Origin of the sequence: Alkalicoccus daliensis, from assembly GCF_900103955.1 — a bacterium.
GTDB lineage: Bacteria > Bacillota > Bacilli > Bacillales > Salisediminibacteriaceae > Alkalicoccus > Alkalicoccus daliensis.
In genome coordinates this window covers 57,672-113,965 of record NZ_FNIL01000011.1, presented here as the reverse complement: position 1 = coordinate 113,965, position 56,294 = coordinate 57,672, and the positions used below count along the sequence as shown (strand labels likewise).

The window sequence follows — 56,294 nt, the reverse complement described above, 5'->3', positions numbered from 1 at the left end:
AAGCCAGATACCGGACAACGATCCACTCGGATCAAGGCTGGCACTACCAACACAAAAAGTGGGTAAAAACCTTAAAGAAACATCGAATCTTTCAAAGTATGTCCAGAAAAGCAACCTGCGCAGATAATGCCATGATGGAGAATTTTTTCGGGATTCTCAAACAGGAGATGTATCACGGAGAAGATCTGGTTTCGTATGAAGAACTGAAACGAAAACTGGAGAGCTACATGGAGTACTATAATCATGAACGCGTAAAAGCAAAATTGGACGGATTGAGCCCCATCCAATATCGGAATCAAACCATCCAATCAGCTTCATAAGAAAACTCTAACTTTTAGGGGTCACTACCTTGCCGTGGGGCTGGTCTTCAGCTATTTCTCCTGCCCTTGGGGCAGAAGAAAGGATCTTCAGACTGCGCTTCAATCCCACTGGCGTCACCACCGGACGCTATGGAGAATAGGTTTTTATAGAAAAAGCTGTGCTTGTACTGGAGACGCTGTATAAAATCTAATCCTCTTTTTTCTCAGCTGCAGTCGTAGAAGGTCGACTCCGGGAGGATTTAGAACGATTCGAAGATCCACCTGCCAGAGGCAGGTTAGCTGAGAGAGTTCCCTCCGGAAAGCGTACCTTCAAAGGCAAAGCATAAAAGCGCATACTTATACAGAAAAAATACTTTTTCAACAGCCTGAAGCCGGCTCTGTAAACAACAGAGCCGGCTTCTTTTTGATGAAGAATTAATGTTGTCCGCCTTTGTAAAGGAAATCCGCTTTCCTCTATAGAAATGTAAGACAAACTGTTAATTGTTTTCTTCTGCCCATGCAGGTCTCCAGCGGCTTAGGATAAGAAGTGCAATAAGGGCACCGGCTGCACTGCTGATAAAAAATGCAGGTACGAAAGCAAGTATTGCTGCTGCTTCTCCCAGAAAAAATTGTACTAAAGGCACTGCAACAAGTGAACCGAGAACTGCTGTACCGATAATTTCTCCTGCTGCAGCTGCCCAGCCTCTGCGGAGCCACCTGTATGCCAATCCAGCGAGTAACGCCCCGATCATTCCCCCAGGAAAAGCTAGTATCGTCCCAAGGCCAAGAATATTCCGCAGCAACCCAATCACAAAAGCAATCATTACTGCCGGCCCGGGCCCGAGCAGTACGGCAGCCATAACATTCACAGCATGCTGCACAGGATAGGCACGGGCTACTCCGGCAGGAAACCAGATAAAGGTGGCTCCTACAATACCTATCGCCACAAACATTGCCATAATCGTCAATTTCTTTGTACTGTTCATCAACAGGCACCTCCTAGTTCTACCTATAAGAGTAGCCCACGCAAAGGTTTATTTTCAATGCAAAAATACAGGAAGCTGAGAATAAAGATTTTTATCATAGGATAGTTTGGTATATTTCAGAGTGTTTATAAAGGATTAGGAATTATATATTTATTTCTTTATATGTAGGGAGTTCTCCTTCGTTTTCCGGCGTATCGCTTATCTTCAACATATACAGTGCCTGCCGGCATTAAAAAATCTTCAGTCTGTGCTTGTTAGAGACACTGTATAAAAACAAATCGCCTTTTTTCTCAACTGCAGTCGCAGAAGGTCGGGAGGATTAAGAAGCATGCACGAACCCAGCCAATGGTCTTAAATCACTGGAAAGAGCTCTTTGCTTTCCAGTGATTTGGCTGCGTGAAGCCATGCTCCTCTTTTAAGGAGACACGTTAGTTGAGAGAGTTCCTTACGGAAAAACCCTTCGGAGGCAAAAGCATAAAATCGTATACTCATAAAGGAAAAGTTCTTTTTCAACAGCCAGGGAGCAGCTCCCAAAAAGAAGCTGCTCCAGGCATAGGGTCTATTCTTTTAATTCAGTAAATACTACAAGCCGTTCCCGGTGTGTACCCGCATTCGTATCGAATTCACCGGTGCAGGTAATCAGATTTAAATTCCGGGAGGATGTTTTCCCGAAAACAACGTCGATCGGCGCATCGTCATAAGGATAGGCTTCCTTATGGGAAACCAAAAACGTATAAGCTTCCCCATCTTCACTTGTAACGATGATTTCATCCCCTTCTTCCAACTTATTTAAGTCATAGAAAACTGCCGGTCCTGTCCGGTCATCAACGTGTCCCGCAAGAACTGCATTTCCCTGAGTGCCTGGTTTGGCACCACGCTCAAACCAGGCGATTGATTCCCCTTCATCAGGGACCTCCATTTTTCCGTCTTCATCCAGTCCATAGCCGTCTACCTGGGCATCAACTTTAATAGAAGGGATCTCAAGATGAGCGGGGATGATGCCCGTTTCATCTTTGACTGGTACGATGGGTACGCTATCAGCAGCCGCTTCCTCAGCTGGATTTGTTTCCTCTGTGGAATTTACTTCACTTCGTTCCTTTTGGCTCTCCACCTCTATCATTTCTGTATAGCTTTCATCCAGTACTTCTGTTTCCTCATAAGCGGTGGAAGAGTTTTCTGAAGAATATTGATCTACACCGCAGGCTGATAAGAAAAGGAGCAGAATCCCTGAAAAAATTACATTACCCTTGAAAAGAAAATCTCTTGCGAAAGAATACTGCAGCTCCCAGCATACCAGCAAATACTGTCAGTGCGATTGGCAGAATATTAGTTGACTGGGAAGCACCGCCCATCCCTGTCTGCGGCATCTCGGAAGGCATAGTGTGCGCTTCGTCTGCTACTACAACTACTTCCAGACTTTCTGCGTCAGCACCTACTGCATAGACGGAATAAACAGTGTCAGCTTCCAATGAAGTACCTGAAAGATCTAAGACAGCATCACTTGTTCCTGCTGCGCGTATTTCCAAATCGTACGATGCAGCCTCTAATTCCATATAATCAGTTACTGCAAAAAATTCTGCACCTTCAAACAGTGAATCTCCATCAACAAGTCCTACGTCAACAGCAGGAGCTCCAGGAGATAAATGTCCTACACGTACTTTTGTCATTCCTTCAGTAACGTGATTGTCATCTCCGAAAGCTTCCAGTGTTAAATTTTCCAGCGTGTTTGTTGCAGCAACTGTGTAAGACATGCCGCCTTCGACTGTAAGCGTTTCTTCAATTACCGGGTCACCCTCACCGTTTTCACCCGCTGGAAAGATTGCTACTTCATGATCGCCTGCAGGCAGCTCCAGATACCCTGTAATATCTTTAAACGCAGCACCTTCCACTGCAGCTTCTCCATTTACATACACATCTACTTCAGGAGCATCAGGTGAAGCATGCAGGACACGTACCATTGCATTTTCATCGTCATCGTGACTGTCTGCAAATACCGGTGTCCCTGCAAGGCCAAACATCAGAAGCGCAATAAGAGCATAAAATACAAAATTCATCTTTTTCACTTAACTCATCTCCCTTAAATTTTTTTATAGTTAAATACTAGGGTATACACGTTATGTATAACTAGTGTTTAACTATTGTATAGACTATATACCATCTTTTAATTTTTTTAAAACCAATTGATTTTAAATATTCAAAAAAATATTTTTTAAGATTGTTTGAAGCCAAGTGCATCAAGGTGACTAGTATAAAGTTACTAACAAAAAATAAGTAAAAAGACTAAGGTTTTTTTGAATTTCTTTTTAAGTGGCCTTTTATAAATAGTAGAAAAAAATACGGGACAGTGAACTTCGAGCCTCCAAGTGACCCTCTGAAAGGTCGCGGAGTACGAGTGAAATTAAAAACAGCAGGAAAGTCTCAGCTCTGTTGCCTGTGTGTCGATAGAAGCCATATATAGTTGTGTGCAAATTATTCGGGATCAAGTTCTTTAGAAAAAACACTTTTAAAAAGAAACGGCAACAAGTCTTCTATTATTTACTATAGAAACAAACGTTGTTTTTATGATAGAACGTTGCAAATCTCCCGAAATTTAGATAGAATGGTGAAATATCAACCAAAACAAAATATTCTGACGGTTATTCTTATCAAGAGAGGCGGAGGGAAAGGCCCTGTGATGTCTCAGCAACCAGCCAACGGCAAGGTGCTAAATCCTGCAGGTTTACCTGCAAGATAAGAAGAAGTGATGCGATTATCTTCTTCTTTATCTTTATGATGAGGAAGTTTTTTTATTATATTGGAGAGCAGGGATATTATGACGAACAAAAAACATTCGCTGGAAACGAAATTAGTGCAGGCAGGGAACCGGCGTGATCATACGACGGGTGCAGTAAACGCGCCTGTATACTTTTCAACAGCTTACAGGCATGAAGGAATCGGCCAGTCTACAGGATATGATTATTCAAGAACCGGGAATCCGACGAGAGCTATTCTGGAGGAGTCGATTGCAGATTTGGAAGGCGGCGCGAGAGGGCTTGCCTGTGCTTCGGGAATGGCAGCCGTGCAGGTGGTACTTTCATTGTTTAAACAGGGAGAAGAAATCATTGCAACGAGTGATTTATATGGCGGCACCTATCGATTATTTGAAAACGGATGGACGAGATGGGGGCTGACGTTCCATTATGCTGAGCCTGAGGATATCGAAACATTCCGGGAGAAAATAAACGAATCTACGCGTGCTCTTTTTATTGAAACGCCGACGAATCCATTGATGCAGGAGGCAGACATCGAAGCATATGCCCAGCTTGCAAAAGAACACAATCTTTTGTTAATTGTAGATAATACTTTTTATACTCCTGTGATCCAGCGGCCGCTCGAAATGGGTGCCGATATTGTTATTCACAGTGCTTCCAAATATCTATCCGGACACAATGATGTCATTGCAGGATTAGTGGTGGCAAAAGATCCTGCTTTAGGAGAAGAACTGTTTTATTACCACAATAGTATTGGCGCAATTCTTTCTCCGCTGGATTCCTGGCTGGTAATACGGGGCATGAAAACGCTGAATTTGAGAATGAATAAACATGAGGAAAATGCAAAAGCGGTAGTTGCATATTTGCAGGAGCAGGAATTATGCACGGAGGTAATTTACCCGGGACGGGGCGGCATGCTTTCTTTTCGGGTAGAAGATGAAGCGCTGGTGAATCCACTCCTTCAGGGGCTGAAGGTTATCTCTTTTGCAGAAAGCCTTGGCGGTGTAGAGAGTCTCATGACTTATCCCGCAACCCAGACCCACGCCGATGTGCCGGAAGATATCCGCATGCGCCTTGGTGTAGATAACAGGCTGCTCCGGTTCTCCGTAGGAATCGAGTCGGCGGAAGATTTAATAGAAGATTTAAATGAAGCTTTTCAACATGCTCTCGCAGAAAGGAAGATATAAAAAATGACATTCTCTAAACAAACTTCATTGCTTCACTCAAAACATAAAACTGACCCGCATAATGGGGCGGTAAGTGTTCCGATTCAGCATGCGTCAACTTTTGATCAAAAAGATATTGATGATTTTGGTGATTATGATTACGCCCGGTCCGGCAACCCGACAAGAGAAGCATTGGAAGACATTATCGCTGATTTGGAAAACGGGACGCATGGCTTTGCTTTTGCTTCCGGGATGGCTGCAATTTCCACAACATTTATGCTGCTGTCAGCAGGAGATCATCTTGTAATTACGGATGATGTGTATGGGGGGACTTTCCGGTTAACCACGAAAGTACTTACCAGGCAGGGAATTGAACACACTTTTGTCGATATGACAAAGCCAGAGGAAGTAGCGCAGGCAATTCAGCCGAATACGAAAATGATATTTATGGAAACACCATCGAATCCTACGATGAAAATTACCCCAATCAAGGAAATTGTGAAGCTGGCAAAAGAGCATGGCTGCCTGACAGTACTGGACAATACCTTTATGACACCAGTACTGCAGCGTCCGCTTGACCTTGGCGTAGATGTGGTCGTACACAGTGCGACTAAATTTATCAGCGGGCACAGTGACGTTGTGGCGGGGCTTGCGATAGTGAAGGATGCGGATCTGGCAGCGGAAATTAAATTTCTGCAGAACAGTTTTGGTGCGATACTCGGACCACAGGACTGCTGGCTGGTAATGCGGGGCTTGAAAACACTGCATACGAGAATGGAAGCATCATCCAGGTCTGCAGCGCGGCTTGCAGCTTGGTTTCTGGAGCAGCCGGAAGTAGAGCACGTATATTATCCGGGGCTGAAAGAGCACCCGGGATTTGATATTAATAATGAACAGTCAGAGGGTGCCGGAGCGGTGCTGTCTTTCCGTTTAAAAGATAAAGAAGCGGTCCGGAAAGTCGTAAAAGCAGTGGAAATTCCAGTATTTGCGGTTAGCCTGGGTGCCGTGGAAACAATTCTTTCCTACCCGCCGACCATGTCTCATGCAGCGATGTCTGATGCAGAGCGGGATGCAAGGGGAATCTCTGATGGATTACTGCGGCTTTCTGTAGGTCTTGAAAAAACAGAAGATCTGATGGAAGATTTTGCGCGCGCATTTGAAAAGATCCGCTTAGAGGAGGCGCAGAAATGAGTTTCAAACAACAGCTGAAAGAAGGGCTCATTGTTGGAGATGGAGCAATGGGCACTCTTTTATACCAGCGGGGGAGCCAGAGCTGCTTTGAAGAACTGAACCTGTCTGATCCAGAGCAAATAACCTCCGTTCACCAGGAATATATCGCTGCCGGGGCCGATGTAATTCAAACAAATACCTATGCTGCAAATAGTATAAAGCTGGACCGTTACAACCTGGGAGCATACGTAAAAGAAATTAATGAAGCGGCAGTGGCGGCAGCGAAGCAGGCAGGAGATGTATATGTTGCAGCTACCATCGGCGGAGTGGCAACAATGCACCAGGAAAAAACGCCGCTGGAAGAGCGGGTGGCCAGCCTGAAAGAGCAGACAGATGTCCTGCTGGAAACCGACGTTGATGGTTTTTTACTGGAGACATTTTATGATTTCGAAGAACTGAAACAAATCCTGATATATTTACGTGAACGTACAGATAAAGCGATTATTGCCCAGGCAACACTTGGAGATATTGGTGTGCTTCATACAGGGATGCACCTGCAGGAAGCACTAGAGCTTCTCGAGAACCTGGGAGCAGACGTAGCAGGAATTAACTGCCGGATGGGTCCTTATCATATGCTTCAGTCTTTAGAAGAAATTTCTCTTCTTTCGCACGCTACAATCAGCGTATATCCCAATGCCAGTCTTCCGAATGTGAGGGATGGCAGGTTTTCCTACCAGTCCAATCCTACGTACTTTGGAGATATGACGAAAGGTCTTGTGGAAGAAGGCGCTACATTAATCGGAGGATGCTGCGGCACGACGCCGGACCATATCAGGGAAATTAAGAAAGCAATAAAAGAACATCAGCTGAAGCCTGTAAAAGAAAAACGTACACGCAGACCGGTGAAGTCAGATGTCATAAGACCAGAAGAACCGTTTTTCCCTAAGCTTACAGAAATAAAAGACGAGATGTCAGTTATTGTAGAGCTCGACCCTCCTAAAGCTTTGTCAGGGGTACCTGAGTTTATGAAGGGTGCCAAAGCTTTAACGGAAGCTGGTGTCAATGCTGTAACACTTGCAGATAACTCTCTTGCTTCCTCCCGAATCGATAACCTTGCACTCGGTTCCAAAATTAAGGATGAAGGTGCACGTCCTTTACTGCATATTGCCTGCAGAGACAGAAATATTATCGGACTGCAGTCCCATCTGCTCGGAATGCACGAACTTGGTGTGCGCGATATTCTGGCAATTACCGGAGATCCTGCAAAAGTAGGCGATTTTCCGGGCGCTACCTCTGTATATGATATGTCTTCCATGGATTTAATCCGGCTGATCAAACAGCTGAATGAAGGCCAGTCTTTTTCCGGGAAAGATCTCGGTGCAAACACAAACTTCACCGTCGGGGCTGCTTTCAATGCAAACGCCCGAAGGCTGGAGCGGGAAGTACAGCGGCTGGAAAAGAAAATTGAAGCCGGTGCAGACTATTTTATGAGTCAGCCTGTTTACAGCTCGGAACGAATCGAGGAAATAGCAGAAGCGACAAAGCATCTGTCCGTTCCCGTTTATATTGGGATTATGCCGCTTGTAAGCAGCAGGAATGCAGAATTTCTTCATCATGAAGTACCGGGTATAAAATTAACTGATGAAGTACGTGAACAGATGAGAGAAGTAGCAGGAGACAGAGAAGCAAGTGAGAAAGTCGGAATTGATATGGCGAAGCAGCTGGTCGACACTGCAATGATACATTTTTCCACGATTTATCTTATTACGCCATTCCTGCGCTATAACATCACAGAGACGCTGACAAAACACATTCGGGAGCACGAAAAAACAATTGCAGGCACCCGTGGATAGAAGTAATAGAGAAGGGACGATCAGCATGACCACACAATTTGAACAGGAACTGGCATCCAGGATCCTGCTTCTTGACGGGGCAATGGGTACAATGCTGCAGAATGCAGACCTGTCCCCGGAAGATTTTGGGGGAGAAGAGTACGATGGCTGCAACGAATATTTAAACCTTGTATCGCCGGAAGTGATCCGGAAAATCTACCGTGAATACCTGGAAGCAGGATCAGATATTATTGAAACAAATACATTTGGCGCTACTTCTATCGTACTGGCAGATTACGACCTTCAGGAAGAAGCCTACGAAATTAACCTTCGGGCAGCGCAGATAGCGGTCGAGGAAGCAGAAAAATTCTCCACTCCGGAGAAGCCGCGTTTCGTTGCCGGAGCAATGGGGCCAACCACAAAATCCCTTTCCGTTACCGGAGGGACCACCTTTGATGAACTGGCAGAGACGTATTACGAGCAGGTGCTCGGTTTAATAGACGGCGGCGCGCATATTCTGCTGCTGGAAACAAGCCAGGATATGCGGAACGTAAAAGCCGCATACGTGGCAATCGAAAGAGCAGAGCGTGAAAAAGGAAAGCGGATGCCGCTGATCATTTCCGGAACGATTGAGCCGATGGGTACGACACTTGCGGGGCAGAGCATTGAAGCTTTTTATATTTCCCTCGAGCACATGAAGCCGACAGTCGTCGGATTAAACTGTGCGACCGGTCCGGAATTTATGCAGGACCACCTGCGTTCTCTTTCGGATCTTTCGAAAACTTACGTGCACTGCTACCCGAATGCAGGGCTGCCGGATGAAGAAGGACACTATCATGAGTCCCCGGCAATGCTCGCGCAGAAGCTTGCAGGCTTTGCCGAAAAAGGATGGCTGAATGTGGTAGGCGGCTGCTGCGGTACGACGCCGGAGCACATCCGCGTCATGGGAGAAACGCTTAAGGATTATGCACCGCGGCCGCTGCACAAAGATCATCCCCATATGGTTTCCGGGATAGAGCCGCTTGTATATGATGAATCAATGCGCCCATTAATGGTCGGTGAACGTACAAACGTCATCGGCTCAAAAAAATTCAAGCGGCTGATTGCAGAAGAAAAATTTGAAGAAGCATCAGAAATTGCCCGTGCACAGGTCAAGCGGGGGGCACACGTTATTGACGTATGTCTTGCTGACCCAGACCGGGATGAGATGGAAGATATGGAAAAATTCCTGCAGCAGGTAATCAACAAGGTGAAAGTGCCGCTCATGATTGATTCCACAGACGAAAAAGTAATTGAACGGGCGCTTACGTATTCACAGGGGAAAGCGATCATTAATTCGATTAACCTGGAAGACGGGGAAGAACGCTTTGAAGCAGTAGCGCCATTAGCCCGCCGATTCGGCGCAGCTGTTGTCGTAGGAACAATTGACGAAGAAGGCATGGGCGTTACCGCACAGAAAAAGCTGGATATTGCACGCCGTTCCTATCAGCTGCTTACGGAGAAATACGGAATTCCTGCAGAAGATATTATTTTTGATCCACTCGTTTTCCCGGTAGGCACCGGGGACGAGCAATATATCGGTTCGGCAGAAGCCACCGTGGAAGGCATTAAACTGATCAAGGAAGAAATGCCGGAATGTCTCACGATTTTAGGAGTCAGCAACGTATCTTTCGGGCTTCCGCCGCTGGGAAGAGAAGTTTTGAATGCCGCCTTTACGTACCATTGTACGAGAGCAGGACTTGACTACGCGATCGTAAATACAGAGAAACTGGAACGCTACGGTTCCGTTTCGGATGAAGAAAAACTGCTCGCAGACGAGCTGTTATTTCATACAAATGATGAGACGCTTGCGACATTTACCGCTTTCTACCGCAAGAAAAAGCCGAAGGCGGAACAGGCAGCTTCTACGATGACACTGGAAGAGCGCCTGGCAGGCTATATTGTAGAAGGAACGAAGGAAGGGCTTTATGCCGATCTGGATAAAGCACTTGAAGCATATGATGAGCCCCTTTCGATCATCAACGGTCCACTCATGGCCGGGATGGATAAAGTAGGGAAACTCTTTAACGACAACGAGCTGATCGTAGCAGAAGTACTGCAGAGTGCAGAAGCAATGAAAGCTGCAGTTGCTCACTTGGAACCGCATATGGAAGAGAAAAAAGACGACCGCGGGAAAGGAAAAGTGATTCTCGCGACAGTGAAAGGTGATGTACACGACATTGGGAAAAACCTCGTGGAAATCATTTTGAAAAACAACGGTTTTCAAATTGTGAACCTTGGAATCAAAGTAGCACCAAATGAATTGATAGAAGCAGTAGAAAGAGAGGACCCGGATGTTATTGGTCTCTCCGGACTTCTTGTAAAATCGACGCAGCAAATGGTTATTACTGCGAATGATCTCCGGGAAAAGGGAATAAATATTCCGATTCTCGTAGGAGGTGCCGCTTTAACAAGGCGCTTCACAGATACGAAAATCGCACAGCAGTACGAAGGCATGGTGCTGTATGCAAAAGATGCGATGAATGGCCTGGATATTACAAATAAACTCGTGAAACCGGAAGAAAGAAAGCAGCTTGCCCAGGCAACAATAGAAAAACAGCTCAAAGCGCAGCAGAAAGTTGCGGAAGAGCTGGAACGGAAAAAAGGCGAGACTGCAACAGCCACAATGGAAATTCCAAGGTCAGAAGTTTCTCAGGAAGCACCTTTGTATGTACCGGAGGATTACAAGCAGCATATCTTACGTGACTACAAGCTTTCCCACCTTTATCCTTATGTAAATATGCAGACGCTGCTCGGCTCTCATCTCGGTCTGCAGGGAAATGTGAAGCGGAAACTGGATAGGAAAGATGAAAAAACAGAAGACCTCAAGCAGCGGGTAGATGATTTTCTTGCGAGAGCGGATAAAGAAAAGCTGCTTTCGGCTCATGGAATGTATCAATTTTTCCCTGCGCAGTCAGAAGGAGATTCGGTCATCGTGTATGATCCTGCGGACAAAACAACGGTACTGGAAACATTTACGTTTCCGAGGCAGCAGAAGGCACCGTACTTATGTCTTGCTGATTTTCTCCGTTCGAAAGAAAGCGGCGTAATGGACCACGTAGGTTTTCTGGCGGTAACAGCTGGAAAAGGGGTACGTGCGCTGGCTGAAGAAGCAAAAGAAGCCGGAGAGTATATGGACAGCCACCTGATTCAGGCGGTGGCACTCGAACTGGCAGAAGGGTTTGCGGAAAGAGTGCATCAGATGATGCGTGATAAGTGGGGCTTCCCGGATCATCCGGACTTCACCATGCAGGAGCGGTTCTCCGCAAGGTACCAGGGAGTGCGCGTTTCCTTTGGATATCCGGCATGCCCAAATCTGGAAGATCAGGAAAAGCTGTTTAACCTGATTAAGCCGAAAGCAATCGGCGTGGAGCTGACGGACGGTTTTATGATGGAGCCTGAAGCAAGCGTCACTGCCATGGTATTTGCGCACCCGGAAGGCAGATACTTCAGCGTTTAATGAGGAAATAAGAGAAAAAGCCTTCCTGCAGATTTTGCGGGAAGGCTTTTCGTCATTCATCGATTACCAAAAACTCGAGCTGAATAAGCACGTAAGTTATCTGCAGATGTTAAAAAAGGAATCCAGGATTGAAATGCAGATGATGGCTGCTGCAAGCATGAGTGGGTAAAATAAATGGTTCGTTCCTTCCCAACAAAAGTTTTATGCCAGCTGTACGAGAATGCCGAAGGGGTCCTCAACGAAATAAGTTTCGTTTTTTTTCCTGACTTCATATCCTTGGGAAGAAACGGCTTCTGCTGCTTTTTCCCGGTCTTCCGGTGTTGGATAGGCAATGGAATAATAAGCTAGTCCGGTCTCATTTTCAGCGAGCGGCGGAAGGCTTGAGCCTGCCCAGGTGTTTAAACCCATATGATGGTGATAATCCCTGGTAGATACGAAAAGTGCCTGGCGTCCTAACGAGCTGACGGTATTAAACTGCAGCACCTGCGTGTAAAATTTTTCTGCTTTGGCTATGTCAGTAACCTTCAGGTGAATGTGCCCGATAATCACGGTGTCCGGCATGCCTTTCCAGACTGCAGCTTCCTGCAGCAATCCGTCTGCATCCAGCGGTTCTGTTACCATGTTGATCTGGGAACCGTTCCAGTCCCAGGCAGAAGGATCGCGGTCGCGGTAAAATTCAAGACCATTTCCCTCCGGGTCTGCCAGATAGATCGCTTCGCTGACCCCGTGGTCTGAAGCTCCCTGGACTGGATAATTGAGTGCTGCGATATGCCGGAGAAATCCGCCGAGCGCAGGGCGATCGGGCAGCAGAAAAGCCACATGGAAAAGTCCGGTTTTTGGTTCTGTGGATTTCCGGTAGGGACCTGATGCTTCCAGCGTAAGCAGCGGCGTGCGTCCATCAGCCGTTACGACAGCGGTCGTGTCATTTACGTCTGATACTTGGAAACCGAGCTTTGTACCGTAAAAATCTTTCATCAGCGCTAAATCAGCGACGCGGAATTTCGCATGGTTAATATGTGTGGCGGGTGCTTGATGAAATGTCATATTTAAAACTCACCTTTCGATTGTTATGAACTAATTGTAAGACAGTCGAATGCATTTTGCGAATAAACTGTTCGAGCCGTAAAAAACCCCGGCTGCTTGAAATTTCAAACGCAGCCGGGGCAATATTAATTTATTTCTGTTGTATTCGTTAAAGGGGCCTCAATAATATATCTGTCAGGGGCCGGGCCGATAAAGTTAAACGGATAGCACGTAGTGAGCGTGAGAGTAGGTTCCTCTTTATCAACGATAACTGTGCGGTCTTCCGCATCGGTAATCCAGGTTTTCTGTATTTCGTATTCATACTGAATATCTTCAAACTGGACGTACATCTTATCTCCTTCTTCCAGGTCACCCATTTCACGGAATACCGTATCCCGGTGACCGGAAAGAACGGTATGGCGCATGCCGTCCGGCGGTGTAGTAAAATCACCTTCGTGATAGCCTACTCCCTGTTTTAATGTATCATCATCCGTTCCCCAGTAGACAGGATATTTCATATCGAGCGCAGGGATCATCAGCCAGCCGATTTCCTCCCCTTTTTCGTACTCTTCATAATCTCTTGGTTCAGGAGAGGGTTCTTCTTCATTTACCTCTTCTTTTGGCGCAGTAAATGTTGGGGGATCCAGTTCCTGATTGGCTTCCTCATTCCCCTGGTCTTCTGCTGCCTGAACATCAGGAGCTTCGTCCGGTACAGCTTCCATAACTTCCACGATATCATTTTCTTCGAGAGATGCTCTGCCGGAAGAACTCTCTGTGGCCCAGGCAAAGCCGTTCCAGCCGGCTACCGCCAGGCCAATAATTATAAACAGAAACGCAAGCTTCCTTCTCAACAGAACACCTCCTATCTTTGTTACCCATATGTTAGCAAAAATGCAGGACTGGGTAAAGGAATGAGGAAGCTTCCAGGAAATTCAGCACAAAGCAAAATAGTTAAACTGGAGTATCCTGATATGAATTATTACCTTTTTCTTTCCTGAACTGGTGAGAAAGCATTTGGCGTGATAGAATAATACTGGATAAATTTTTGTATAAAAAGGAGCGATACTTCAATGAGTGAAGACAAAGTACTCGTGTTCGGCCATAAAAATCCGGATACTGACACCATCACCTCAGCAATTGTATATGCAGAACTGAAAAAAGAACTTGGAGAAAATGTGGAAGCAGTGCGTTTGGGAGAAATCGGTGCAGAAACACAGTATGCGCTGGATTATTTTAACGTAGAGGCCCCTCGTCTTGTAAGCAATGTATCTGAAGAGGCAGAGAAAGTAATTCTTGTAGATCACAATGAATTTCAGCAGAGTGCCGATGGTATTGAAAAAGTACAGATTCTGGAAGTGATCGATCATCACCGGATTGCGAATTTCCAAACAGAAGGACCGCTGTTTTTCCGCGCAGAACCTGTAGGCTGTACAGCTACTATTCTGCATAAGCTGTATAAAGAGCATGGAAAAGCAATCAGCAAAGAAATGGCGGGGCTGATGGTTTCCGCAATTATTTCTGATTCCCTGTTGTTCAAGTCGCCTACCTGCACAGAAGAAGATGTACAGGCAGCAAAAGATCTTGCCGGAACTGCTGGAATTGATCTTGATGAATACGGGCTGGAAATGCTGAAAGCTGGTGCAGACCTCAGCGAAACTACCGTCGAGCAGCTCCTTACGATGGATGCGAAAGAATTTTCCATGGGAGCACACACAGTGAAGGTAGCACAGGTGAATGTTGTGGATGCAGCAGACGTACTGGACCGCAAGCAGGATGTACTGGATGCAATGAAAAAAGAAACAGCTGATAACGGCTATGGATTATTTGCACTTGCAGTGACTGACATTCTTTCCAATGACTCGATTCTGCTTACAGCAGGTGAGCAGGAAGAAGCAGTACACACTGCATTTAATGTAAAACTGGAAGATCACGAAGCGGTATTGGAAGGCGTTGTTTCAAGAAAGAAACAGATCGTACCTCCGCTGACAAGCGCATTGTCATAATCAACAGAGGCTGTCTCACAAGTGTGGAGGCAGTCTATTTTTTATAAAATATTTTCTGAAGAAAGAAGAGATAAATCATGGCAAATAAATTAGCATTAGTAACAGGTGCAAGCCGGACGAACGGGCTGGGTGCTGCGATCTGCGAAGAACTCGCATCCAAAGGCGCGGATGTTGTTTTTACATATTGGCATGCCTATGATCAGACGATGCCCTGGGGCGAAGATACGGAAGGGCCTGCAGCTATTCAGGAAAAGATTGAGTCCTATGGCAGAAAGGCACTTGCCCTGAAAGTTAATTTGGAAAGTCAGGAAGAGATTGAAAATCTTTTTGCGCAGATTGAAGCAGAATTTACTTACGCACCAAATATTCTGGTCAATAACGCAGCAGTTTCCATTAACGACAACATTCAGTCTGTTACCGCAGAAAACCTGGATCAGCATTATAAAATAAATGTGAGGGCGGTTGTGCTGCTCATCCAGACATTTCTTGAACATCTGGAAAGAAGCCGTCAGGGCAGAATTATCAATATTGCTACAGGCTGGTCCAGAGGCCAGATGCCGGAAGAGATTTCTTATGTAGTCACGAAATCTGCCGCGGAGACGCTTGTGCATACGATCTCGCACCAGCTCGCGCGGAGAGGAGTTACCATAAACGCTGTGAATCCGGGACCATCTGATACAGGGTGGATGACAGAAGAACTGAAAAAAGAACTGCTTCCCCTTTTTCCGCAGGGGCGCATTGGAAAGCCATCAGACGCCGCAAAAGCTGTCGCATATTTAGCTGGAGAAGAAGCAGGCTGGATCACCGGTCAGGTGCTGCACTCTGAAGGAGGATTTTTAAACGGGGACGGCAGAGGAGAAGATATTTAGAATTTACTGATTTTGTAAAAGAAAGGATCTTTAACAGAGATTTTCATGCAGAAAAAACTGTTTATTGAAAGAGAAAAATAAACAATGCTGTGGAGCGAAGGAGAGGACACCCAAAGGATCAGCGTAGTCTGAGAATCCATTCTTCCGAAGAAGAACTTCATAAGAATTCAGAGTGTTTATAAAGTAAGAAAATCTGTATTTTTATGACTTTCTATGGATGGATTCTCCTCCGCTTATCGGCGGAAGCTTGGCCGTGGGGCTCGTCTTCAGCTATTTTTCCTGTCTACGGACAGAGAAAAATGATCTTCAGACTTCGCTTAAATCCCACAGGCGTCCCCGCCGTACGCTATGGAGAATAGATATTTTTACAGAAAAAGTATTTTTGAAAAATTTTCCTGCTTAAAAACTATGGTATCTTTATTTATTGCTGCAGTTACAGAAGTTCGAGAGGCCATAGGAATCATGAGCAAAATCAGCCAATGGTTTTGAAATCTCCGGAAAGCGCAATTTCGAAGACGAAAGCACAAAAAATGTATACTTATACGTAAAAATCACTTTTTCAACAGCCTAAAAAACCTTCAGCTCAATCACTGAAGGTTTTCTCTATCTATTAAGATTAAATTTCGCCATACCGTTCATACCGTTTTTCAAGGTAGTTCTGCAGAATGGTCATAATAGAACATACTGCCCAGTAAATCAACGCTACCAGGATAAACATCGTCATATAATCCATTTCTCTTCCCGCCACAATCCGGGAAAGCTGAAAAATTTCCGGAACTGTAATCATCGCCGCTAAAGAGGAAGCTTTGATCAGATCAAGCAGCACGTTCGTCAGCGGAGGCACAGCAATCCTGGAAGCCTGCGGCAAAATAATGCGCCGCATCATTTTTGGATAGGAAAACCCCAGAGAACGGGCGGACTCCCACTGTCCCTTTGGAATAGCTCCGATGGCAGAACGGTTAATCTCTGCCATATACGCAGCGCTGTTCAAGCTGAACCCTATGATAGCAGCAGTCACTGCTGCAAATTCAATCCCGATAAAAGGAAATCCGAAATATAATAAAAACAAGATAATAAGGATGGGGACTCCGCGCATAAACGAAATGTATACACGTGCGGGCCAGCGCAGCCAGAACTTTTTAGAGGCTCTCGCCAGAGCAAGAAACAAGCTGATAACCAAACCGATGGCCATACTTACCAGAGATATGAGCAAAGTTAATCCCAGGCCGGTTAATACATAGGGGAGGGAGTCAATTGCTAATTGAATATCAAAGATGTGCTCCCACTGAATATTATTCATTAAATTCTCCTCCCTCTCCTGCAGTCATTATTCCTCTTCGTTTGTGAATGTTTCATCATCAGCAAAGTCTACATCCGGTTCCTCTGATACATCCTGGCCGCCGAAAAATTCTTCGGAAAGCTCCTGAATAGTACCGTCTTCCATCATTTCCTCGAGCACTTCATTTAAGTTATCCCGAAGTTCTGTATTATCCTGATGCATAATCATCGCCTGATTGTTTGGATGATAGAAAATATCCGGGTGAATTGTTACATCGATTTCCGGAAGAGCTTCCACAGCAAGAGTCTGCAGGTAGTAATCATTTAACACAACATCCGTTTCCCCCCGCTCTACATCACGAAGGTACACATCGTTAGTCACATTTTCATAAACGACTGCCTCCGCACCGTAATGCTCGGAAATCTGCATGTAAATTGTCGTAGCAGCGCCGCCTGCACGTTTTCCTTCTAAATCATCCAGCGTCTCAATCCCGGAGAGGTCATCTTCTCTTACTACCATGCTCCCGTATGAAAATTTATAGGGATCTGTGAAGAGAAAGCTTTCTTCCCGATCAGGATTAACATCAATATCATTTACGGCAAAGTCTACCTGGCCGTTGTTAATGGAAGTAAGCATTCCGTCGAAGCCCATTTCAGAAAACTCAATGTCCAATCCAAGTCTGTCCACAGCTTCCCGGGCAACTTCCACCTCAAAACCGGTCAGGTCATTTGTCTCTTCTTCGTGAAAGGAAGTAGGATAGAGCGTGCCGGAAGTAGCAACTGTTACCACACCTTCTTCCTGAATTTCGTCCCAGGCTGAAGCTTCATTTTCATTATTGCCGCCGCAAGCTGATAAAAGCAGCAGAGCACCAGCGGATGTTAAAATACCTTTATACATAAAAAATCCCCCTGTAAATTAAGTGAAAAGAATAACATACAAAACATAGCATGTTTGCAGGTTTTAAGGCAACGACTACGTTTGGGCAGGGAAATAATCGAAATTATATGAATTTACGGTTGGATAATAGTGACCATTCATCGTATGATGAATGGTATAGATAGCTAGTTCTAGGATTTAAAGGAGACGAACGCTATGGGCAGGATGAAAGCTATTGATGAAGTAGAACTTTTCCAGGAGACGGAAAAGCTGATTTTGGAAGCTGGATATGCCGGATTTCATTTTAAAGCTCTTTCTCAACGCTTAGGAGTTGCAAGAAGTACGATTTATAATTATTATTCAAAGAAGGAAGAGCTTATTACAGCTTTTATGGTTCACCTGCTCAGGCAGGTAGTGGAAAGAATGGATACTGCAGCTGAAAGCGAAGAGCCGCTCCGCAGCTTAATTACCTTATGGGGGAAGTACGCCAATATTCATCAAATGATGCAGGTAATGCCTTATATTGATAAAGAAGCGACGGAAAAAGTGGAGAAAAGCGTGAAGGAAATGTTTGCGCTGCTGCAGCAGATGCGAGGAAAAATCAAAACAATTCTTGTCCAGGAACAAAAGAAAGGAAAGGTACGCACAGATATTCAGATAGATACATTAGTTGGAATGGTAATGGCAACTGTGCAGATTCCTTACAGGCATTCTTCTGAAGAACATTGGGCAGAGGAAGTATATCAGCTTATTCGAGATGCTTTGAAAAGCTGATATTATTTTAATTGAAAATGACACAAGTGTCACTAAGGTGGTGCCACAGGAAGGTGGAAGTAATATGTTTAACGCGATTATTCAACGTCCCAAAATTACGGTAATGTTTGTTTTTATCCTAACAGTGCTAGGAGTGCTGACTCTTTTTCAGCTGCCTCAGCGGGAGATTCCTGAAATTCCAGTAGATATTGCTAATATTTCTACCCCATTTCCGGGCGGGGCTCCGGAAGAAGTGGAACAGCAGGTTACGGTTCCTTTGGAGGAAGCGATCGAAGGAATTGACGGTATCGACAGTATAAATTCCGTTTCTACTTCCGGATTTTCCAATATTACGGTGGAGCTGGAAGACGGGATTAACCAGAGTGAAGTATTAAACGAAATTCAGCAGGCGATTAACAGCACAGAAAACGATCTGCCGGAACAGGCAGCACCGGATTTTGCTGCGGAAGAAGGGCTTGGAGGACTTTCCAGCTATCATATTCTTCACGATTCCTATGAAGAGCTTTATGAACTTCGGGACATGATACATGAGTGGGAGCAGGAGGTTGCCTCTATTCCGGGCGTAGCTTCGACTACGGTAAAAGGGTTTCCTGATCAGCAGCTGCTCATCGATATTGAGGCAGAAGCACTGTTTGAATCAGGACTGCAGGTGCCTGATGTCATCGAGGGCATTGAAGGGGAATTAGAAACACAGCCTTTGGGTATTCAGGAATTAGACGGACAGAATGTACAGCTGGAGCTTGCGACACTCGCTTCCTCTGAAGAAATTAATGAAATCTTTATTGGGCAGTCTTTCGAAGATGAGCCGGTCTACTTAGAAGATATCGCGGAAATTAGCATTGATTTAGCTACACCTGATGACCGGATTACTTTTGAAAATACACCTGCGATTTCGTTTACGGTGCTTCCTGAACGAGGAGAAAGCATTCCACAGCTGCATGATATCGTAGATGAGCGGGTCAATACATTGGCAGAAGGCCTTCCTGCAGAAATGGAAATTGATTTATTTTATACGCAGCAAACAATAGTGGAAGAAATCTTCGGCGATCTCGCATTTTCCTTTGGGCTTGCCGCCCTGTCTGTAATTGTGGTTACACTGCTCGGGCTGAATGTGTCTTCCGCAGTGATTGTTGCGCTGGCGATTCCTACTGCAGTATTTATTGGATTAATTCCGCTGCCATTTGCCAATGTAGATTTGAATCAAATTTCTATTATCGGTTTAATTGTGGCACTCGGTATTCTCGTAGATGACGCGATCGTAGTCGGAGATAATATTCAAAATAAATACCGGGAAGGGATGGATCCTGTAGAAGGAGCGCTGCAGGGGTCGAAAGAAGTCAGGGCTTCTATTATCGTTTCCACCTTAACCATTGTATTTACCTTTTTGCCATTAGTATTTATATCAGGCAGCAGCGGAGATTTTATCCGTGCACTCCCGACCGTGTTAATAACGACTATTTTAGCCTCCACGATCGTGGCGCTGACATTTGTGCCGATTTTCCTTATTTGGCGCCGCAATAAGCAGCTGAAGAAAAAACATCGTGCAATGAAAGATGGGCTGCTCGGGAATCAGCTGAACAAACTTTCTGACTGGTACAGTGATAAGCTGCTCCGCAGGGTAGTAAAACATCCATGGAAAGTGGCAGTGACTGGTTTAGTAGTAACGACTGCCTTTTATGCTTTAATTCCATTTATTCCAGTGGAATTTTTCCCGACTACCGACCGGGACGAAGTGACAGTGGAACTCCGGCTGCCGGAAGGGACAACGCTGGAACAGACGGAAGATACGCTCCAGGAAATGCGGGACTTTATTTTAGCAGAAGACACGAACGTATATGAAACTGCAGTTTATGCAGGAGAGGGCCTTCCTCCTTTATTCGGGCAGGGAATGACGAACACTGGAGAAGAAACAGGTAATATTCTCCTGCGTGTCGAGCGGGAAGCGCAGTCTGCGGAAGAAACAATTGCCCGGTGGACAGATCCGCTGCAGGAAGAGTTTCCAGAAGCAGAAATTGAACTTACGACCATTGAGGCGGGGCCTCCGGTAGGGGCGCCGATCGCGATTACCCTGCAGGGGCCGGAAGTAGAGGAACTGATGGATATCAGTGCAGAACTGCAGGAAAGAATTGCGGAAATTCCTGAGAGCGGCACGGTGCTTGATGACATCGGTCCAAGAAGACCTACCGTCATATATGAACCAATACGCGAAGAATTAGAAGAAAACGGACTTACCTTAGGTGCGGTTAGTGAACAAATCGGCCTGCGGACAGAAGGAATTCCGTTAATGACATTCCGGTCGGCGGAAGAAACAATCGATCTGCAGTTGACGTTAGACAGAATTGCGTCAGGAGAAAATTTGGATCTTTCAGAGATTGAAATCCCAAGTGAAGCAGAAGAAAACGGCATGCCGGTTTTTGTCACATTGGACACGCTGCTGGAAGAATCAGAAGCGGAAGAAATTCCACAGATTTTACGTGAAGAGGGAGAACGGACTGTAACGGTAAGAGTTTTCCCGGGAGAAGATAATGGAGAAGAACTGGAGGCGCAGGTAGAAACGATTACAGATGAAGTACGAGGAAATGTTTCGGATGAATATACGATCAGCCTCGGTGGAGAAACAGAAGCTCGGACAGACTTCATCCTGGAACTCGCTGCACTTTCTGTTGTGGTTCTTTTCTTAATCTACATTGTTATTGCGATTCAATTTTACTCACTGACAATACCGTTCCTGGTGCTTTCTACCGTGCACATTGCCGCATCCGGTGCGATTGTCGGACTGTTTGTGACCCAGACGGGATTAGGATTTACTGCCCTTCTTGGAATTGTTTCTCTTGCCGGGATCGTGGTGAGGAACTCCATCGTACTGCTTGAATTTATCAAGCTGCGCAGGGAAGAAGGGATGGCGCTGAATGATGCAGTAGTCGAAGCGGGGCGTGTCAGATTAAGGCCGATACTATTAACTGCCTTTACTGCAATAGGAGCACTGATTCCTGTAGCACTGAGCGGCGACGTACTGTTCCAGCCGTTATCAATTGCAATTATCGCCGGGTTAATATTTTCCGCACTGCTGACGGTGATTATTGTACCGGCGCTGTACACTGCTTTTGCGCAAAAATATGAGAAAAAAGTATAGCTGAAGCGGAGAGGCTGCCAATTTTGACAGCCTCTTTCAGATTGTTTAGAAAGCATGAAAGTTTGTATGTTTATGATTTTTTTATGTATAGGTTCTCCTTCTCTTACCGGCGGAAGCAAGCTGTGGGGCTCATCTTCAGCTGTTTCTCCTGCCCCTGGAGCAGAAAAAAAGGATCTTCAGACCGCGCTTAAATCCCGCTGTCGCCGCCGGCCACTGCGAAGAAAGGATTTTTATAGAAAAAGAACTGTGCTTATTTTGGAGGCGCTTTATAAAAACCTATCATTTTCTTATTAAGCTGCAGTGGCAGAAGGTCGACTCCTGAAGGTTTAAGAACGATTCGAAGATCCGCCTACGCAGGTTAGCTGAGAGAGTGCCCTTCGGAAAGCGTGCCTTCGAAGACAAAGCATAGAAGCGTAAACTAATACAGAAGAACCTTTTTTAAACAGCCTCCTTCAGCATGTGTATGAAGAGAAATGTTTGTGTGTTTATGATTTTTATGCATCAGGTCCTCTTTCACTTTCCGGCAGATTCACTCTGATTATTTCCGGGGAAATAATAGGCTGCCTATGATGTTGAAAAACCTTCTGCCTCAAAATAATTTCTAATTTGATAAAATAAAGATAATTCGCAGAGAAGTATATTTTCAAGTATAATAACTTCAATTCAAACAGGTGGTGGGAAAGATGGCAGAAAAAATTTTAGTAGTCGAAGACGAAAAGAAAATCGCAAGGGTCCTGCAGCTGGAGTTTGAATATGAAGGCTATGAAGCACAGGTGGTCCATGACGGCATTGAAGCCTGGGAACTGATGCAGCAATCTGCCTTCGATTTATACATACTCGATGTTATGCTCCCGGGGCTGAGCGGAATTGAACTGCTGCGGAGACTCCGCAAAGAAGGCAAGGAAGAACCAGTTCTTATGCTGACTGCAAGAGACGCCACGGTAGACAAAGTTACAGGGCTGGATCAGGGAGCAGATGATTACATGACAAAGCCGTTTGATATGGAAGAGCTTTTCGCCCGGGTCAGAGTTCTGCTGCGGAGAAAAGGAAAGAACAGCACTGGGGTCTCTCAGGAAACAGAGCTGGCGTTTGCTGATCTGCAGGTAAATATGGAACGGCGGGAAGCAAAAAGAGCAGGACAGCTGCTTGATTTGACACCCCGTGAATTTGATTTGCTTGTCTGTTTTATTGAGCATCCATACCATGTGCTTTCAAGGGAACAGTTGATGGAACAGGTGTGGGGATTTGATTACGCCGGAGAAACAAATGTCGTAGACGTATACATCCGCTATTTGCGCCAAAAACTTGATAAACCCTTTGAAGCTGCTTATTTACAAACTGTCCGCGGTGTAGGCTATGTACTGAAGGACGCGGAAACATGAAGCTGTCACAGCGGATCACTTTGGTAAGTACAGGCATGCTTTTTATTATTCTGGTAATGGTAAACATAGGAATTTATTTTGTTTTTCAATATAATCTGCTGCAGGGAGAGATGGACAGGACGCTTGATCAGGCAAGAGCTGTAGCTGCTGCAGTAAGTACGCAGCCGGAAGAAAATCCAGCTTCCTTTATAGAATCCTATGTTTCAGGAGACGGAATGGTAAGAGTGCTCAGTCCGGAAGGGGAAAGCCTGCTGACAGTGACTACACAGAATACTCAGCTTGCTTCTATTCCGACACCGGAAGCTGCTGAAGCTCAGGAGCGGACGGAATCATTTCTCTTTGAAGGGCTTCCTCATGCTTCTGCGCAGGTGCCAGTATTATGGGAAGCAGGAGAAGTGATGTCACTGCAGGTGGTGGATCCTCTGCCGACATATCAGGAAACGCTGCAGACACTGCAGGTAGTGCTTATCTTTGCTTCACTTATAATTTTACTTCCTTCCTTTCTGGCTGCAAGATCGCTGGCAAGATTTGTTCTTCGGCCAATTCAGGCACTGGTGGCCACCATGAAGCAGATTCAGGCTGACGGAACCTTTCAAAAGATTGACTATGACAGTAAGGGGAAAGATGAACTGGCAGATATGGGCCGAACATTTAATCACATGATAGAGCTGTTAAAACAAAATTATGAAAAACAACAGCAGTTCGTCTCCGATGCTTCCCATGAATTAAAGACGCCGCTTACAGTCATTGACAGCTATGCGCAGCTTTTAAGAAGAAGGGGAAGAGAAAAGCCGGAGGTATTTGAAGAAGCAGTGGAAGCAATCTCCTCAGAAGCAGCAAGAATGAAAGAAATGACCAACCAGATGCTGGCACTTGCGACAGGAGAAAGTATTACCGTTGAAAAAGAAGTAATCAATACAGTCCCGGTTTTTCAGGGAGTGGCACAGCAGCTGGCAACGGCTTATGAAAGAAAGATTTCTGTAAAAGGAGAAAGCACTGCTTATATTTCAGGCAACGAACTTCAGTTAAAACAGCTGGCATATCTTTTAATTGAGAATGCAATAAAATACAGTGAACAAGAAGTGCTGATTCAAATTCAAAAAGAAGAACCGCAGGTGAATATTTCTATCATTGATAAAGGAATAGGAATTTCCTCTGAGGATAAAGCGCAAATATTTGACCGCTTTTACCGGGTGGATAAAGCCCGGACAAGAGAAAGTGGAGGTACAGGATTAGGTCTTGCGATTGCAGAAAATATCACTGCATTTCATCAGGGGGAAATAGTGGTGGAGAGTGAACCGGGGAAAGGTTCTATTTTCACAGTGAAACTTCCATTAGTGAAGGAAGGAGGAACAGAAGGATGAAGAAATTATTGCTTTTCGGCACAGCAATACTTCTTCTTATCGCAGTAGCTGCTGGTGCCGTTTTATACTTTCAAGCTCCTGAAGAAATCAGTCCGGAAGAAGTACAGGAAATGCTCGAAGGACGTTATCAGGGAGAAGTGGAAAATATTCAGTTTTCTGATGGAATATATACGGTGGAATTAATAACAGAAGAAGGGCAATATCAAGTGCTTGTAGAGGCTGAATCGGGAGAAGTGGCAGCTTTTGACCAGACTGCTTCCAGAGATGAAGAACAAAGAGAGGAAGAAGAGCAAGGACCGCAATATTTAGAAATAGAAGAAATTCGGGAGATAACAAAAGAGACAGCCTCGGAAGACGCAGATATTATAGAAATGGAGCTCGAAGAATTAGAAAGTGGAGCGGTCTACCATGTGGACTTTGCACTGGAGAATCAAAGCGGCAGAATTGAAATCGATGCTGTGACTGGGAATATTCAACTCTACACACTGGAAGATGATACTCCGGCGGAGCCAATCAGCCAGGAAGAAGCTGCAGAAATAGCGCTGGAAGAATTTCCAGGAGAAATTGATGATATTGATCTCGAAGAACAAAATGGAAGGCTCGTTTTTGAAATAGAAGTTGAAAACGATGCATCAGACCAGGACGCAGATATTGTTATTGATGCGTATACAGGAGAAATATTGTCGGTAGAAATAGATAATTAATTATAGCCGCGCTTATGTAAAAGCACAGTAAAATCTTCTGTCTGTCACAGCAGATTTACAACCTGTAATGGTCTATACAAGGAGCACTCGTTTTATAAAAAACGGGTGCTTTATTTTATTTCTTAGAAAACTTCATCTAATTCTCATCATTTTCTCATTTTAGGTTCATTCTCTTCTCATGAAGCATGGATATAGTGTAACTATCACCAAATATTACACACGAGGAGAGATAATCATGAAAAAAGCAATTTTAAGTATCGCAGCAGTAACAGTTATCGGAGGAACGTCAGCATATGCTCTTTCAGGAAACGATGCAGGAGTAAACACAGCAGAATTAAACAATGCAGCTGACACCGCTCAGTCAGAAAGTGAAACAGGTGCAGCTGATGCAGAAGAAACGGAAGAACAGATTTCAGAAGAAGAAGCAGTAGCAATCGCCAAAACAGTAGTGGACGGCACTTTGGATGAAGTAGAACTCGATACGGAAGACGGACTTCTTATCTATGAAGTAGAACTGGATTATCAGGGAGAAGATTATGATATTGATGTAGATGCCCACACTGGAGAAATCGTAAAAGTAGATGATGATCTGCTGGGAACTTCCGCAGAAGAGGAGATGAATGTATCTCTGCAGGAAGCAGAAGAAATTGCTTTAAGCGCATTTTCATCGGGGAAAATCGATGACCGCGAACTGGAAACAAAAAATGGACGATTCGTCTACGAACTTGAAGTTGAAATTCACGATGAAGACGGGGATGTATATGTGGACGCACAGACTGGGAAAATCCTTCACATTGAATCGGATTTGATGCCTTACACTAAGGAAGCTGGCTCGTCCACTGAAAATTCATTAAATGAAGCAGACAGCAGCCCGGAGAACCAAGAGGGAAATAAAGAGCAGATAACACCTGCAGAAGCGAAAGAAATCGCACTTGCACACATTGGAAACGGCTATGTGGATGATATTGAACTGGAACGTGAGAACGGCAGCTTAATGTATGAAGTAGAAATTGAAGGCAACGGGGATGATGTAGATGTTTACGTTGATGCCTACTCTGGAGAAGTAGTGCATGTTGATCACTAAAAATTAAAGGAAAGCTGGGGCATTCCAAAAATACTGGAATATCCCAGCTTTCATAAGTATCTGCAGCTGAATGAAAAAAGTAAAACGTTTTAAAAATTATTATCTTTTAAACGATTATGGTTTTAATGGAGTTAGATGCCGCGGTAAATTATGAAAAGAGGGGATTAGATGCGCAGCGGATGGCGAACAGGAATCGGCGCAATTATATTTGTAGTAATGATTGCTGCTCTGTACTTCTTTTTTCCAGATGAGCAGCAGGAAATCAATGCGCAGGAAGTAAGTGAAATGCTGGAAGTAAGATATCAGGGGAAAGTCGAAGCAGTTGCAGAAGAAGCAGGAGATTACCTTGTAGAAATGTCTACAGAGCAGGGAACATACGAAATAGTAGTATCCGGTGCTGGAGAAGTGGCATCCTTCCTTCAGACAGAAAGTAAATCAGGGGAAGAAGGAAACGAGAAGCCGCTCAAAGAAGAGGAAATATTATCAGTGGAGCAGATTAAATCTATGACTTCTGATACGGTGTCGGCAGAGGCAGAGATTACTAGTGTACAGAAGAAAGAGGAAGAAAACCGAACCTACTACAATGTTGAATTTATGCTCGGAAACCAGGAGGGGAAGCTGGAAATAGATGCATATTCGGGCAGCGTAGACCTATATACACTGGAAGAGCAGAAGCCGCCGGAGCCTCTCTCTGAGCAGGAGGCCACAGCAATTGCAAAAGAACAGTTCAACGGTCAGCTAGATGATATAGATAAAGAAGAGAAAAATGGCCGCCCGGTTTATGAGATTGAACTGGAGAATGAAGCTTTGGATAAGGAAGCAGATATTATCATCGATGCTTACAGCGGTGAAGTGATTTCTGTAGAAATAGATAATTAGTAAGCGGCGCAGCTTTCAGCAGGCTGTCTGCGGCTGATAACACAAAAAGCAAGCAGACAGGATACTCCCTTCAGCTTGCTTCCTCAGTTTCCAATGATTCTATAGCGCGCTGCAGATAGTAGCGCCAGGTTTCGCTTTTTTCACTTTCCTCTGCAGCCAGCGCTTCCTGTATATATCGGAAATTATCCGTCAGGTGTTTTGTTTTCATTCCGTAGCGCTGGAGGATTTCATTCAGCCATTTGGCATAATCAATGAACATATTGGCATCCCGGATGGTGAAAGCAGCAGAAAGCTGATTCAGGTGATGTTCATTGTCCTCACGGCACCGTTCCACGCCTTTTTCTCCGTACTTTTCCATCAGTGCAGGATCTGCTGCATAAATTTTTTCCGTCACCTGTGAAATAATCTCTTCTTTCCGCAGTGTCATCTTGCCACCACTTTATGTTGAGACACTTTTGGAATAATCGAAGCAAGATCCTGATCCGGATATTTTTTCTCCAGTTCATGAATTCTCTTGAAGTCCTCACCGCGGACCCAGGCCAGGTAATTGTCCTTCGTATCAAATAACAGCTGTACTGTAATTTCTCCCGGGCGCTTCTCATTCTGCAGCAGAAAAAAGTCTACGAAGCCGGTCGCTTCGTCTACACTGTGAGAGCGGTTCTGATAAATGCTGATTACTTCTTCGGATTTTTCGGGTGGAACATCAAATGTGGAAAACACTGTGTACATTAATCATTTCTCTCCTTTTCGGGCATCTTAAAGCGGAAGTGGCACTGACCTTCTTTTAATACATATTCATCATGTTCTACTTCAAAGTCCTGATTATATCCAGCTGCAATTGCAGGATCTATCATCTGGCAGTACAAAATCCCATATTCTCCAGTTCCGTCATCTGCCCATTGCTGACCAAAAGGACATTTTGTAAAGGTCTGCTCAATTTCATTTTCATGAAAAATCGTTTCCACTTCAAATAACTCACTTCGTTCCATATCGTAGCTGGAAAGGTAGTGTTCCATCGAATTAGTGTAGCCTTTGATTTCAGCCCGTCCGGCAATTCCCCTGCCTCGGCTTTCCCCAAAAGTGCGGACGCCTTCCCGGACAGCGTCTTTTCCTTTTTCACCAAAAGTATCCACAAAAGGTTTTGCAATTTCTGCGAATAATTTGGCCATCAGCGCGTAAATGGTATGCTGCGAGGTCAGGCTTTCTGAAGCTGTCACCTCCGGGGCGAGGTATTTATTAAGAATATGATGTTCTTCTTCACGGGTCGCCTGCTCCGCAATTGCCTTAACTTTCTCCTGTCCAAAAGCATCTATTCCCTGCTGTACAAACTGGGAAGCTGATGCAGGAAATGCTTCATGCACAGCTTTATCTACATGTGTAATTAATTTTGCGGTAATCGCAAACATCGAATATGGCTTTAAAGAATTCGTCATTAGGCCGCTCCTCCTTCAGGTGCTCTCTTTGAAAATCGTATCACATTTCTAAAGAGAACTACAGACGTAAGCCTGCTGTACCTGTTGGATGAAAGAGGAAAAGAAACCGGAAGGAATTATTTCGAATTAGTTTCCTTCTCCTATATGCAAACACGTTGGATTTGTTTAGAATAGAAGGGATGCAGATAAAATATCATCTGTCAGAACATACGTTTGAAGACAGATTACTATTATTGCAGAGCCGTTTTTACATAACGGAAGATTTTCAAAACTTGACTTTTTACAGGCAGCTACAAAATATACAGCTTCCAGCAGAGAAGCTTTTCTGAATGCTTAATATAATATAAAGATAATGAGGGAGTTAAAAATGAAAATACAGGAATTATATGAAAAACTGGTAAGTGTTTTCGGTACTGGAATTGTGAAAAAAGATGAACCTATGAGCAGGCACACGCTTACAAAAATGGGTGGAAATGCGGATGTGTTTGTTACCCCTGAAACATATGAACAGGTAGCAGAAATCTTAGAGGTACAGCGGGAATATGATGTTCCATGTATGCTGCTTGGCAATGGATCGAATCTAATTGTAAGAGACGGAGGAATCCGCGGTCTTGTGATGCATTTTAAACATCTATCATCTGTGACTGTCGAGGGGACACAAGTGACCGCACAGGGAGGAGCAGATATAAAAGAAGCTTCCCGTGCAGCGTTGGACTACGAACTGACTGGACTGGAGTTTGCCTGCGGGATCCCCGGCACAATCGGCGGAGCTATGGTAATGAATGCAGGTGCATACGGCGGGGAAGTGAAAGATGTGATCGATCACGTAATTGCTGCCACGCCGGAGGGGAATATTATTACTTTACAAAAGGAAGAGCTGGAACTGGATTATCGGAAAAGCATCATCGCGAAGAAAAACTACATTGTTTTGGAAGCGGTGTTTCAGCTGGTGGAAGGGGAGCGGTCTGCTATTAAAGAGAAGATGGAAGATCTTACATTCCAGCGTGAATCAAAGCAGCCGCTGGAATATCCTTCTGTAGGAAGCGTGTTCAAACGTCCTCCAGGTTATTTCGCAGGAAAGCTGATTCAGGACAGCGGCCTCCAGGGAAAAGGGTACGGAGATGCTGAAGTCTCTACGAAACATGCAGGATTTATTGTAAATAAAGGAAAAGCCACTGCCACTGATTATCTGCGGACAATTGAGATGGTACAGAAAACAGTGAAAGATAATTTCGGAGTAGATCTTGAATTGGAAGCAAAAGTAGTAGGGGAAGCAGCCAAAGAAGTTCGATAAAAACAGCAGGCTTCTGTAAATAACAGAAGCCTGCCGAACGGTCTTCAGCTATATGCAATGCCTGCCGGTTAGAACAATATAAGAAGAGCATGGGTCCGCGCAGCCACTTCCATCTCGGAAAAAGCATACGAGATGGATGCCAATCCCTGGCTGGCTTCCCTCATGCTTGGAGAAAATGTCCAGAAAAATCGTTTGGACATTCTCTCACAGACTGCGCTTTACTCCCGCTGTCCCCGCTGGTCATTATGAAGAAAAGTGATCTCCGGAGAAAAAGTGTTCGTAGCTCTCCGGTTTCGTATAAAAACCATTGCCTCCCTTAATTATGCTGCAGTCGCAGAAGGGCGACTCCTGGAGGATTTGAACGATTCGAAGATCCACCTGCCAGAGGCAGGTTAGCTGAGAGAGTTCCCTCCGGAAAGCGACCCTTCGGAGACAAAAGCATAGTAGTGAATACTTATACAAAAAAGTACTTTTTCAACAGCCTGCCCGGAGATTCAGCTGAAAAGAATAAAACCGAAAATGAACGCCGCGAGTGAGCCGATAATGCTTAAACTCACATACCACAGGAAAAACATCCATTTTTTCTGCTGGAAAAGCGTAACTGCTTCAACAGAAAAAGTAGAAAAAGTAGTGAAGGCCCCAAAAAATCCGGTTCCTATTGTTATCAGCCATGGATCACTATAGATATCCAATGGGACAGTTCCTGCGCGTAAGCTGAGAAATATGCCAAGACCGAAAGAGCCTAGGATGTTAACGAGGAGCATCGGTAAAGGCTTTTTATCTGCAGGAAACCTTTTAGATAGGAAGAGACCCGCCAGGTAACGGGAGACAGCACCCGCAGCGCCGGAGAAGAGGATAAATAAAATACTCATGATCCAGCCCTCCTTTTCGCCTGGTACTTTGTAAAAAAAGTACCTGATGCTATGCCAATAAGCGCAGCAGCCAGTCCACCAAAGATAGACACCGCCAGATAAAAGAGCGGTGCATAAGGATCGGCGGCAGACAATAGAACAGTGTCGGAAGCAAGGGTCGACATCGTAGTAAATCCGCCGCAGAAGCCTACGCCTGCTCCTGCTGTTACCCAGGATGGCATCGGTTTGGCAGCAAGCCAGGCGGTAAGAAATCCAAGAAGGAAGCTGCCGGATATATTGACGATCAAAGTTCCGAACGGATAGCCTGCAGGAAGTGTCCAGAGGTTGATGCCATATCGCAGGAATGTTCCGGCTGCACCTCCCAGGGCGACTGCGGTAATATTTTTCAGAAGCATACTTCTGCAGCTCCTTTCTAAGTAAGTATATGTACGAAAATAAACACCAGATTATTTTAACACGGGCGTGAGAGAAAAAGAAAATGCCATATTGACTTCGAATTTCTTCCTGTGATACAGTTTGCAGGGAACTAATTGCATATCTCGTTAGGTGAGGCTCCTGTGCAGGAGATACGCTGCTGCCCAAAAACGTCCAAAGACGCCAATGGGTCAACAGGAACTATCGACATAAGGTAGTTTTTAATGTAGCTGGATAAATGAATCCTATGCCGCACAGTGCTAAAGCTCTACGAATAGAGACACGTGCAGGTGTAATTGTACGCTTTAAAAAGAGTGCTGACAGCACCCTCTATTTGTAGAGGGTGCTTTTCTATTACCTGAAAAGAATCAGCAGCAAAAGCGCTTTAAAAAAAATTCAGCTGCAGGGATTAGTTTTAACAAATTTATGTTTCAGAAAGGTGGTGGGGACAAGTGGACCCTGATTCAACTTATTGCAGTATACGTTTATTATCCAATCAAGTATGGAAAACGTCCCCGCCACGGGCCGTTTTCCGATAACCGGGAGGCGGAGAATATGGTAAAGCTGAATAACTATACACGAGAAGAATATAAAAAATATATTATTCAACAGATTGATTCAGAAGATACGTTAACAACCCATGCTACTATTATGGATCTCCATCCGACAGACAGGGCGGAAATTTATAAAGAATTATCGGATAAGCAGCGGATGTTTATTCATACGGCACTTGCCCCAAAGGAAATGGCAGACATCTTTGAACAGCTCGATGCAAAAGACCAGGAATTTTTCATGGAAGAAGTAGATGAGCGGTACGCAGCCAATATGTTCGATGACATGTATGCGGATGATGCAGCCGATTTCCTGGCTGAAATGGATGACACGAAAGCAACAGAGATTCTCAGCATCATGCAGGAAGAAGAGGCAGAGGAAATCCGGGAGCTTATGTCCTATGAGGAAGAAACTGCCGGAGCAATAATGACGAAGGAATTTATTCTGCTTCGTGAAAAAGAGGCAGTTAGTGAAGTAATGGAGCGGTTAAGAAAAGAAGCACCGGATGCAGAAACAATTTATTACCTTTATGTAGCTGATGAAGAAGATAAATTGGCAGGAGTAGTATCCTTGAGAGATCTTATTACTGCAGATCCCTCTGACCTTGTTGAAAAAGCAATGAGTACACGTGTAGTTTCTGTAGAAGCAGATGAGGATCAGGAAAATGTGGCAAGACTGATTAAAAAATATGATTTTTTAGCGGTGCCGGTAGTAACCCAGCAGAACACGCTGGTCGGTATTATTACAGTAGATGATATTCTGGATGTTGTAGATGAGGAGACGGAAGAAGACTTCGGAGAAATTTCCGGTACGCGCGGATCGATGGATGCGAACCTATCTTCTTTTTCGGCAGCAAAAAAGAGAGCTCCGTGGATCGTAATGCTGATGTTTCTTGGACTGATCACTGCGAATGTGATCGGGCAGTTTGAAGAAACGCTGGAAGCTGTAGTATTGCTTGCAGTTTTTATCCCGCTGATTATGGATTCTGCAGGAAATACGGGCACCCAGGCACTTGCAGTAACAGTGCGCGGACTTGCAGTAGGTACGCTCGATCGTAAAGGGATTACAAGTATGGTAAGAAGAGAGTTTGGCACAGGGATTTTTCTCGGTATATTTTGTGCAGTCACACTTTTACTTCTGATTCCCATTGTGTACGAAAACTTTATGATTGCAGTGATTGTAAGTGTGTCTTTATTCCTGACGTTAAGTGTTTCCACAGTTACAGGAGCAACGATCCCGTTAATTATTCATAAATTGAAAATTGACCCGGCAGTCGCATCCGGCCCGTTTATCACTACGTTAAATGATGTGATCGGCCTGCTGATCTATTTTTCAATTGCGACTTCCCTGCTGCAGTATCTGCCGCAGTAAAATATTCAGAAGAAAGCTGTCTCCAGTGCGGAGGCGGCTTTTTTTCTGAGTGTTTATAAAGTGAGAAGTATTGTATATTTACAACTTTCTATGAATTGGGTTTTCCTTCGCTTCCAGGCAGAGCAATGCACTCTCTAAAAAAGATTTTTGCTTCATTCATCCCGGACGCCAGAGAGGGACAGCGGAAGGATTTTTCAACTATAACCAAATAACTTCAGCTGTTCAAACCTTTACTCAAGGCTTTTTGAGCATAAGAACGACTGGAAATTAATAACTATAAAAATAAATTCACTTTTTTTACGTAAAAGCCCGAGGCTTTAACAGAGACACTCATGCAAAATTTTTGCACCATGAAGTATGAAAATTAATACTGCTGTGTAACGAAGGAGAGGAGACCCAAAGGATGAGCGCAGTTGGAGAATCCATTTTGGCGGACGTTCTTTTCGCCAAAATTAGTCGAGAACAAGCCCTTGGGTAAGCCGCTCCGAAAGTGAAACAGTAGTATTACTTCTTTTTAACAAAACTTTTATTTTCAAGGTAGCTTACTTAATAAATACTCTGAGAAAATCAATTTCTAAATAATGATAAGCAAAAGAGGATATTTTTAAAACATAGCATCAGGTTAATTGCGTAAAGAGGTGGAAGGGGGTATGATGAGTATATAATCAAACGTTTATATAAGAGGAGGACATAATAAAATGAAAACACACATTGAAATTTTTGATCCAGCGCTGTGCTGTTCTACAGGAGTCTGCGGACCGGACGTGGACCCGGCCTTAACGCGCATGGCGAAGCTTCACACTGATTTGCAGAAGCAGGGGTATGAGGTTTCGAGATATAACCTGGCGCAGGAGCCGCAGCCGTTTGTCGAAAACAAATTAGTAAACGATTTACTCCATGCAGAAGGCCCGGAAGCTCTTCCAGCTGTGCTGGTAGACGGTGAGCTGAAAAAACATGGGGAATATCCTACACTTTCTGAACTCGCAGCGTGGCTGAACGTAGCAGAAGAAAAGTTAAAACCGGTCCAGCCGAAGAAGCAAATTAATCTACTTTAGGAAGGCAGTGGAAAGAGCATGAACTCCTTTACCCTTGCAGAAGTGTATACCAAGTATTTATTTTTCACAGGAAAAGGCGGTGTAGGTAAAACTTCCACAGCTGCTTCGATCGCTGTGAATTTAGCTGAAACAGGAAGAAAAGTATTGATTGTCAGTACCGATCCAGCTTCCAATTTACAGGACGTCTTTGAAACCACTCTCTCCAATGATGTGGGACCTGTTCCTTCCGTTCCTAACCTTTTTGCCGCAAATCTGGATCCGGAAGAAGCTGCCAGAAAGTATAAAGAGCGGGTGATCGGTCCTTACCGGAGTATGCTGCCGCAGTCGGCAGTAGATACGATGGAAGAGCAAATGTCTGGTGCCTGTACGGTCGAAGTTGCTGCTTTTGATGAATTTACTCAGCTGCTTACTGACGAAGAGAAAACCCGTGAGTTTGACCATGTTATTTTCGATACGGCTCCCACCGGGCATACACTTCGGCTGCTGCAGCTCCCGCAGGCCTGGAGCACATTTTTGGATGAAAATGTACACGGTGCTTCCTGTCTTGGTCCGGTATCGGGGCTTACTTCGAAAAGAGAACAATATAAAAAAGCAGTAGCGGCGCTGGCTGATGTGCAGCAGACCCAGCTTTTCCTTGTTGCCAGACCCGATATTTCTTCCATTCGTGAAGCAGTAAGAGCAGGCAATGAGCTTGCCAGCCTGGAAATTACGAATCAGCATTTTATTATTAATGGTGTCTTTCAAAGGCAGTCAGAAGATCAGGCAGCGAAGGTTTTTGAAGCAAAGCAGCAAAAAGCATTCGCGCAGCTTCCTGCAGAAACAAAACTCAGCAGTATTCCTCTGATGCCGTTTAATCTTACCGGTATAGAAGCACTGCGCCGGTTTTTGGAGAATAATCATCATGAAGAACTGCAGCAGACAGTTTACCCGGGCTTGGAAAAAGAACTGCCGGGTCTTGATACAGTAGTAGAAGACTTATTACAAAGACAAAGCGGAGTTTTCATGACAATGGGCAAAGGCGGAGTTGGGAAAACAACCATGGCTGCATCCGTAGCAGCTTCATTGGCGAGGCATGGAAAGAAAGTTCATTTAACTACGACAGATCCGGCGGCACATGTTGCAGATGCACTTGGTGATCATCTCCCGGAAACGCTGACAGTAAGCCGGATTGACCCGAAAAAAGAAGTGGAAGCATATAAACAGTACGTGCTCGAAAAAGCGGGAGAATCGCTGGAAGCGGAAGAACTCGCTTTTATGGAGGAAGACCTGGACTCCCCGTGTACGGAGGAAATTGCCGTATTTCAGGCTTTTGCGAAAGTAGTAGAAGAAGCGGAAGGATCCTATGTAGTGATTGACACCGCGCCTACCGGCCACACACTTCTGCTGCTGGATGCAGCGCAGTCCTATCATAAGGAAGTGCAGCGGGCCACGGGAGAAATCACATCGGCCGTAGAAAAACTGCTCCCGCGTTTAAGAGATCCCGGCCATACATTAATTGCACTTGTCACCCTTCCGGAAGCTACTCCTGTGTATGAGGCTTCCCGGCTGCAGGATGACCTCCGCCGGGCTGAGATTGCTCCCGCCTGGTGGCTGATTAATCAGAGTTTTGCAGCGTCCGGCACCAAAGATCCGTTACTTTTAAAGCGGGCAGAAGCAGAAAACCGCTGGATACACAAAGTTTCCCAGGGGGAAGATAAGCTTGCTGCAAAGACTGCGCTGATCCCGTGGGAGTATGAGGAATCAAAAGCTTCCCAGGGACTGGCACTCGTGGAAAAATAAATATCGCAATATATTGAGGAAGCTGTGGTCCTGCTTAGACAGCGCTGTTTCCTCTGGCCAGTTTGCAGCGATAAGGTACCTCTGAATTTGTTGGCAGTTTGACCTTCCAACTTACAGCAGAGGTATCTTTTTTAGTGAAGGGATGATCATCTGTTTAATTCCCACAGCAAAAAGCCCCCTCCGTTGTTTAAGCGGTTCAGGGACTGAATAGACCTAATACGAGGGATAAATTCCACTTGTGAAAATGATAAATGCGCTGATTTTCACAAGGATCACTCTTCAATAGTGACTAACTGATTTCTTTGGCTTTTCAAAAATTCCTGCCGGGTGAGCTGCCAGTAAATCATCTGCAGTTCTTCGGAACGGGGATGCATTGATACCTTTTCAAGCACTCGGATAGAGCTTTGATTATCATATCGGCAGTGGGCAGTTACACGGACTGTCTCTGTTCGATGAAAAGAATAATGCAGCAGACCTTCCAGTGCTTCTGTAGCAAAACCCTTTAAACGATAGTTCTTTCGAATCCCGTAGCCTATTTCAACAGTATTCTGTGTATCCGGTTCTCCTTTAAATCCGATGTCTCCAATTACCTCAGTGGAATCACGTAAGTATATAATCCATGGTCCCCATCCATACGCAGAGCTTTTCATCTTAAGTCTTTGGAGGTGGGCATCAAGGTGCGCAGGAAAATAATTTGCGTGGTGTAAATGAGGAAACAGGTCTACGGATAAAGCTTGAAGGGTCAGTCTGGAAGTGTGAATGACTAATCCCATTGCAATTTCTCCTTTCAACCTGATAAATAGCGTACCTTTCTTTCTTCCCTTAGGAATTCAGAGCTAAACACTTTCTCAGGAAAGCTTAACTCCCAAATAGAAAGGCTGCAGCTTTTTGAAGAGATTAAATGACTCAATCATTTTTAAACAAACAATAATGCCATAATGTAAAATAATATTCCTAAAAATATAAGGTGTTCCAGAAAGGAGCCTGTTTTATAAACAGGAATGCTGGTGCGTTTTTTCTCCACCGGATAGAAGAGGGGAATTCCTCCTCTGGAGAAAAGGTCGGCCAGAATATGAGAAGCTGCACCAAAGCACAGCGCTGCGAAAAAAGGCTGATCCAGGGTAAATACTAAATAAATAAGTAAAGCTAAAACAATGCCTGAATGGGTCATGCCACGGTGCCCAAAGAGCAGCTTGACCCAAAAAGCCAGCCCTCTGGAGCGTCTTCCAATCCAGGATTTCGTTTCATCTATATCGGGCAGCACCGCGCCAAGCATCAGGCCGCTCACTGCCGCAACGCCTATTTCATTGCTGAAAGGAAGGAGCTCATACTGATGCAGTAATAACGCACTGCCTGCAGCAACTGCAATATGTGTGTAGTACCTCAAGTGCGAACATCCTTTCGTATGCTGATAAGTTATATTAACATACTATTTATCTATACATAAAGAATAATTTCTAAAACAGGCAGCTTTTTTTAGCATCTGTTACCGTTCGCCGGTTTCCTCTGCGTTCTTACAGTTATAAAAAGAAGCAGCTGCCCTGAAAAGATGAGTATCATTGCTGCGTAACGACGAAGAAAACAAGCCCTTGGATAAGCCTCTCCGAAAATGAAGCAGTATTATTACTCCTTTTCAGCAAATATTTATTTTCAATGCAGCTTTTATTTAAAGTAAGTCTTTAATAAAAGTCTGGCCGTTGAAGATTACCTTTGTAATTACTTTGGCAGTGAAAACTGTTTGTATAAGGATATAAGGTGATAAGATAAATGAGTAAAATATAATAATATAATTTGTGATTCTGCATGAATTAATGTGCACAAGATGAAAAAACAAATTCAGAGAAAATATAAACAGCCTGTACAGATGAATGGAGAAGCTCCCTGCGGAAACATCCGTTTATAATGAGTATGCCGCTTCGATTCGAGTAAAAGATGAAACTGATTCAATAAAATCATTAAAAAACCGAACTGTTTCTGGGAACTGTATTTTTGTCAAAAGGCATGACTGGAGGGAGAGACTTATGGAAACACCGGTGCCAACTTTATTTAAAAACAGAGCCTTTCTGCTTGTCTGGATGTCCGGACTGAGTGTGATGCTCGGATTCTCCATGTTCTTTTTATCTGTCTCCTGGTTTATTGTAGACGTGATGGAACGTCCTGCAGTACTTGGAATAGTAATGATGTCAGTCTCCATTCCACGCGTAGTAATGATGATTTATGGAGGAATTCTCGCGGATAAAATAAAAAAATCGCTGATTATGTTTGTGACAAATTTTCTCCAGGTACTTGTCATGATCGCAATGATCACATTGTTCATAAACGACTGGCTGCAAGTAAGCTCCCTGATTATTATCGCTTTAGTTTTCGGTTTTTTGGATGCGTTCTTTTTCCCGGCAGTTTCCTCTATGATTCCGATTATTGTAAGAGATAATGAACTGCAGCGGGCGAATTCATTATTTCAGGGGTCCACGGAGATGATGTTTATAATCGGCCCTGTGGTGGCAGGCTTTCTGCTTACGGTCGGGGATTTCACGCTCACTTTTTCCGCAGCTGCTATCTTAATCGCGATTTCTACCGTGCTTGTTTTTCCGCCGTTTATTAAAGATCCTGTGCCGGCTAAGCGGACAGACGGTAAGTCAGCGCTGTATGATTTAAAAGAAGGATTAAACTATGTACGTCGTTCAGATCTGCACCGGACGGGTACCTTTACCATTGTCATCATCAATCTATTTATGATCGGTCCTATTATTATCAGCTTTCCTCTTCTTGTAAGTGCCCTGGGAGGAGGGCCGCTTGAATTGAGCTTACTGGAAGGAGGACTTGCCACCGGAACGTTTGCCGCAAGTGTGGTGCTGGCAGTATGGAACATTAAACTGCGGCGGGGCAGAATGGTATTGTTCTCACTTCTGGGCAGTTTCCTCCTCTTTTTTCTTTTTAGCCAGGCGGAAGTATTTACATTACTCGTCGTCCTTACAGCACTGACTGGTTTCCTGGCGATGTTCGTTTATTTACCTACCGTTACCATGGTGCAGGAAAAGACGGATAAAGATAAGCTCGGGCGGGTAATGAGTATCATTACGCTTGCTGCAAGTGGGTTTGAACCAATAGCTTTTGGATTGATTTCCTTTCTCGTAGCGGCAGCACTTCCCATTCAAACCGTACTGACATTTACTTCGGCAGCAGGATTAGTGTTAGGAATGCTCCTGATCTGGAAAAGCCCTGCTTTCCGGAAAATGGATTAATTTGTAAAAAATATGAAAGTATGGTTAGATAATAAAGATAGAAGAAGACTGTAAAGGCCTATATTCGTAGTGAAAAACAAACCGTATTTTAATATGGCACTGTTAATGCTCATTGTCGATAAGAGAAAACTTCGCTGCGGGATCTTCCCAGCTCGTTCTTCCGGAGGCGGTGTGAACTTTCACAGCCGAAAGCATCTGCGCAGCCGACCAAATGATCTTAAAGTCATCTTCACGTTCTTGGTGAAGATGACTGCTGGCCGAGGGGAGCAATGCTCACTCTCTAAACAGGCGTCCGCTGGTTTCCGCTCCGTTCTTCCCTTTGCGAAACAAAAGAAAGAGATTGTTTTTATTACTAGATTTTCTATCAATAAAATGAAGACAAGGCGATTTTCAAGACGCCTGCGGAAAAAGAAAGCGTGAAGATCATCCCGGACGAAAGGGAGGGATAGCTGAGGGATTTCTCCGCGGCAAGCGCAGAAAAAGGAGCCGCAGGCGTAATTTTTTTATATCAACATTACCAGAGACATTAATAAAATGAAAGGTGGTAATTTCATGCAGAAGTTTGCACAGCAGCTTCGTGAAAAAGCAGATCCTATCTGGAAAGCGAGTTTTCAGCACCCATTTATTCAGGAATTGCAGGAAGGCACACTGCCTGAAGAAAAAATGAAACATTATGTGCTGCAGGATGGCTACTACTTGTCACATTTCGCGCGGGTACAGTCACTTGCAGGTGCAAAAGCGGAGGATTTTATTACGGTGAACCGCATGGCTTTTCATGCCCAGGGATCCTATGAAGCAGAAATGGCGATGCATCAGAAGTTTACATCTATGCTGCATATTTCAGCAGACGAACAGGATGCCTTTGAAGCTGCGCCGACAGCACATGCGTACACCTCCCATTTATATCGCGCTGCCCATTTTGGAAGCACCGGTGTAATTATCGCCGCACTGCTGCCCTGCTACTGGCTTTATTATGAAATTGGAGAAAGGCTGCAGGGTGCTGAACCGAATCATCCGGTATACGAAGAATGGATAGCAGCATATGGGGGAGACTGGTTTAAAGAGCTGGTCGATGAGCAGATTGGCCGGCTGAATGCATATGCTTTACATGCCACAGAAGCAGAGAAAAAAATGATGGAGGAATACTTCATGATCAGCAGCCGCTATGAGCTCGGATTCTGGGAAATGGCTTACACATTGGAAACCTGGGACACGGCAGCTCCTTCTTCCTTCAGAAAATAAAATTAAATCAGTATAAGCAGAAATAAGCTGTCTTCAGGAGGAGCCTGAGGACAGCTTATTTTTATGTCTGCGAAGATAAATTAAGGATAATTTTTATCGTACATAAATCATTCTATGGATAAAACTGATGAAGTTAGTTTATCGGGAAGAAAGTTCTCTTTCCAGAATCAAATTGTATTTTCAGGTTAAAAAGCGAACTTGGAGCGCTGCAGGGTCTGCGTATTCCACTTCAGCAAAAAAAGAAGCAGGATTTATGAGAGGAAAATTACAGGAAGTCGTTGACAACGCTTTCAGCAGCTATTAAGATAACAGGTAGAGGCAAGGTGAACCGGTTCACCTAAGCTGTTTGAAAGTCGTACTAAAGGAGCTTGCTATGAAAAGACGAGCGACAATCCGGGACGTAGCAGAGCGTGCAGGAGTTTCTAAAACTACCGTATCCTATGTACTCAATGATGTAAAAAAAGTTTCTGCGGAAACAAAGCTCCGGGTAATGGAAGCAATGCAGGATCTTTCCTATGAACCGGACTTTACCGCAATCAGTTTAACGAAAAGAAAGTCGAACTTAATTGGAATTATCCTCCCGCTTGTTAACAAATCGATCGCTTCCATTATGGAAGAAAATACTTATTTCAATGAGATGATCAGTGCAATCGAACAGGTGGCCCGAGAGAATGGGTTCGATATTCTGCTTACTGGTTTAGCGGAACCGGCAGAGTACCGGACCTGGGTGCATAAGAGAAGACTGGATGGACTTTTATTTCTAGGGCTGTTTCCGGAGTCTATTTATTCAGAAATGCGCAGTATGGATGTTCCTGCTATTTTAATTGATACGTATGAAAAACATACAGGAAACTATCCTTCGGTAAATGTTGACGATGAAAAAGGCGGCTATCTTGCAGCTTCTCATTTACTGGAACTCGGTCACCAATCAGTCGGATTTCTCACTACAGGCCTTGAAAATCCTGTAGAATACTACCGCTACCAAGGTTATATCCGCGCTTACGGGGAGTGGGGCCTGCCGCCGCCGGATACAGTTCTCACAAAAAGTGCTCATAGTTTTCAAAGCGGCGCAGATGCAGCTGAAAAAGTATTGAACCAGTCTGGACTTACCGCTGTAATCTGCACCTCTGACATTACTGCACTTGGACTGATACGTGCATTACGGGAAGCAGGCAAGAAAGTCCCCGAAGATTTTTCTGTCACCGGCTTTGATGATATTCATTTAAGCCGCTACACAACTCCGTCGATTACTACCGTAAGACAGCATATACGCCAAAAAGGCAGCCGTGCAGCACTGAAGCTGCTTGCGGCAATGGAAGGAAAGCCGACCGAAGCAGAAGTTTTAAATGTAGAATTAGTGAAAAGAGAATCTACAGCACCTTATACACAAAATTCAAAGGAGAGATGAAGATGCATATTACTGTATGGAATGAAAACAGGCACGAGCAGACGAATCCCGAAGTAAGAGAACTTTATCCGGAAGGAATCCACGGGACAATCCAGAAGTTTTTACAGGAGGAATATGATTCTGTCGGCACAGCAACTTTGGATGAGCCGGAGCATGGCTTAACAGAAGAAGTGCTTGCAAAAACAGATGTCCTCGTCTGGTGGGGGCACCAGGCACATGAAGATGTGGCTGATGAAATTGTAGAAAAGGTACATGCGCGTGTGCTGGAAGGAATGGGGCTTGTTGTCCTTCATTCAGGTCACTTCTCAAAAATATTTAAAAAACTGATGGGTACAAGCTGTGATTTAAAATGGAGAGAAGCAGAAGAAACGGAGCGTCTGTGGGTAGTAGATCCAAGCCATCCGCTGACAGAAGGAATCGGAGAGTATATTGAAATTGAAAAAGAAGAAATGTACGGCGAGCATTTCGATATTCCAGCACCGGATGAGCTTGTGATGACGAGCTGGTTCGAAGGAGGAGAAGTGTTCCGCAGCCTCTGTACTTTTCACCGCGGAAACGGAAAAATTGTTTACTTCCGCCCAGGGCACGAAACTTATCCCACTTATTATCACAAAGACGTCCAGCGTGTCATTAAAAACGCAGCGAAATGGTCAGCAGCGGGAAGCCGTCCAAGACCCGTTTATGGCAACCATGATACACCGATAGAACCTATTTCACCGAAAGGGGATGCGTAAAATGATAAAGGTAGCAGTAATCGGCTGCGGCAGTATTGCAAGACACCGCCACTTACCGGAATATGCAGCTAATCAGGATGTGGAAATAGCAGCGGTATGCGACATCGTTCAGGAAAGAGCGGAGGAGCTCGGCAGTATTTATGATGCGATGGCGTATACGGATTATCAGGAAATGCTGGAAAGAGAAGAAATTGAAGCAGTCAGCGTATGCCTTCCAAATTATCTTCACGCGCCGGTGTCTATTGCTGCGCTGAAATCAGGAAAGCACGTACTTTGTGAAAAGCCAATGGCGACCTCCTCCGAAGAAGCAGAGGAAATGATTGAAACAGCCAAGAATGCACGCAAATGGCTGATGATTGCGCACAATCAGCGGTTTGTACCTTCACACCAAAAAGCACAGGAAATGATTGCAAATGGAGATCTTGGAAAAATTTACAGCTTCCGTACTGCTTTTGGGCATGGCGGCCCGGAAGGATGGAGTGCTGACGGGGCGGACAGCTGGTTCTTCAAGAAAGACGAAGCATTTATCGGCGCCATGGGAGATCTGGGGGTTCACAAAACAGACCTCCTCCGCTTTATTCTCGGGGAAGACTTTTCCAGTGTAGGCGCATTTATTGAAACAAGCGCGAAAGATCACAGTACTGTAGATGATACTGCAGTGTGCGTACTAAGAACCCAGAGCGGTATTATCGGCACACTCGCAGCCAGCTGGTCCTACAACGCAGGGGAAGATAACGCTACGGTTATTTTTGGGGAAAAAGCTACCCTTCGCCTGGAAGAAGATCCGGAAAACAATCTTATCATTCAATATCCGAATGGAGATAAAGCGAAGTTTGAACTTGGCGGGATCCAGACAAATGAGATTGGCAAGCAGACAAGTTCCGGTGTGATCGACTCATTTATTTCTTCATTGAAAGCCGATGAAGAACCGGTAATTCCAGGAGAAGAAGGAAAGAAATCGCTGGAAGTAATTCTTGCAGCGCTGGAAGCAAATGAAACAAAACGAATTGTTGAGATAAAGTAGGGAGGCACTTTACACATGAGCCGATTGAGAATAGGTATTATCGGGGCCGGCGGAATTGCGCAGGACCGGCATTTACCTGTGCTTCTGGAGCTGAAGAACCAGGCAGAAGTAACAGCGATATGTGATGTGAATATTAAAACTGCAGAGCAGGCAGCTGTTTCCTTTTCGCAGCCGTTCATTACTGCGGATTATCAGGAAGTATTCACACACACAGATGCAGTAATTATATGTACACCAAATAAATTCCATGCGGAAATTTCCATCGCTGCGCTGGAGGCAGGAGTACATGTGCTCTGTGAAAAGCCGATGGCAATGAATGCAGAAGAAGCAGAAGCAATGATTGCCGCAGCGAAAAAAGCAGACAGAAAACTTATGATTGCTTATCACTACCGTTCCATGAAAGAAGCACAGGCTGCAAAAAGGCTTATCGATGAAGAAGAAATCGGCATCCCGATGGTAGCAAGAGTGCAGGCAATGCGCCGCAGAAAAGTTCCCGGGTGGGGTGTGTTCACAAACAAAGAACTCCAGGGCGGAGGAAGCTTAATTGATTTCGGATGCCACTTTATGGACCTTTCTCTCTGGCTCCTGGGCAGTCCCAAGCCGGTTGAAGTGATGGGGAATACGTATAATACATTAAGCACGATGCCGAACCAGGTAAACCAGTGGGGAAAAGTAGATAACGAATCTTTTGAAGTAGATGACCATGTCACGGCGTATATCCGCTTTGATAATGGCGCAACGCTGCTGTTTGAAACTTCCTGGGCAGCAAATGTGAAAGAAGACAAAGAGCACGTTTCTATCTCCGGCGATACCGGCGGAGTGGATCTCTTCCCGCTGGAAGTCAATCAGGCAAAGCACGGACTGCTGATGGACAGCACGATGAACTGGGTGCCGGGAGGAGAAAATCCCGGGTTGTTCCAGATGCAGAATTTTATTGATGCCTGTAAAGGAGAAGCAGAATTAATCGTTCCTCCGGAAGAAGCGATGGAGGTCCAGAAAATTGTGGATGCTATCTATGAAAGTGCAGAGCAGGGACAAAGCGTACAAATTTAATCTGAGGAGGATGCAGATATGAAATCAGGAGTATTTACCGTATTATTTGCGGATAAATCGTTTGAAGAAATGCTTGATTATGTAAAAGCTGCCGGGCTGGAAGCAGTAGAAATCGGTACTGGAGGATATCCGGGCAATGCACACTGTGATATTGATGCCCTGCTCGAAGACGAGAGTCTCCGTCAGGAATACTTGAAGAAGGTACACGACAGAGGACTTATCATCAGTGCATTCAGCTGTCACGGCAATCCGATTGATCCGAACGAAGCTTTTGCAAAAGAGTCTGTAGAAGCCTTGGAGAAAACAATTAAACTGGCGAGCCTGATGGATGTTCCTGTAGTCAATGGATTTTCCGGTACAGCAGGAGACCATGACGGTGCGAAGCTGCCAAACTGGCCGGTTGCACCATGGCCAGCAGAGTACAGCGATATTCTGGAATGGCAGTGGGAAGAGAAGCTGATTCCTTGCTGGAAAAAAATCGGCAAGCTGGCAGAAGAGCATAATGTTAAAATCGGCATTGAACTGCACGGAGGTTTTCTAGTCCATTCTCCGCATACGATGCTGAGGCTGCGGGAAGCAACCTCTCCAGCAATCGGAGCGAACCTGGATCCGAGTCACCTCTGGTGGCAGGGAATTGATCCTGTCGCTGCAATAAAAATTCTTGGAAAAGCAGGAGCGCTTCATCATTTTCATGCGAAAGATACCTATCTTGATCAGGACAATATCAACATGCATGGCCTTTTGGACATGCAGCCATACAGTGAAGTACAGTCACGTGCCTGGTCGTTCCGTTCTGTCGGATGCGGTCACAGTATGCAGGAGTGGTCCGACATGATCAGCGCGCTGCGCACTTACGGCTATGATTATGTCGTAAGCATCGAACATGAAGATCCAATCATGTCGATCAACGAAGGCTTCCAGCGTGCAGTAGACAACGTGAACAGTGTGCTGATTCGTGAAGAGCCTGCAGAGATGTGGTGGGCGTAATTTAACTGAATGAAATAAGTAAAACCAGCTGTGATATTATTGCAGCTGGTTTTTCAGAATTTTTATAGAGTAGATAAGACTGTATTTTTTATGTTAAGGTTCTCCTCCGTTTCCCGGCGGGCTAGTCTTCAAATAATTTTTCCAATGGCAGGCGCGAACGTGGCTTCAGACTTCGCTTAAACTCCACAGCCGTCTCCGCCGTACACTGTGGAGAAAAGATAGTTTCTTTAATATCAAGGGTTTCAAACTTAAAGTGAAAAATCTGTACAAGTATGATAAATATCACAGAGCTTTCCGGATGAAGGTGGTATTATGAAAGCATCAGCCGGGCTCATAAACATATTGAATCCGGAAGCTGCGTATAATATTCCATGTGAAAACAATCACATTATTTGGAGGAGTTTGTATGTTTTCTTTTCATAAACCCCGTCAGCACGGAGCCTGGGCAATGCTTTTCATGCCGCTTTTCTTCAGCTACGCTGTTACCACCGTAGAATGGCTGCATGTTATTTTCCTTGCAGCATGGTTTATTGTTTTCCTTTTCAGCGAGCACTTTCTCTTCTGGCTGAAAAAGCCTGCAAAGAGAACTTCTTACCTGAACACCAGCCTGCTTCTGCTTTTGGGTGCAGGTCTCATGCTGCTGATCGTTTTTTTCTTCTATCCGGGAATTTTGCTCCTGTTTTTTGCGATGCTTCCGTTTTTAGGAGTGAGTATCTGGTTTACTATGTCTAAAAAGGAAAGGCATATTTTGAATGATATATCGGGCATAATTATTTTTTCTTTGGGAGGTATGGCGAGTGCTTATATCGGGAGCGGAAACTTTTACTGGATCAGCTTTTTTCTTCCACTTCTTTTTTTCGCAGGCAGTGCTTTCTATGTAAAGACGATGATCCGTGAAAAGAAAAGCAGCTTTTATCGAAACCTCTCTTTTGGCTATCACAGTATCATTGTGATGATACTTTTTCTCTGGCATCCCATCTTGGGGCTTGCCATGATCCCAAGCCTTGTCCGTGCACTGTTTTTATGGGGGAGGTCCATGACACCGAAAAAAGTTGGGATTCTGGAAATCATCAATACCATCTTTGCATTAATATGCTTCACTATTTACGTAACAACTTAAATAATGCATCTTTCAATGGAACAGAAACAGCAGCCCTCAATCATCAGGCTGCTGTTTTTAATGTGTCTTTTTTAAGGAAGTGCAGTACACTCAGGCTTATGAAAACGAAAGCTCCTGCAGTTAGAAATGGAAGGCCAAGCGTGTCTGTAATCAGGCCCGACCCTGCAGATCCGGTCACTACACCAAGTGAAAAGCATGCATAAAATAATCCGTATGCTCTGCCGCGGTCTGCTATGACAGAAGCAGAAGCCACCATTTGATTCATTGATGGAAAAATCATCGCAAAGCCGAAGCCGTAGATTACCATGGCTGCATATAACAGCGGCACAGCTTCCGCGGCACTGAGCACCATCATAGATCCTGCAATAAACAATAAACCTGTCTTTACAAGAAAGGGTGGGAGGTAACGTTCATAAATAAAATTAAGCGGGCTTACGAATACTATCAGTGCTGTGATCCCATAAATGCTGAGCAATATACCAGTCACAGAAGTAGAAAGATCAAAGGCTGCTGTTTTTAATGGCAAAGCAAAGGCAAGCACTCCATTACTCACCATTAAGGTAAATGCAGCGAGACAGGCCTGAAGCAGCTGGCGGCTTTTAAATAAAGCGGAAAAACTGCCGACTCGACCGCGCTTTGATACAGCTGTGGTATTTTTCACAAAGAAATAAGCAAGCAGAAAGCTGAAAGCGAATAATCCTGCAGTCAGATAAAAGACTGCCTGGTATTCTCCCTGCGAAGCAAGAATACCGCCGACTGCAGGTCCTGTAATTGCGGACAGTCCAATTGCAGCTCCGGCATAAGCCATTACTTTCCGGCTTCCTTCTGCACTTCGGTCTCCGATCAGTGCAAATGCAGCGGGAATCAAAATACCTCCGGCGAGCCCGTGTAAAAACCGGACGCCGAGCAGCTGCAGAGGCGTCTGGGCAAGGGGGTAAAGTAAAACTGTCCCTGTAACAAGCACCATCCCTGTAAGGAGCACCTGTCTTCTGCCTGCCCGGTCAATCCACATGCCGCCGGCAATGTTACCGGCAATGTTGGTAAATGAATACATAGATACGATAAGGCCGGCCATTGCTGCAGAAGCTCCGAGGCTCATGGCGAAGGGAGTCATCATAGGAAGCTGTATAAATGTATCAAGAAAAACAATTAATATAATGATATACATAAGCTTAGGCACAAAAAACACCTTCTAATTAAAGTAGTATCTAAAATATATCATAGAACATTCGTGGGGAAGACCGAGCCTGGTCTTTAAAAATGACTTTTTAAGCACACTTTTACAAAACTGCTTTGAAAAGAGTTTTTTTTATGAGAGTTACATCACACTGCTGCACTCTCAAAAAAGGGTTACCCGAGGGTGTGTTCTCGACTAATTTCAGCGAAAGAAAATAACGCCAAAATAAATTCCCGCGGTGTGCCTGTGAGTCCTCTCCTTCGATGCACAGCAGTATTAGTTTTCATCTTTCATGATGCAGTTTTTTTCTGAAAAAAAGTCTCAGTTAATGTGCATTATGGGTGCGATAAACTTTGGGCATAGAGGAAAAGGCTGAAAAAAAAGTAAACTTCATGACATTATTTATATGCATCCTGTGTGAACACAAGTTTTGTGAAAAGCCTCTAAAATCATTTCTTGAGGTCGGTATTCTTTCTAATAAAAGATAAGCATAAGTGTGACTGCGTGGGAAATGTATGAGGACAGGTTGTTTTTTCTGACTAAGTATATTAATATAATCTAAAGCAGAGTAAACGGGTATGATTTATTATAAATCAACACAGGGGAGAGTTAAATATGGCTGAAACACTCGTAACATTAGAACATATTGAAAAAAAATTCATGAAAAATGGAGCATCAGAACAAGTTCTTCGGGATATTAATTTAAGTATTGAAAAAGGAGAAACGGTATCGATTCTTGGGAAAAGCGGCTGTGGGAAAAGTACCTTATTAAATATCATTGGCGGGTTTTACGAGCCGAGCAGTGGAGATCTCCGGTTTGAAGGGGAGCAGGTAACACGTCCTTCCCGAAGAGCAATTATGCTTTTCCAGCACTACGCGCTGCTTCCGTGGCGTTCTGTGTTAAAAAATGTAGAGCTGGGGCTGGAACCGGAAGGCTTGTCGGCAGAGGAACAGCGGGAGCGGGCCGTGAGATACTTAAAATTAGTAGGACTGAATGACAGTCTGCACCAGTTCCCTTCGCAGCTTTCAGGAGGTATGCAGCAGCGGGTGGCAATTGCCCGCGCACTTGCGATCCGCCCGGAAATGGTGCTGATGGATGAGCCGTTTGCAGCACTTGATACTTTTACCAGATATTATCTGCAGGATGAACTGTTAAAGATACAGGAGCAGGAGAAAACAAATATTATTCTGGTAACGCATGATATTGATGAAGCGGTGTATTTATCAGACCGTGTATTTATCATGGATGCGAATCCGGGCAGAATCCGCAGAACAATTCCGATTGAACTGCCGCAGCCCCGGGATAGGAGCCACAGCGATTTTCAGCATTACCGGAAAATGATTCTGGACGAATTTGATTTAAGCCGACAGGAAGAATCACTGGAATACAATATTTAACCAGCAGGGGAGATTATTATGCAGCGCACGAAAAAACTATTACTCAGCTACGGACTTGTTTCTTCTATTTTTATCTCTGCCTGCGGAAGACCGGCTGGTACGGGAGAAGAAGCAGATGTGATACGTATCGGTCACCTGCCGATTACCCACGCAGCTCCATTATATTTTCTGGATGCCCATCAGGAAGAATATTTAGATGGAGTAGAAGTGGAGCTTGTCCGCTTCAGCAGCTGGATTGAATTAATGGATGCTTTAAATACAGGCCGGATTGACGGGGCATCTGTCTTGTTTGAACTGGCAATGAAAGCAAGAGAGCGAGGGATTGGCATACAGGCCATGGCACTCGGGCACCGGGAAGGAAACCCGATTATCGTGGATCCCGAAGTGGAAAGTGTGGAAGAACTTGCAGGAACGACAGTAGCAATTCCTCATACGCTTTCTGCACATAATCTGCTGCTTGACGAAATGCTTGCAAGAGCGGGAATGGAATACGGCGACGTCAATGTAGTGGAAATGCCGCCGCCGGAAATGCCGGCGGCACTTTCGGAAGGAAGGGTTTCAAGCTATATTGTCGCAGAGCCTTTCGGAGCGCTTGGAGTTACGAATGAGGTCGGAGAAGTTCTTTACCAGTCCAGTGAATTCTGCCCCAGCAACTGCCTTTGCTGCGCACTCGTCCTGCGGGAAGATTTTATGGAAAACGCACCTGAAGCAACAGATCAGTTTATGGAAGGGTATCTTGCAGCAAGTGAGCTGGCGGGGGATGGCTCCGAGGAATCCCTTGCCACCCATGCAGAATATTTACCCGTGGATGAAACTGCACTGCAGCTTTCCCTCGACTGGATCTATTACGATGATCTGGATATTAAAGAAGAAGAATATGAATTTCTGCGCAATAAGCTGATAGAGCTGCAGCTTGTCGATGAACCGCCGCAGTTTGATGATTTTGTAAACCGCAAATACCTGGAGGGAAGAGGATAATATATGAAGCTGACATCAACCTTTACTTACGTACTAATTGCCTTTATTACCGTTATTCTCCTCTGGCAGGGGATAATCTGGATCGGGGACTATCCTGAAGCGCTGCTTCCTTCTCCTATCATGGTTTTCTGGGGCCTTGTTTCTATTATTCAGGACGGAACATTGATCAATCATATTACCATCAGCTTATTCCGGTTTTTCTCCGGATATTTAAGCGCCGTAGTGATCGCTGTTGTACTGGGACTGCTTTTAGCGCGCTCCAGGCACGTATGGCGGGTAGTAGACCCGATTGTGCAGGTGCTCCGTCCAGTTGCGCCGGTTGCCTGGTCTCCTTTTATCGTCTTGTGGTTCGGCATCGGCAATATGCCGGCGATAGTGATCATTTTCATCGCTGCTTTTTTCCCGGTACTGCTGTCGACAGTCTCTGCAGTGAAAAAAATTGATCCGACTTATCTTAAGCTGGCAGAGAATCTGGAACTGAGCAGATCCTCACTCTTATGGAAAATTATCTTTCCTGCTTCCTTCCCTTATATCGCAAATGGACTTCACATTGCGGTAGGGACAGCATGGATTTTCCTTGTTGCTGGTGAAATGATCGGGGCACAGTCTGGATTAGGATACTTAATTGTAGATTCCCGGAATGCACTGGATCTCGACCTGGTTCTTGCCGGCATCATTGTTATCGGGGTGCTCGGACTCCTCCTCGATAAAGGAATCGGCCTGTTTGAAAAATGGATTGGTAAACAATGGGGCGTGCAGTCCTGATAAAAAAACTGACCTGCAGAAAAGTGCAGGTCAGTTTTTTCTTGTAAAAATTTAGTGCTGAACACATATAATGGTTCTGAAAAATCAAAGCTATGGAGAATTATCGTATAAAGACCTGATAATTTTGTAGTAATTGTAATATATTCCATGGGTATAATTAACTAAATAACGCAAATATTTAGTTAATTCATTGAACTTACTAAGTTTACATAGTAAGCTTAATTTAAATTGACAGCGCTTTCTTAAGAAAGGAGGTAATTCCATATCTGTCTTATAAAAACTAAATGCGGAGAAGACAGAGCCTGTCGATAGAATCTAAAAAATTATTCGAAGGAGAGGGTTTTTTGAAACAGGTAAAACGCACAGTAGCAGCAATTCTCGGTGTTACACTGGCAGCGCCATTAGGAACAGGAGTCGTTTTGGCAGATGAACATAATCCTCACGCACTGGACGTACAGTCGATGCAGGAAAGATTTGAAGATTCTTTTGACATAGGAGCAGCTGTAGAATTGTACCAGCTGGAAGGAGAACACGGTGAAGTACTTAAGCATCACTACGGCAGTGTTGTAGCGGAAAATGTTATGAAGCCGCTTTACATTCAGCCGGAAGAAGGGGAATTTTACTGGGATGATGCTGATCAGCTGGTGGATTTCGCAAATGAGCATGACCTTGATTTAAGATATCATACATTGATCTGGCACAGTCAGGTTCCGGAATGGTTCTTCATTGATGAAAACGGAAATCCGATGGTAGAGGAAGAAGATCCGGATCAGCGGGAAGCAAATAAAGAATTGCTGCTGGACCGTATGGAAACACACATCAAAACAGTCGTGGAACGTTATAAAGATGACGTGGATGCATGGGACGTTTTGAATGAAGTAGTGGATGACGGTGGCGGTCTGAGAGAATCTGAATGGTATCAGATTACCGGAGATGAATATATTAAGCGGGCTTTTCACGCTGCACGTGAAGCAGGCGGAGAAGACGCGAAATTATTCCTGAACGATTATAATACAGAAATTAACCCGAAGCGTGACGACCTTTATGATCTTGTAGAGAGAATGCTTGCAGAAGGGGTTCCGATCGACGGTATTGGTCACCAGGCACACATTCAGCTGGACTGGCCTACCATTGAAGAGACAGAAGAATCCATCCGCATGTTTGACAGCCTCGGACTGGAAACACACATTACAGAGCTTGATGTGAGCCTGTATGGTTATCCGCCAACACCAGCATTTGACACTTACGCTGATATCCCTGAAGAAGCTTTTGAACGTCAGGCAGAGCGCTATCACCAGCTTTTCACACTGTATGAGTCACTGGATGATGCGATTACCAACATCACTTTCTGGGGCATCGCAGACGACCATACGTGGCTTGATGACCGAGCAGAAGAATTTAATGACGGTGTAGGAAAAGATGCACCGTTTGTATTCGATGTAGATATGCATGTAAAGCCTGCATACTGGGCGATGATGAGTGAGGAACCGGCAACGGATGAAGAAATGGAAGAAGGAGTAGAGCCGGTAGTACCGGAAGAAGACGGAGATGAGCTTCCGGATACAGCTACCAATACGCCGCTTTACGGGCTTCTGGGCCTGATGATGGCTGCAATGGGTGCAGTACTATTTAAAACAAGAAAGAAAACAGAAACCGTATAAAATGAAGCAGCCCGGATCAAAATCCGGGTTGTTTTTTTCTGTGCTGTGATATAGCTTTAAGGTAAGTTTATGTTCCTGGAAAAAGGGAATATAAATTATGTGAATTATTTCACAAATACATTTTAAGGGGTGCTGAAAGCGATGGCAAGACTTGAGGGAAAAACAGCTATTATTACCGGCGGAGCAAACGGCATTGGTAAAGTAACTGCAGAAAAATTTCTCAAGGAAGGTGCACGTGTAACCATCGTAGATCTGGATCAAAAAGCACTGGAAGAAACAAAGCAAGAACTGGAAGGACATGGCGAAATCATTGCGGTGCAGGCGGACGTAGCAAAAGAAGAAGACGTTAAAAATTTTGTGGACGAAACGATGAAGAAATTCGGCAGTATTGATATTTTATTCAATAATGCAGGAATTGAAGGAAAGGTTGCAGCGCTGCCCGATCAGACGCTTGAAGACTTTCAGAAAGTATTTAATGTAAATGTACAGGGAACGTTTCTTGGGTTGAAATATGTGATGCCGATCATGGCAGAGCAGAAGAGTGGCAGCATTATCAATAACTTCTCTGTAGCTGGATTTATCGGCGCACCGGGCGTTGCACCATATGTAACTTCCAAGCATGCAGTCATCGGCCTGACCAAAACAGCAGCGCTGGAAATTGCGGATTCCAACGTCCGCGTAAATTCCATCCACCCGTCTCCGGTAAATACCCGGATGATGCGTTCCTTAGAAAAAGGATTTAATCCGGAGGACGCGGAAGGCGTAAAAACCCAGCAGGAAGAAGCGATTCCGATGCACCGCTATGGAGAGTCGGAAGACATTGCCAAACTGGCACTGTTTCTCGCTTCTGATGAATCAAGCTTTATCACCGGTTCCCAGTACCGCATTGACGGAGGACTGGCAGCTAAATAAAATACGCAGCAAAAAAGCTCCAGTGCAATGCGCCGGAGCTTTTTTAACGTTTTAAAGGTGAAACTGGCTGCTCCGGCATTAATTTACTTTTTCTGTATGCAGGAGCACAGGATGTACTTCATCCTCTGTTACCTTGGTTTCGCAGGAAGGACAGTAGTAGCCGATTTCCACTTCCTGCTCGCACTTCGTATGCACGAGTTTCTTGTAACATTCATCCAGGTGCGTACGTCCCCAGACAAGCATCGCATCAAAAACGGTGGAAAAAGCTTTGCCGCTTTCTGTCGGCGTATATCGATAACGGGGAGGGTGATCTGAATACAATGTGCTGGAAATTAAATCAAGCTGTACGAGATGTTTCAATCTATCGGATAAAATATTGGAAGAAATACTCGTAAGCTCCTGCTTCAGTGTATTAAAAGTATCATTCCCTACCAATACTTCATGCAGCACCAGCATGGTCCATCGGTCCCCGACCAGGTTCAGTGTCTGTGCAATGTTGCATTCTAGTGGATACCGGCTTTTCATAAGTCAAAACCCCTTCAGATGAGTAATAATTGCTCATTTTAAAACATAAGCAGAAAAAAAGAAAGCAAGTGAGTTGTTTTTTTTAACTTACTGCGTTAAAATAATCCCTATAAAGCTTATAGGTTTAATTATAACAGAGGAGGAATAACGATATGTCATTATTTTTGATTGAATCAACATTAAACGATAATATTAAAACAGAGGAAGCATTTGAACAAACGGTAAGTGAGCTGGAAAAAGAACTCAGCCAGGAACTAATTGAGGTACAGGTTGCTTCAGACTTTGGGCGGGCTTTCTTTATTTTTGAAGCTGATGATGAAGCAGCACTGAAGCAGCAGCTGGAAGCAAAGAATATTCCTGTAGATCTTTCCAAAGAAGTCCGCATCGTAGGACAGGATCTGGAAGAAGCGAAACAGCAGAAAGAAAAAATCAACTACCTTGTAGAGTGGAACCTGCCGGATCACCTTACAATGGATGCGTATCTGGAACGTAAAAAGAAAAATTCTGTACACTACGCAGAAGTGCCGGAAGTATCTTTTTCCCGCACGTATGTATGCGAAGATATGACAAAATGCCTGTGCTTCTATGATGCACCGGATGAAGAAGCTGTAGGCCGTGCGCGGGAAGCTGTAAGCGCGCCAGTGGACAGCATCACACAGTTAAACAGTAAAAAGTAAAGGAATTTTAAGAGGAGGGGCTACCGTGCACGCACTCAACCAAGATGTACAGCTGGACAATCTGCTGGAAAAGGATTTAAAACCGCTGGTTCGCTCTATTGATGAAAAGGCGTATTATCCCAGAGAATTTCTGCTCTCGCTCGGGACCGGCGGGTACCTTTCTTCAGAAAATAAAACGGTCGCAGAAGCAGCAGCGGAGGAAGTGCAGGTGGTAAAAGAAGTTTCCTCCTACTGCATGACTACCGGCTTTAACCTCTGGTGTCATATGGCTGCACTCACTTATGTGAGACACACAGAAAACACAGGCTTAAAAGATCGTTTTCTGCCAAAGCTGGAAAGCGGAGAACTGCTTGGTGCTACCGGATTGTCCAATCCGATGAAGTTTTATGCGGAACTGGAAAAGCTGCATCTGAAGGCGGAGCCGGTCCCGGGAGGCTATCAGCTGAACGGAGCCCTTCCGGCAGTTTCCAACTTAGGTGAAGGCCACTGGTTCGGGGCGATTGCTGCAACGCCGGATAACCACCGGATAATGGCATTTGTGTCCTGTGACCAGGAAGGCATCTCCCTGAAGGAAAAAGTATCGTATCTCGGTTTAAACGGCAGTGCAACCTATGCTGTCCGTTTTGAAAATGTGTTTATTCCACAGGAGCAGATCTTAGCGGAAGATGCTGATGCCTTTGTACAGAAAATTCGTCCTTACTTTGTGACGTATCAGGTGCCGGTCGGTCTCGGTGTGATCGAAGCCGCAGTTGCCTCAATGAAAAAATGTGCGAATAAGCAGAGCGGAGTCAATGAATATCTGCCGGTGCAGCCGGAAGACATCGAAACACCGCTCCGTGGCATTGAAGCTGATTTTAAGGCACTGCTGGAAGAAGGAGTCACCTGGAAAGAGATTCTTGAAATCCGCCGCCGCACTGCCTATCTCACTATGGAAGCTGTGCATGGTGCCATGATGCACGCTGGAGGCGCAGCCTACATGAAAACAAGTGCCGACGGACGCCGGCTCAGAGAAGCATATTTCTTTATGAATTTAACACCAACGATCAAGCATCTGGAAAAAATGCTTTCGTAATTATGAAACTTATCACTGCTTTCCTTTTTAAAAGGGGAGGCAGTGTTTTTTTTATGCAGCTTTGTTAATGTTCATTTTTGAAAAAGAAAACTTCGCTGCCGCAGACCTGCCGTCGACGAGCTCTTCAGCTTCCTTACTGTTTTGGAAAAAACCAAAGAATTCATTGACCATACAATATATCATTCACAATCTTACAAAGAGAATAAAAAAGAAATTTGTTTTGCAATCCGTCAAAAAAGGGAAGGAAAGAGTTAAAAGCGGAATTAAAGAGGTGATAAACATGATGTGGATTTTAGCGATTCTGCTGCCGCCGGTAGCTGTATTTCTTTCCGGGAAGCCATTTCAGGCTTTCATTAACCTGATCCTGACATTAATTTTTTATGTGCCGGGTATGATTCATGCGATCCTGGTGGTGAAAGAAAATAAAGACGATAAACGCATGGAGAGATTTAACAGCAGATAATAATGCCAACGCAG

General features: G+C 44.7%; 50 protein-coding genes and 2 riboswitches. Of the genes, 34 read left to right on the top strand and 16 right to left on the bottom strand.

The window, feature by feature from the left end; translation table 11 throughout:
* Positions 1-320: IS3 family transposase (locus BLP92_RS14770; protein WP_139148965.1), on the top strand; the 320-nt coding region annotated here is incomplete at its 5' end.
* Between the two features lie 476 nt (positions 321-796).
* Here the strand turns inward: BLP92_RS14770 and thiW are convergent.
* From thiW to BLP92_RS14750, 3 genes are all read right to left on the bottom strand, one after another.
* A complete protein-coding gene (gene thiW, locus BLP92_RS14760) occupies positions 797-1,285 on the bottom strand; it encodes an energy coupling factor transporter S component ThiW (RefSeq protein WP_090843716.1) in 489 nt (162 codons plus the stop codon).
* 559 nt (positions 1,286-1,844) lie between these two features.
* Entirely contained in the window at positions 1,845-2,585 is a 741-nt protein-coding gene (locus BLP92_RS14755; RefSeq protein WP_090843715.1) for a class F sortase, read from the bottom strand.
* A complete protein-coding gene (locus BLP92_RS14750; protein WP_090843727.1) occupies positions 2,527-3,339 on the bottom strand; it encodes a DUF4397 domain-containing protein in 813 nt (270 codons plus the stop codon). Before BLP92_RS14750 ends, BLP92_RS14755 begins: the two co-directional genes overlap by 59 nt.
* A 585-nt stretch (positions 3,340-3,924) precedes the next feature.
* Positions 3,925-4,022: riboswitch (SAM riboswitch) on the top strand.
* A gap of 75 nt (positions 4,023-4,097) precedes the next feature.
* Between BLP92_RS14750 and BLP92_RS14745 the strand changes: the two genes are divergently transcribed.
* The 4 genes from BLP92_RS14745 to metH are packed head-to-tail and all read left to right on the top strand — an operon-like array spanning position 4,098 to position 11,702.
* Positions 4,098-5,222, top strand: a complete 1,125-nt coding sequence (locus tag BLP92_RS14745) for a methionine biosynthesis PLP-dependent protein (RefSeq protein ID WP_090843714.1) — start codon at positions 4,098-4,100, stop codon at positions 5,220-5,222.
* A 3-nt stretch (positions 5,223-5,225) separates the two neighbouring features.
* The gene (metC, locus tag BLP92_RS14740; protein ID WP_090843713.1) at positions 5,226-6,392 is read left to right on the top strand and encodes a cystathionine beta-lyase; all 1,167 of its coding nucleotides are present in this window, start codon (positions 5,226-5,228) and stop codon (positions 6,390-6,392) included.
* Complete coding sequence (locus BLP92_RS14735; protein ID WP_090843712.1) at positions 6,389-8,224, top strand: bifunctional homocysteine S-methyltransferase/methylenetetrahydrofolate reductase; 1,836 nt, start codon at positions 6,389-6,391, stop codon at positions 8,222-8,224. The genes metC and BLP92_RS14735 overlap by 4 nt, the downstream gene beginning before the upstream one ends.
* A 25-nt stretch (positions 8,225-8,249) precedes the next feature.
* Positions 8,250-11,702, top strand: coding sequence for a methionine synthase (metH, locus tag BLP92_RS14730; protein ID WP_090843711.1), 3,453 nt, complete (start codon positions 8,250-8,252; stop codon positions 11,700-11,702).
* Positions 11,703-11,903: 201 nt separating this feature from the next.
* Here the strand turns inward: metH and BLP92_RS14720 are convergent, their stop codons facing one another.
* Positions 11,904-12,746, bottom strand: a complete 843-nt coding sequence (locus BLP92_RS14720) for a VOC family protein (protein ID WP_090843709.1) — start codon at positions 12,744-12,746, stop codon at positions 11,904-11,906.
* Between the two features lie 125 nt (positions 12,747-12,871).
* On the bottom strand, positions 12,872-13,576 hold the full coding sequence (locus BLP92_RS14715; protein ID WP_244516871.1) for a class D sortase: 705 nt from the start codon (positions 13,574-13,576) through the stop codon (positions 12,872-12,874).
* 219 nt (positions 13,577-13,795) lie between these two features.
* Between BLP92_RS14715 and BLP92_RS14710 the strand changes: the two genes are divergently transcribed.
* Positions 13,796-14,728, top strand: coding sequence for a manganese-dependent inorganic pyrophosphatase (locus BLP92_RS14710; RefSeq protein WP_090843708.1), 933 nt, complete (start codon positions 13,796-13,798; stop codon positions 14,726-14,728).
* Positions 14,729-14,805: 77 nt separating this feature from the next.
* Entirely contained in the window at positions 14,806-15,597 is a 792-nt protein-coding gene (locus BLP92_RS14705; RefSeq protein ID WP_090843707.1) for an SDR family oxidoreductase, read from the top strand.
* 616 nt (positions 15,598-16,213) lie between these two features.
* On the opposite strand, the gene BLP92_RS14700 is transcribed toward BLP92_RS14705, so the two are convergent.
* Together BLP92_RS14700 and BLP92_RS14695 are read right to left on the bottom strand one after the other, a co-directional pair.
* Entirely contained in the window at positions 16,214-16,897 is a 684-nt protein-coding gene (locus BLP92_RS14700; RefSeq protein WP_090843706.1) for an amino acid ABC transporter permease, read from the bottom strand.
* A 27-nt stretch (positions 16,898-16,924) separates the two neighbouring features.
* Positions 16,925-17,773, bottom strand: coding sequence for a transporter substrate-binding domain-containing protein (locus BLP92_RS14695; protein ID WP_090843705.1), 849 nt, complete (start codon positions 17,771-17,773; stop codon positions 16,925-16,927).
* Between the two features lie 195 nt (positions 17,774-17,968).
* On the opposite strand from BLP92_RS14695, the gene BLP92_RS14690 reads away from it, so the two are divergent.
* The 7 genes from BLP92_RS14690 to BLP92_RS14655 all read left to right on the top strand — a co-directional run bounded on the left by BLP92_RS14690 (position 17,969) and on the right by BLP92_RS14655 (position 27,072).
* Positions 17,969-18,526: a TetR/AcrR family transcriptional regulator gene (locus BLP92_RS14690; protein ID WP_090843704.1), complete on the top strand. Its 558-nt coding sequence runs from the start codon at positions 17,969-17,971 to the stop codon at positions 18,524-18,526.
* A gap of 64 nt (positions 18,527-18,590) precedes the next feature.
* Positions 18,591-21,659: an efflux RND transporter permease subunit gene (locus BLP92_RS14685; protein WP_090843703.1), complete on the top strand. Its 3,069-nt coding sequence runs from the start codon at positions 18,591-18,593 to the stop codon at positions 21,657-21,659.
* A 683-nt stretch (positions 21,660-22,342) separates the two neighbouring features.
* On the top strand, positions 22,343-23,041 hold the full coding sequence (locus BLP92_RS14675) for a response regulator transcription factor (RefSeq protein ID WP_090843701.1): 699 nt from the start codon (positions 22,343-22,345) through the stop codon (positions 23,039-23,041).
* Complete coding sequence (locus BLP92_RS14670; RefSeq protein ID WP_090843700.1) at positions 23,038-24,405, top strand: sensor histidine kinase; 1,368 nt, start codon at positions 23,038-23,040, stop codon at positions 24,403-24,405. The genes BLP92_RS14675 and BLP92_RS14670 overlap by 4 nt, the downstream gene beginning before the upstream one ends.
* Positions 24,402-25,109, top strand: coding sequence for a PepSY domain-containing protein (locus BLP92_RS14665; protein ID WP_090843699.1), 708 nt, complete (start codon positions 24,402-24,404; stop codon positions 25,107-25,109). Before BLP92_RS14670 ends, BLP92_RS14665 begins: the two co-directional genes overlap by 4 nt.
* A 235-nt stretch (positions 25,110-25,344) precedes the next feature.
* Positions 25,345-26,193, top strand: a complete 849-nt coding sequence (locus BLP92_RS14660; protein WP_175444316.1) for a PepSY domain-containing protein — start codon at positions 25,345-25,347, stop codon at positions 26,191-26,193.
* 168 nt (positions 26,194-26,361) lie between these two features.
* Complete coding sequence (locus BLP92_RS14655) at positions 26,362-27,072, top strand: PepSY domain-containing protein (RefSeq protein WP_090843697.1); 711 nt, start codon at positions 26,362-26,364, stop codon at positions 27,070-27,072.
* A 70-nt stretch (positions 27,073-27,142) separates the two neighbouring features.
* Here BLP92_RS14655 and BLP92_RS14650 read toward each other — a convergent pair whose 3' ends face one another.
* Genes BLP92_RS14650 through BLP92_RS14640 form a run of 3 tightly spaced genes read right to left on the bottom strand, consistent with a single transcriptional unit; the run spans position 27,143 to position 28,505 of the window.
* Positions 27,143-27,499 (bottom strand): globin family protein, encoded by a 357-nt coding sequence (locus BLP92_RS14650; RefSeq protein ID WP_244516869.1) that lies wholly within the window; start codon positions 27,497-27,499, stop codon positions 27,143-27,145.
* Entirely contained in the window at positions 27,496-27,801 is a 306-nt protein-coding gene (locus BLP92_RS14645) for an antibiotic biosynthesis monooxygenase family protein (RefSeq protein WP_090843696.1), read from the bottom strand. The genes BLP92_RS14650 and BLP92_RS14645 overlap by 4 nt, the downstream gene beginning before the upstream one ends.
* Entirely contained in the window at positions 27,801-28,505 is a 705-nt protein-coding gene (locus BLP92_RS14640) for an L-2-amino-thiazoline-4-carboxylic acid hydrolase (protein ID WP_090843695.1), read from the bottom strand. The genes BLP92_RS14645 and BLP92_RS14640 overlap by 1 nt, the downstream gene beginning before the upstream one ends.
* A gap of 367 nt (positions 28,506-28,872) precedes the next feature.
* Between BLP92_RS14640 and murB the strand changes: the two genes are divergently transcribed.
* Entirely contained in the window at positions 28,873-29,799 is a 927-nt protein-coding gene (gene murB / locus BLP92_RS14635) for a UDP-N-acetylmuramate dehydrogenase (protein WP_090843694.1), read from the top strand.
* Between the two features lie 494 nt (positions 29,800-30,293).
* On the opposite strand, the gene crcB is transcribed toward murB, so the two are convergent.
* Positions 30,294-30,671 carry a fluoride efflux transporter CrcB gene (gene crcB, locus BLP92_RS14630; RefSeq protein ID WP_090843693.1) on the bottom strand — a complete coding sequence of 126 codons (378 nt, stop codon included), beginning with the start codon at positions 30,669-30,671 and terminating at the stop codon, positions 30,294-30,296.
* Entirely contained in the window at positions 30,668-31,066 is a 399-nt protein-coding gene (locus tag BLP92_RS14625) for a fluoride efflux transporter FluC (RefSeq protein ID WP_090843692.1), read from the bottom strand. Before BLP92_RS14625 ends, crcB begins: the two co-directional genes overlap by 4 nt.
* A 136-nt stretch (positions 31,067-31,202) precedes the next feature.
* Positions 31,203-31,372, top strand: a riboswitch (M-box (ykoK) riboswitch).
* 268 nt (positions 31,373-31,640) lie between these two features.
* Between BLP92_RS14625 and mgtE the strand changes: the two genes are divergently transcribed.
* The 3 genes from mgtE to arsA all read left to right on the top strand — a co-directional run bounded on the left by mgtE (position 31,641) and on the right by arsA (position 35,842).
* A complete protein-coding gene (gene mgtE / locus BLP92_RS14620) occupies positions 31,641-33,008 on the top strand; it encodes a magnesium transporter (RefSeq protein ID WP_090843691.1) in 1,368 nt (455 codons plus the stop codon).
* Positions 33,009-33,706: 698 nt separating this feature from the next.
* Positions 33,707-34,063: an arsenite efflux transporter metallochaperone ArsD gene (gene arsD / locus BLP92_RS14615; protein WP_090843690.1), complete on the top strand. Its 357-nt coding sequence runs from the start codon at positions 33,707-33,709 to the stop codon at positions 34,061-34,063.
* Positions 34,064-34,081: 18 nt separating this feature from the next.
* On the top strand, positions 34,082-35,842 hold the full coding sequence (gene arsA / locus BLP92_RS14610; RefSeq protein ID WP_090843689.1) for an arsenical pump-driving ATPase: 1,761 nt from the start codon (positions 34,082-34,084) through the stop codon (positions 35,840-35,842).
* Positions 35,843-36,114: 272 nt separating this feature from the next.
* Here arsA and BLP92_RS14605 read toward each other — a convergent pair whose 3' ends face one another.
* Both BLP92_RS14605 and BLP92_RS14600 read right to left on the bottom strand, forming a co-directional pair.
* Positions 36,115-36,615, bottom strand: coding sequence for a GNAT family N-acetyltransferase (locus tag BLP92_RS14605; protein WP_090843688.1), 501 nt, complete (start codon positions 36,613-36,615; stop codon positions 36,115-36,117).
* 143 nt (positions 36,616-36,758) lie between these two features.
* Positions 36,759-37,229 (bottom strand): metal-dependent hydrolase, encoded by a 471-nt coding sequence (locus BLP92_RS14600; protein ID WP_175444315.1) that lies wholly within the window; start codon positions 37,227-37,229, stop codon positions 36,759-36,761.
* A 634-nt stretch (positions 37,230-37,863) separates the two neighbouring features.
* On the opposite strand from BLP92_RS14600, the gene BLP92_RS14595 reads away from it, so the two are divergent.
* The 8 genes from BLP92_RS14595 (at position 37,864) to BLP92_RS14555 (ending at position 46,652) form a co-directional block, all read left to right on the top strand.
* Positions 37,864-39,084, top strand: coding sequence for an MFS transporter (locus BLP92_RS14595; protein WP_090843686.1), 1,221 nt, complete (start codon positions 37,864-37,866; stop codon positions 39,082-39,084).
* 552 nt (positions 39,085-39,636) lie between these two features.
* Positions 39,637-40,326 (top strand): thiaminase II, encoded by a 690-nt coding sequence (gene tenA, locus BLP92_RS14585; protein WP_090843684.1) that lies wholly within the window; start codon positions 39,637-39,639, stop codon positions 40,324-40,326.
* 373 nt (positions 40,327-40,699) lie between these two features.
* Entirely contained in the window at positions 40,700-41,734 is a 1,035-nt protein-coding gene (locus tag BLP92_RS14580) for a LacI family DNA-binding transcriptional regulator (RefSeq protein ID WP_090843683.1), read from the top strand.
* A gap of 2 nt (positions 41,735-41,736) precedes the next feature.
* On the top strand, positions 41,737-42,468 hold the full coding sequence (locus tag BLP92_RS14575; protein ID WP_090843682.1) for a ThuA domain-containing protein: 732 nt from the start codon (positions 41,737-41,739) through the stop codon (positions 42,466-42,468).
* Between the two features lies 1 nt (position 42,469).
* Positions 42,470-43,492 (top strand): Gfo/Idh/MocA family protein, encoded by a 1,023-nt coding sequence (locus BLP92_RS14570; protein WP_425284450.1) that lies wholly within the window; start codon positions 42,470-42,472, stop codon positions 43,490-43,492.
* Positions 43,493-43,507: 15 nt separating this feature from the next.
* Complete coding sequence (locus BLP92_RS14565; protein ID WP_090843680.1) at positions 43,508-44,545, top strand: Gfo/Idh/MocA family protein; 1,038 nt, start codon at positions 43,508-43,510, stop codon at positions 44,543-44,545.
* Positions 44,546-44,563: 18 nt separating this feature from the next.
* On the top strand, positions 44,564-45,532 hold the full coding sequence (locus BLP92_RS14560; protein ID WP_090843679.1) for a sugar phosphate isomerase/epimerase family protein: 969 nt from the start codon (positions 44,564-44,566) through the stop codon (positions 45,530-45,532).
* A gap of 406 nt (positions 45,533-45,938) precedes the next feature.
* On the top strand, positions 45,939-46,652 hold the full coding sequence (locus BLP92_RS14555; protein WP_090843678.1) for a YwiC-like family protein: 714 nt from the start codon (positions 45,939-45,941) through the stop codon (positions 46,650-46,652).
* Between the two features lie 43 nt (positions 46,653-46,695).
* On the opposite strand, the gene BLP92_RS14550 is transcribed toward BLP92_RS14555, so the two are convergent.
* Positions 46,696-47,832, bottom strand: coding sequence for an MFS transporter (locus BLP92_RS14550; protein ID WP_090843677.1), 1,137 nt, complete (start codon positions 47,830-47,832; stop codon positions 46,696-46,698).
* 612 nt (positions 47,833-48,444) lie between these two features.
* Here BLP92_RS14550 and BLP92_RS14545 point away from each other — a divergent pair.
* The 5 genes from BLP92_RS14545 (at position 48,445) to BLP92_RS14525 (ending at position 53,543) form a co-directional block, all read left to right on the top strand.
* Positions 48,445-49,227 (top strand): ABC transporter ATP-binding protein, encoded by a 783-nt coding sequence (locus BLP92_RS14545; RefSeq protein WP_090843676.1) that lies wholly within the window; start codon positions 48,445-48,447, stop codon positions 49,225-49,227.
* Positions 49,228-49,245: 18 nt separating this feature from the next.
* On the top strand, positions 49,246-50,205 hold the full coding sequence (locus tag BLP92_RS14540) for an ABC transporter substrate-binding protein (protein ID WP_090843675.1): 960 nt from the start codon (positions 49,246-49,248) through the stop codon (positions 50,203-50,205).
* Positions 50,206-50,208: 3 nt separating this feature from the next.
* Positions 50,209-50,970 carry an ABC transporter permease gene (locus BLP92_RS14535; protein ID WP_090843674.1) on the top strand — a complete coding sequence of 254 codons (762 nt, stop codon included), beginning with the start codon at positions 50,209-50,211 and terminating at the stop codon, positions 50,968-50,970.
* A 344-nt stretch (positions 50,971-51,314) separates the two neighbouring features.
* Positions 51,315-52,631 carry an endo-1,4-beta-xylanase gene (locus tag BLP92_RS14530; RefSeq protein WP_342028398.1) on the top strand — a complete coding sequence of 439 codons (1,317 nt, stop codon included), beginning with the start codon at positions 51,315-51,317 and terminating at the stop codon, positions 52,629-52,631.
* Positions 52,632-52,772: 141 nt separating this feature from the next.
* The gene (locus BLP92_RS14525; RefSeq protein WP_090843672.1) at positions 52,773-53,543 is read left to right on the top strand and encodes an SDR family NAD(P)-dependent oxidoreductase; all 771 of its coding nucleotides are present in this window, start codon (positions 52,773-52,775) and stop codon (positions 53,541-53,543) included.
* 78 nt (positions 53,544-53,621) lie between these two features.
* On the opposite strand, the gene BLP92_RS14520 is transcribed toward BLP92_RS14525, so the two are convergent.
* Positions 53,622-54,068 (bottom strand): winged helix-turn-helix transcriptional regulator, encoded by a 447-nt coding sequence (locus tag BLP92_RS14520; protein ID WP_090843671.1) that lies wholly within the window; start codon positions 54,066-54,068, stop codon positions 53,622-53,624.
* A 152-nt stretch (positions 54,069-54,220) separates the two neighbouring features.
* Here BLP92_RS14520 and BLP92_RS14515 point away from each other — a divergent pair, with 152 nt between their 5' ends.
* The 3 genes from BLP92_RS14515 (at position 54,221) to BLP92_RS14505 (ending at position 56,280) form a co-directional block, all read left to right on the top strand.
* Complete coding sequence (locus BLP92_RS14515; protein ID WP_090843670.1) at positions 54,221-54,745, top strand: DUF4242 domain-containing protein; 525 nt, start codon at positions 54,221-54,223, stop codon at positions 54,743-54,745.
* A 25-nt stretch (positions 54,746-54,770) separates the two neighbouring features.
* Entirely contained in the window at positions 54,771-55,817 is a 1,047-nt protein-coding gene (locus BLP92_RS14510) for an acyl-CoA dehydrogenase family protein (RefSeq protein ID WP_090843669.1), read from the top strand.
* Positions 55,818-56,097: 280 nt separating this feature from the next.
* Entirely contained in the window at positions 56,098-56,280 is a 183-nt protein-coding gene (locus BLP92_RS14505; protein ID WP_090843724.1) for a YqaE/Pmp3 family membrane protein, read from the top strand.
* Positions 56,281-56,294: the final 14 nt, after the last annotated feature.

Excerpts from the sequence above, each read along its gene's own strand:
- BLP92_RS14745 (WP_090843714.1), top strand. The coding sequence starts at position 4,098 with ATGACGAACAAAAAACATTCGCTGGAAACGAAATTAGTGCAGGCAGGG.
- BLP92_RS14710 (WP_090843708.1), top strand. The coding sequence starts at position 13,796 with ATGAGTGAAGACAAAGTACTCGTGTTCGGCCATAAAAATCCGGATACT.
- BLP92_RS14690 (WP_090843704.1), top strand. The coding sequence starts at position 17,969 with ATGGGCAGGATGAAAGCTATTGATGAAGTAGAACTTTTCCAGGAGACG.
- BLP92_RS14675 (WP_090843701.1), top strand. The coding sequence starts at position 22,343 with ATGGCAGAAAAAATTTTAGTAGTCGAAGACGAAAAGAAAATCGCAAGG.
- BLP92_RS14700 (WP_090843706.1), bottom strand. The coding sequence starts at position 16,897 with ATGAATAATATTCAGTGGGAGCACATCTTTGATATTCAATTAGCAATT.
- metC (WP_090843713.1), top strand. The coding sequence starts at position 5,226 with ATGACATTCTCTAAACAAACTTCATTGCTTCACTCAAAACATAAAACT.
- BLP92_RS14545 (WP_090843676.1), top strand. The coding sequence starts at position 48,445 with ATGGCTGAAACACTCGTAACATTAGAACATATTGAAAAAAAATTCATG.
- BLP92_RS14595 (WP_090843686.1), top strand. The coding sequence starts at position 37,864 with ATGGAAACACCGGTGCCAACTTTATTTAAAAACAGAGCCTTTCTGCTT.
- BLP92_RS14575 (WP_090843682.1), top strand. The coding sequence starts at position 41,737 with ATGCATATTACTGTATGGAATGAAAACAGGCACGAGCAGACGAATCCC.
- crcB (WP_090843693.1), bottom strand. The coding sequence starts at position 30,671 with ATGAGTATTTTATTTATCCTCTTCTCCGGCGCTGCGGGTGCTGTCTCC.
- BLP92_RS14645 (WP_090843696.1), bottom strand. The coding sequence starts at position 27,801 with ATGTACACAGTGTTTTCCACATTTGATGTTCCACCCGAAAAATCCGAA.
- arsA (WP_090843689.1), top strand. The coding sequence starts at position 34,082 with ATGAACTCCTTTACCCTTGCAGAAGTGTATACCAAGTATTTATTTTTC.
- BLP92_RS14650 (WP_244516869.1), bottom strand. The coding sequence starts at position 27,499 with ATGACACTGCGGAAAGAAGAGATTATTTCACAGGTGACGGAAAAAATT.
- BLP92_RS14515 (WP_090843670.1), top strand. The coding sequence starts at position 54,221 with ATGTCATTATTTTTGATTGAATCAACATTAAACGATAATATTAAAACA.
- BLP92_RS14535 (WP_090843674.1), top strand. The coding sequence starts at position 50,209 with ATGAAGCTGACATCAACCTTTACTTACGTACTAATTGCCTTTATTACC.
- BLP92_RS14565 (WP_090843680.1), top strand. The coding sequence starts at position 43,508 with ATGAGCCGATTGAGAATAGGTATTATCGGGGCCGGCGGAATTGCGCAG.
- tenA (WP_090843684.1), top strand. The coding sequence starts at position 39,637 with ATGCAGAAGTTTGCACAGCAGCTTCGTGAAAAAGCAGATCCTATCTGG.
- BLP92_RS14505 (WP_090843724.1), top strand. The coding sequence starts at position 56,098 with ATGATGTGGATTTTAGCGATTCTGCTGCCGCCGGTAGCTGTATTTCTT.
- BLP92_RS14695 (WP_090843705.1), bottom strand. The coding sequence starts at position 17,773 with ATGTATAAAGGTATTTTAACATCCGCTGGTGCTCTGCTGCTTTTATCA.
- mgtE (WP_090843691.1), top strand. The coding sequence starts at position 31,641 with ATGGTAAAGCTGAATAACTATACACGAGAAGAATATAAAAAATATATT.
- arsD (WP_090843690.1), top strand. The coding sequence starts at position 33,707 with ATGAAAACACACATTGAAATTTTTGATCCAGCGCTGTGCTGTTCTACA.
- BLP92_RS14750 (WP_090843727.1), bottom strand. The coding sequence starts at position 3,339 with ATGAATTTTGTATTTTATGCTCTTATTGCGCTTCTGATGTTTGGCCTT.
- BLP92_RS14720 (WP_090843709.1), bottom strand. The coding sequence starts at position 12,746 with ATGACATTTCATCAAGCACCCGCCACACATATTAACCATGCGAAATTC.
- BLP92_RS14520 (WP_090843671.1), bottom strand. The coding sequence starts at position 54,068 with ATGAAAAGCCGGTATCCACTAGAATGCAACATTGCACAGACACTGAAC.
- BLP92_RS14570 (WP_425284450.1), top strand. The coding sequence starts at position 42,470 with ATGATAAAGGTAGCAGTAATCGGCTGCGGCAGTATTGCAAGACACCGC.
- BLP92_RS14735 (WP_090843712.1), top strand. The coding sequence starts at position 6,389 with ATGAGTTTCAAACAACAGCTGAAAGAAGGGCTCATTGTTGGAGATGGA.
- BLP92_RS14665 (WP_090843699.1), top strand. The coding sequence starts at position 24,402 with ATGAAGAAATTATTGCTTTTCGGCACAGCAATACTTCTTCTTATCGCA.
- BLP92_RS14640 (WP_090843695.1), bottom strand. The coding sequence starts at position 28,505 with ATGACGAATTCTTTAAAGCCATATTCGATGTTTGCGATTACCGCAAAA.
- BLP92_RS14580 (WP_090843683.1), top strand. The coding sequence starts at position 40,700 with ATGAAAAGACGAGCGACAATCCGGGACGTAGCAGAGCGTGCAGGAGTT.
- BLP92_RS14625 (WP_090843692.1), bottom strand. The coding sequence starts at position 31,066 with ATGCTTCTGAAAAATATTACCGCAGTCGCCCTGGGAGGTGCAGCCGGA.
- BLP92_RS14555 (WP_090843678.1), top strand. The coding sequence starts at position 45,939 with ATGTTTTCTTTTCATAAACCCCGTCAGCACGGAGCCTGGGCAATGCTT.
- murB (WP_090843694.1), top strand. The coding sequence starts at position 28,873 with ATGAAAATACAGGAATTATATGAAAAACTGGTAAGTGTTTTCGGTACT.
- BLP92_RS14705 (WP_090843707.1), top strand. The coding sequence starts at position 14,806 with ATGGCAAATAAATTAGCATTAGTAACAGGTGCAAGCCGGACGAACGGG.
- BLP92_RS14660 (WP_175444316.1), top strand. The coding sequence starts at position 25,345 with ATGAAAAAAGCAATTTTAAGTATCGCAGCAGTAACAGTTATCGGAGGA.
- metH (WP_090843711.1), top strand. The coding sequence starts at position 8,250 with ATGACCACACAATTTGAACAGGAACTGGCATCCAGGATCCTGCTTCTT.
- BLP92_RS14540 (WP_090843675.1), top strand. The coding sequence starts at position 49,246 with ATGCAGCGCACGAAAAAACTATTACTCAGCTACGGACTTGTTTCTTCT.
- BLP92_RS14605 (WP_090843688.1), bottom strand. The coding sequence starts at position 36,615 with ATGGGATTAGTCATTCACACTTCCAGACTGACCCTTCAAGCTTTATCC.
- BLP92_RS14685 (WP_090843703.1), top strand. The coding sequence starts at position 18,591 with ATGTTTAACGCGATTATTCAACGTCCCAAAATTACGGTAATGTTTGTT.
- BLP92_RS14670 (WP_090843700.1), top strand. The coding sequence starts at position 23,038 with ATGAAGCTGTCACAGCGGATCACTTTGGTAAGTACAGGCATGCTTTTT.
- BLP92_RS14560 (WP_090843679.1), top strand. The coding sequence starts at position 44,564 with ATGAAATCAGGAGTATTTACCGTATTATTTGCGGATAAATCGTTTGAA.
- BLP92_RS14655 (WP_090843697.1), top strand. The coding sequence starts at position 26,362 with ATGCGCAGCGGATGGCGAACAGGAATCGGCGCAATTATATTTGTAGTA.
- thiW (WP_090843716.1), bottom strand. The coding sequence starts at position 1,285 with ATGAACAGTACAAAGAAATTGACGATTATGGCAATGTTTGTGGCGATA.
- BLP92_RS14525 (WP_090843672.1), top strand. The coding sequence starts at position 52,773 with ATGGCAAGACTTGAGGGAAAAACAGCTATTATTACCGGCGGAGCAAAC.